Source organism: Pseudoalteromonas lipolytica (assembly GCF_003515105.1).
GTDB lineage: Bacteria > Pseudomonadota > Gammaproteobacteria > Enterobacterales > Alteromonadaceae > Pseudoalteromonas > Pseudoalteromonas lipolytica.
On sequence record NZ_CP032090.1, the window covers coordinates 678,357 to 736,027 of the forward strand.

Annotated in this window: 58 protein-coding genes, 1 pseudogene and 1 riboswitch (2 of these 60 cut by a window edge); of the genes and pseudogenes, 40 read left to right on the plus strand and 19 right to left on the minus strand. The window is 41.7% G+C overall.

Going from position 1 to position 57,671, the window contains the following annotated elements:
- A protein-coding gene (hldE, locus tag D0907_RS03160; RefSeq protein WP_036970970.1) for a bifunctional D-glycero-beta-D-manno-heptose-7-phosphate kinase/D-glycero-beta-D-manno-heptose 1-phosphate adenylyltransferase HldE crosses the window boundary here: on the plus strand, positions 1 to 364 show its 3' portion. 1,076 nt of this gene lie to the left of the window's left edge; the window shows 364 of its 1,440 coding nt (coding positions 1,077–1,440); its start codon lies beyond the left edge, outside the window; its stop codon occupies positions 362 to 364.
- Here hldE and D0907_RS03165 read toward each other — a convergent pair.
- A complete protein-coding gene (locus D0907_RS03165) occupies positions 354 to 1,076 on the minus strand; it encodes a 3-deoxy-D-manno-octulosonic acid kinase (RefSeq protein ID WP_118844005.1) in 723 nt (240 codons plus the stop codon). The genes hldE and D0907_RS03165 overlap by 11 nt on opposite strands.
- 125 nt (positions 1,077 to 1,201) lie before the next feature.
- On the opposite strand from D0907_RS03165, the gene D0907_RS03170 reads away from it, so the two are divergent.
- The 6 genes from D0907_RS03170 to glpG all read left to right on the plus strand — a co-directional run bounded on the left by D0907_RS03170 (position 1,202) and on the right by glpG (position 6,432).
- On the plus strand, positions 1,202 to 2,260 hold the full coding sequence (locus D0907_RS03170) for a glycosyltransferase family 9 protein (RefSeq protein WP_036970965.1): 1,059 nt from the start codon (positions 1,202 to 1,204) through the stop codon (positions 2,258 to 2,260).
- The gene (gene gmhB / locus D0907_RS03175; RefSeq protein WP_036970962.1) at positions 2,260 to 2,820 is read left to right on the plus strand and encodes a D-glycero-beta-D-manno-heptose 1,7-bisphosphate 7-phosphatase; all 561 of its coding nucleotides are present in this window, start codon (positions 2,260 to 2,262) and stop codon (positions 2,818 to 2,820) included. The genes D0907_RS03170 and gmhB overlap by 1 nt, the downstream gene beginning before the upstream one ends.
- Positions 2,821 to 2,970: 150 nt before the next feature.
- Entirely contained in the window at positions 2,971 to 4,167 is a 1,197-nt protein-coding gene (locus D0907_RS03180) for a glycine C-acetyltransferase (protein ID WP_118844006.1), read from the plus strand.
- 54 nt (positions 4,168 to 4,221) lie between these two features.
- A complete protein-coding gene (gene tdh / locus D0907_RS03185; RefSeq protein WP_036970956.1) occupies positions 4,222 to 5,247 on the plus strand; it encodes an L-threonine 3-dehydrogenase in 1,026 nt (341 codons plus the stop codon).
- A 55-nt stretch (positions 5,248 to 5,302) separates the two neighbouring features.
- The gene (gene glpE, locus D0907_RS03190) at positions 5,303 to 5,620 is read left to right on the plus strand and encodes a thiosulfate sulfurtransferase GlpE (protein ID WP_065978005.1); all 318 of its coding nucleotides are present in this window, start codon (positions 5,303 to 5,305) and stop codon (positions 5,618 to 5,620) included.
- On the plus strand, positions 5,617 to 6,432 hold the full coding sequence (gene glpG, locus D0907_RS03195; protein ID WP_118844007.1) for a rhomboid family intramembrane serine protease GlpG: 816 nt from the start codon (positions 5,617 to 5,619) through the stop codon (positions 6,430 to 6,432). The genes glpE and glpG overlap by 4 nt, the downstream gene beginning before the upstream one ends.
- A 33-nt stretch (positions 6,433 to 6,465) precedes the next feature.
- Here the strand turns inward: glpG and D0907_RS03200 are convergent, their stop codons facing one another.
- The gene (locus D0907_RS03200) at positions 6,466 to 6,873 is read right to left on the minus strand and encodes a flagellar basal body-associated protein FliL (protein WP_036970946.1); all 408 of its coding nucleotides are present in this window, start codon (positions 6,871 to 6,873) and stop codon (positions 6,466 to 6,468) included.
- 166 nt (positions 6,874 to 7,039) lie between these two features.
- Here D0907_RS03200 and D0907_RS03205 point away from each other — a divergent pair, with 166 nt between their 5' ends.
- Together D0907_RS03205 and ubiA are read left to right on the plus strand one after the other, a co-directional pair.
- Complete coding sequence (locus D0907_RS03205; protein ID WP_065978007.1) at positions 7,040 to 7,585, plus strand: chorismate--pyruvate lyase family protein; 546 nt, start codon at positions 7,040 to 7,042, stop codon at positions 7,583 to 7,585.
- Positions 7,582 to 8,460, plus strand: coding sequence for a 4-hydroxybenzoate octaprenyltransferase (gene ubiA / locus D0907_RS03210; protein WP_036970938.1), 879 nt, complete (start codon positions 7,582 to 7,584; stop codon positions 8,458 to 8,460). The genes D0907_RS03205 and ubiA overlap by 4 nt, the downstream gene beginning before the upstream one ends.
- Here the strand turns inward: ubiA and D0907_RS03215 are convergent, their stop codons facing one another.
- The 4 genes from D0907_RS03215 to D0907_RS03230 all read right to left on the minus strand — a co-directional run bounded on the left by D0907_RS03215 (position 8,461) and on the right by D0907_RS03230 (position 12,207).
- Complete coding sequence (locus D0907_RS03215; protein WP_036970936.1) at positions 8,461 to 9,081, minus strand: 2OG-Fe(II) oxygenase; 621 nt, start codon at positions 9,079 to 9,081, stop codon at positions 8,461 to 8,463.
- 129 nt (positions 9,082 to 9,210) lie between these two features.
- The gene (locus D0907_RS03220) at positions 9,211 to 10,098 is read right to left on the minus strand and encodes a LysR family transcriptional regulator (protein WP_065978067.1); all 888 of its coding nucleotides are present in this window, start codon (positions 10,096 to 10,098) and stop codon (positions 9,211 to 9,213) included.
- A 122-nt stretch (positions 10,099 to 10,220) separates the two neighbouring features.
- Positions 10,221 to 11,747, minus strand: coding sequence for a DUF3369 domain-containing protein (locus D0907_RS03225; RefSeq protein WP_118844008.1), 1,527 nt, complete (start codon positions 11,745 to 11,747; stop codon positions 10,221 to 10,223).
- Between the two features lie 52 nt (positions 11,748 to 11,799).
- Positions 11,800 to 12,207, minus strand: a complete 408-nt coding sequence (locus D0907_RS03230; RefSeq protein WP_036970930.1) for a DUF2721 domain-containing protein — start codon at positions 12,205 to 12,207, stop codon at positions 11,800 to 11,802.
- 85 nt (positions 12,208 to 12,292) lie between these two features.
- On the opposite strand from D0907_RS03230, the gene D0907_RS03235 reads away from it, so the two are divergent.
- The 3 genes from D0907_RS03235 (at position 12,293) to tsaD (ending at position 14,307) form a co-directional block, all read left to right on the plus strand.
- The gene (locus D0907_RS03235; protein WP_065978009.1) at positions 12,293 to 12,658 is read left to right on the plus strand and encodes a putative signal transducing protein; all 366 of its coding nucleotides are present in this window, start codon (positions 12,293 to 12,295) and stop codon (positions 12,656 to 12,658) included.
- Positions 12,642 to 13,232, plus strand: a complete 591-nt coding sequence (locus tag D0907_RS03240) for a YjaG family protein (protein ID WP_036970924.1) — start codon at positions 12,642 to 12,644, stop codon at positions 13,230 to 13,232. Before D0907_RS03235 ends, D0907_RS03240 begins: the two co-directional genes overlap by 17 nt.
- Before the next feature lie 61 nt (positions 13,233 to 13,293).
- Complete coding sequence (gene tsaD, locus D0907_RS03245) at positions 13,294 to 14,307, plus strand: tRNA (adenosine(37)-N6)-threonylcarbamoyltransferase complex transferase subunit TsaD (RefSeq protein WP_036970921.1); 1,014 nt, start codon at positions 13,294 to 13,296, stop codon at positions 14,305 to 14,307.
- A gap of 1 nt (position 14,308) precedes the next feature.
- Here tsaD and plsY read toward each other — a convergent pair whose 3' ends face one another.
- Positions 14,309 to 14,917, minus strand: coding sequence for a glycerol-3-phosphate 1-O-acyltransferase PlsY (plsY, locus tag D0907_RS03250; protein WP_036970917.1), 609 nt, complete (start codon positions 14,915 to 14,917; stop codon positions 14,309 to 14,311).
- 226 nt (positions 14,918 to 15,143) lie between these two features.
- Here plsY and folB point away from each other — a divergent pair, with 226 nt between their 5' ends.
- The 8 genes from folB (at position 15,144) to trmB (ending at position 21,298) form a co-directional block, all read left to right on the plus strand.
- Positions 15,144 to 15,500 carry a dihydroneopterin aldolase gene (folB, locus tag D0907_RS03255; protein WP_036970914.1) on the plus strand — a complete coding sequence of 119 codons (357 nt, stop codon included), beginning with the start codon at positions 15,144 to 15,146 and terminating at the stop codon, positions 15,498 to 15,500.
- Between the two features lies 1 nt (position 15,501).
- Positions 15,502 to 15,990, plus strand: a complete 489-nt coding sequence (gene folK / locus D0907_RS03260; RefSeq protein ID WP_118844009.1) for a 2-amino-4-hydroxy-6-hydroxymethyldihydropteridine diphosphokinase — start codon at positions 15,502 to 15,504, stop codon at positions 15,988 to 15,990.
- Positions 15,987 to 16,790, plus strand: coding sequence for an undecaprenyl-diphosphate phosphatase (locus tag D0907_RS03265; protein ID WP_036970908.1), 804 nt, complete (start codon positions 15,987 to 15,989; stop codon positions 16,788 to 16,790). Before folK ends, D0907_RS03265 begins: the two co-directional genes overlap by 4 nt.
- A 161-nt stretch (positions 16,791 to 16,951) precedes the next feature.
- Positions 16,952 to 18,295, plus strand: a complete 1,344-nt coding sequence (gene mpl / locus D0907_RS03270; RefSeq protein ID WP_118844010.1) for a UDP-N-acetylmuramate:L-alanyl-gamma-D-glutamyl-meso-diaminopimelate ligase — start codon at positions 16,952 to 16,954, stop codon at positions 18,293 to 18,295.
- A 21-nt stretch (positions 18,296 to 18,316) separates the two neighbouring features.
- Positions 18,317 to 18,940 carry a flavin prenyltransferase UbiX gene (locus D0907_RS03275; protein ID WP_036970902.1) on the plus strand — a complete coding sequence of 208 codons (624 nt, stop codon included), beginning with the start codon at positions 18,317 to 18,319 and terminating at the stop codon, positions 18,938 to 18,940.
- Positions 18,937 to 19,866: an ABC transporter ATP-binding protein gene (locus tag D0907_RS03280; RefSeq protein ID WP_036970900.1), complete on the plus strand. Its 930-nt coding sequence runs from the start codon at positions 18,937 to 18,939 to the stop codon at positions 19,864 to 19,866. The genes D0907_RS03275 and D0907_RS03280 overlap by 4 nt, the downstream gene beginning before the upstream one ends.
- Entirely contained in the window at positions 19,866 to 20,633 is a 768-nt protein-coding gene (locus tag D0907_RS03285; RefSeq protein ID WP_036970898.1) for an ABC transporter permease, read from the plus strand. Before D0907_RS03280 ends, D0907_RS03285 begins: the two co-directional genes overlap by 1 nt.
- Entirely contained in the window at positions 20,633 to 21,298 is a 666-nt protein-coding gene (gene trmB, locus D0907_RS03290; RefSeq protein WP_118844011.1) for a tRNA (guanine(46)-N(7))-methyltransferase TrmB, read from the plus strand. Before D0907_RS03285 ends, trmB begins: the two co-directional genes overlap by 1 nt.
- Here trmB and D0907_RS03295 read toward each other — a convergent pair.
- Positions 21,295 to 23,154 (minus strand): EAL domain-containing protein, encoded by a 1,860-nt coding sequence (locus D0907_RS03295; RefSeq protein WP_036970894.1) that lies wholly within the window; start codon positions 23,152 to 23,154, stop codon positions 21,295 to 21,297. The genes trmB and D0907_RS03295 overlap by 4 nt on opposite strands.
- A gap of 248 nt (positions 23,155 to 23,402) precedes the next feature.
- Here D0907_RS03295 and panP point away from each other — a divergent pair, with 248 nt between their 5' ends.
- Positions 23,403 to 25,031: a pyridoxal-dependent aspartate 1-decarboxylase PanP gene (gene panP, locus D0907_RS03300; protein ID WP_036970892.1), complete on the plus strand. Its 1,629-nt coding sequence runs from the start codon at positions 23,403 to 23,405 to the stop codon at positions 25,029 to 25,031.
- A gap of 262 nt (positions 25,032 to 25,293) precedes the next feature.
- Here panP and argE read toward each other — a convergent pair whose 3' ends face one another.
- Positions 25,294 to 26,448: an acetylornithine deacetylase gene (gene argE / locus D0907_RS03305; RefSeq protein WP_036970890.1), complete on the minus strand. Its 1,155-nt coding sequence runs from the start codon at positions 26,446 to 26,448 to the stop codon at positions 25,294 to 25,296.
- A gap of 221 nt (positions 26,449 to 26,669) precedes the next feature.
- Between argE and argC the strand changes: the two genes are divergently transcribed.
- The 9 genes and pseudogenes from argC (at position 26,670) to D0907_RS03350 (ending at position 34,367) form a co-directional block, all read left to right on the plus strand.
- Complete coding sequence (gene argC / locus D0907_RS03310; RefSeq protein ID WP_065978016.1) at positions 26,670 to 27,680, plus strand: N-acetyl-gamma-glutamyl-phosphate reductase; 1,011 nt, start codon at positions 26,670 to 26,672, stop codon at positions 27,678 to 27,680.
- A complete protein-coding gene (argB, locus tag D0907_RS03315; protein ID WP_036970887.1) occupies positions 27,680 to 28,441 on the plus strand; it encodes an acetylglutamate kinase in 762 nt (253 codons plus the stop codon). The genes argC and argB overlap by 1 nt, the downstream gene beginning before the upstream one ends.
- A gap of 7 nt (positions 28,442 to 28,448) precedes the next feature.
- Positions 28,449 to 29,369: an ornithine carbamoyltransferase gene (locus D0907_RS03320; RefSeq protein WP_036970885.1), complete on the plus strand. Its 921-nt coding sequence runs from the start codon at positions 28,449 to 28,451 to the stop codon at positions 29,367 to 29,369.
- 9 nt (positions 29,370 to 29,378) lie between these two features.
- Positions 29,379 to 30,581 carry an argininosuccinate synthase gene (locus D0907_RS03325; protein ID WP_036970883.1) on the plus strand — a complete coding sequence of 401 codons (1,203 nt, stop codon included), beginning with the start codon at positions 29,379 to 29,381 and terminating at the stop codon, positions 30,579 to 30,581.
- A gap of 51 nt (positions 30,582 to 30,632) precedes the next feature.
- Positions 30,633 to 31,994, plus strand: a pseudogene (gene argH / locus D0907_RS03330) (argininosuccinate lyase); the annotation flags it as partial.
- Between the two features lie 583 nt (positions 31,995 to 32,577).
- On the plus strand, positions 32,578 to 32,784 hold the full coding sequence (locus D0907_RS03335) for a hypothetical protein (protein ID WP_036970879.1): 207 nt from the start codon (positions 32,578 to 32,580) through the stop codon (positions 32,782 to 32,784).
- 7 nt (positions 32,785 to 32,791) lie between these two features.
- Entirely contained in the window at positions 32,792 to 33,319 is a 528-nt protein-coding gene (locus tag D0907_RS03340) for a hypothetical protein (RefSeq protein WP_036970877.1), read from the plus strand.
- Positions 33,320 to 33,331: 12 nt separating this feature from the next.
- Positions 33,332 to 33,841 (plus strand): hypothetical protein, encoded by a 510-nt coding sequence (locus D0907_RS03345; RefSeq protein WP_118844013.1) that lies wholly within the window; start codon positions 33,332 to 33,334, stop codon positions 33,839 to 33,841.
- Entirely contained in the window at positions 33,834 to 34,367 is a 534-nt protein-coding gene (locus tag D0907_RS03350) for a hypothetical protein (protein ID WP_083202695.1), read from the plus strand. The genes D0907_RS03345 and D0907_RS03350 overlap by 8 nt, the downstream gene beginning before the upstream one ends.
- Before the next feature lie 11 nt (positions 34,368 to 34,378).
- Here the strand turns inward: D0907_RS03350 and D0907_RS03355 are convergent, their stop codons facing one another.
- Together D0907_RS03355 and coaD are read right to left on the minus strand one after the other, a co-directional pair.
- Positions 34,379 to 35,755: a capsule assembly Wzi family protein gene (locus D0907_RS03355; protein WP_118844014.1), complete on the minus strand. Its 1,377-nt coding sequence runs from the start codon at positions 35,753 to 35,755 to the stop codon at positions 34,379 to 34,381.
- The gene (coaD, locus tag D0907_RS03360) at positions 35,752 to 36,234 is read right to left on the minus strand and encodes a pantetheine-phosphate adenylyltransferase (protein ID WP_036970871.1); all 483 of its coding nucleotides are present in this window, start codon (positions 36,232 to 36,234) and stop codon (positions 35,752 to 35,754) included. The genes D0907_RS03355 and coaD overlap by 4 nt, the downstream gene beginning before the upstream one ends.
- A gap of 218 nt (positions 36,235 to 36,452) precedes the next feature.
- Between coaD and D0907_RS03365 the strand changes: the two genes are divergently transcribed.
- Complete coding sequence (locus D0907_RS03365) at positions 36,453 to 37,106, plus strand: TetR/AcrR family transcriptional regulator (protein ID WP_036971760.1); 654 nt, start codon at positions 36,453 to 36,455, stop codon at positions 37,104 to 37,106.
- Between the two features lie 109 nt (positions 37,107 to 37,215).
- Positions 37,216 to 38,673 (plus strand): tRNA uracil 4-sulfurtransferase ThiI, encoded by a 1,458-nt coding sequence (gene thiI / locus D0907_RS03370; protein WP_036970869.1) that lies wholly within the window; start codon positions 37,216 to 37,218, stop codon positions 38,671 to 38,673.
- Between the two features lie 121 nt (positions 38,674 to 38,794).
- On the opposite strand, the gene D0907_RS03375 is transcribed toward thiI, so the two are convergent.
- Both D0907_RS03375 and D0907_RS03380 read right to left on the minus strand, forming a co-directional pair.
- On the minus strand, positions 38,795 to 39,697 hold the full coding sequence (locus D0907_RS03375) for a ketopantoate reductase family protein (RefSeq protein ID WP_065978023.1): 903 nt from the start codon (positions 39,695 to 39,697) through the stop codon (positions 38,795 to 38,797).
- Positions 39,690 to 40,040 carry a VanZ family protein gene (locus D0907_RS03380; RefSeq protein WP_036970865.1) on the minus strand — a complete coding sequence of 117 codons (351 nt, stop codon included), beginning with the start codon at positions 40,038 to 40,040 and terminating at the stop codon, positions 39,690 to 39,692. The genes D0907_RS03375 and D0907_RS03380 overlap by 8 nt, the downstream gene beginning before the upstream one ends.
- A 154-nt stretch (positions 40,041 to 40,194) precedes the next feature.
- Between D0907_RS03380 and D0907_RS03385 the strand changes: the two genes are divergently transcribed.
- Positions 40,195 to 40,677, plus strand: coding sequence for a YajQ family cyclic di-GMP-binding protein (locus tag D0907_RS03385; RefSeq protein WP_074988861.1), 483 nt, complete (start codon positions 40,195 to 40,197; stop codon positions 40,675 to 40,677).
- A 216-nt stretch (positions 40,678 to 40,893) separates the two neighbouring features.
- A riboswitch (cobalamin riboswitch) is annotated at positions 40,894 to 41,049 on the plus strand.
- Positions 41,050 to 41,083: 34 nt separating this feature from the next.
- Positions 41,084 to 42,937 (plus strand): TonB-dependent receptor domain-containing protein, encoded by a 1,854-nt coding sequence (locus D0907_RS03390; RefSeq protein WP_036970860.1) that lies wholly within the window; start codon positions 41,084 to 41,086, stop codon positions 42,935 to 42,937.
- Between the two features lie 60 nt (positions 42,938 to 42,997).
- Here the strand turns inward: D0907_RS03390 and msrA are convergent, their stop codons facing one another.
- The 3 genes from msrA to D0907_RS03405 form a co-directional block, all read right to left on the minus strand.
- The gene (msrA, locus tag D0907_RS03395; RefSeq protein WP_118844015.1) at positions 42,998 to 43,531 is read right to left on the minus strand and encodes a peptide-methionine (S)-S-oxide reductase MsrA; all 534 of its coding nucleotides are present in this window, start codon (positions 43,529 to 43,531) and stop codon (positions 42,998 to 43,000) included.
- An 85-nt stretch (positions 43,532 to 43,616) separates the two neighbouring features.
- Positions 43,617 to 46,715, minus strand: coding sequence for an efflux RND transporter permease subunit (locus D0907_RS03400; RefSeq protein ID WP_065978026.1), 3,099 nt, complete (start codon positions 46,713 to 46,715; stop codon positions 43,617 to 43,619).
- Between the two features lie 3 nt (positions 46,716 to 46,718).
- The gene (locus D0907_RS03405) at positions 46,719 to 47,771 is read right to left on the minus strand and encodes an efflux RND transporter periplasmic adaptor subunit (protein ID WP_036971758.1); all 1,053 of its coding nucleotides are present in this window, start codon (positions 47,769 to 47,771) and stop codon (positions 46,719 to 46,721) included.
- Between the two features lie 241 nt (positions 47,772 to 48,012).
- On the opposite strand from D0907_RS03405, the gene D0907_RS03410 reads away from it, so the two are divergent.
- The 4 genes from D0907_RS03410 to D0907_RS03425 all read left to right on the plus strand — a co-directional run bounded on the left by D0907_RS03410 (position 48,013) and on the right by D0907_RS03425 (position 51,374).
- Positions 48,013 to 48,729 (plus strand): DUF2982 domain-containing protein, encoded by a 717-nt coding sequence (locus D0907_RS03410; protein ID WP_036970855.1) that lies wholly within the window; start codon positions 48,013 to 48,015, stop codon positions 48,727 to 48,729.
- Between the two features lie 23 nt (positions 48,730 to 48,752).
- Positions 48,753 to 49,085 (plus strand): hypothetical protein, encoded by a 333-nt coding sequence (locus tag D0907_RS03415; protein WP_074988863.1) that lies wholly within the window; start codon positions 48,753 to 48,755, stop codon positions 49,083 to 49,085.
- An 89-nt stretch (positions 49,086 to 49,174) separates the two neighbouring features.
- Positions 49,175 to 50,851, plus strand: coding sequence for an Lcl C-terminal domain-containing protein (locus tag D0907_RS03420; protein WP_074988864.1), 1,677 nt, complete (start codon positions 49,175 to 49,177; stop codon positions 50,849 to 50,851).
- A 61-nt stretch (positions 50,852 to 50,912) separates the two neighbouring features.
- On the plus strand, positions 50,913 to 51,374 hold the full coding sequence (locus tag D0907_RS03425) for an Lcl C-terminal domain-containing protein (protein ID WP_227006851.1): 462 nt from the start codon (positions 50,913 to 50,915) through the stop codon (positions 51,372 to 51,374).
- Here the strand turns inward: D0907_RS03425 and D0907_RS03430 are convergent.
- On the minus strand, positions 51,362 to 52,471 hold the full coding sequence (locus D0907_RS03430) for a tRNA nucleotidyltransferase/poly(A) polymerase-related protein (protein WP_065978028.1): 1,110 nt from the start codon (positions 52,469 to 52,471) through the stop codon (positions 51,362 to 51,364). The genes D0907_RS03425 and D0907_RS03430 overlap by 13 nt on opposite strands.
- A 195-nt stretch (positions 52,472 to 52,666) precedes the next feature.
- Between D0907_RS03430 and D0907_RS03435 the strand changes: the two genes are divergently transcribed.
- Entirely contained in the window at positions 52,667 to 53,587 is a 921-nt protein-coding gene (locus tag D0907_RS03435) for an ExeA family protein (protein ID WP_036970843.1), read from the plus strand.
- 13 nt (positions 53,588 to 53,600) lie between these two features.
- On the plus strand, positions 53,601 to 54,680 hold the full coding sequence (locus D0907_RS03440; RefSeq protein ID WP_118844016.1) for a general secretion pathway protein GspB: 1,080 nt from the start codon (positions 53,601 to 53,603) through the stop codon (positions 54,678 to 54,680).
- 25 nt (positions 54,681 to 54,705) lie between these two features.
- Here D0907_RS03440 and D0907_RS03445 read toward each other — a convergent pair whose 3' ends face one another.
- Both D0907_RS03445 and putA read right to left on the minus strand, forming a co-directional pair.
- The gene (locus tag D0907_RS03445; RefSeq protein ID WP_065978031.1) at positions 54,706 to 55,914 is read right to left on the minus strand and encodes a cyclic di-GMP phosphodiesterase; all 1,209 of its coding nucleotides are present in this window, start codon (positions 55,912 to 55,914) and stop codon (positions 54,706 to 54,708) included.
- Between the two features lie 225 nt (positions 55,915 to 56,139).
- Positions 56,140 to 57,671, minus strand: partial view of a bifunctional proline dehydrogenase/L-glutamate gamma-semialdehyde dehydrogenase PutA gene (gene putA / locus D0907_RS03450; protein ID WP_036970837.1) — the final stretch only. The gene runs 2,272 nt beyond the window's last position; the window shows 1,532 of its 3,804 coding nt (coding positions 2,273–3,804); the start codon falls outside the window, past its right edge; its stop codon occupies positions 56,140 to 56,142.

Genomic DNA, 57,671 nt, shown 5'->3' on the forward strand with positions numbered 1-57,671 from the left:
ACGCTATTTAGCGCAGGCAAAAGCCAGAGGCGATCGTTTAGTTGTTGGTTTAAATAATGACGAATCAATCACGCGCCTTAAAGGACCTGAACGTCCAATAAACCCGCTTGAAGAGCGGGCTATGGTTCTCAGTGCGCTTGCATCGGTTGACTGGGTAATTCCATTTGGTAGTGCACAAGAGAGTGACACGCCAGCTAAGCTCATCGAGCAAATTAGCCCCGATGTACTGGTGAAAGGGGGTGATTACACGGTTGATCAAATTGCGGGTGCAGACCATGTATTACGCCATGGCGGTAAAGTTGAAGTGCTTGAGTTCCTTAATGGTTGCTCGACGTCTAACGTCATCAGCAAAATTAAATCTTAAGCAATGCTTGGTAGTCACAATACAGTGACTGCCAATCACTTTGTTGCCAGTGCATTATCTCATTACGGCCTTGTTCTTTGGCAAATGAACGGGCAAGGCGTTTAATATTTTCTTGTTGCCACGCAATTTCGGGCTGTCTTATTTCACCACGGTCAAAATCGATAATAAAGACCTTACCCGCTTCGTCAAATAGAATATTATTGATATTCAAATCAGCGTGATAAACACCACGGTTATGAAATTCACTGAGCGTTGTGGCCACATTCTTTAATTCGTCATGAGTTAACGGGCGAGTCAACAAAATATCTAAAAGGCTTTGTGCTCCTTTTACTGCCTCGGTGATAATATCGCCTCGATAAATAAAACCACTTCGTGTGACTTTTGCAGCGATAGGTGTGGGCACATTTAAGCCTAACTCAGTTAAGTGCATCATCAACGAAAACTCTTTGTAAACCCGTGTGTGCTCTAAGCCGACATACACATATTGATCCGTTAATAGTTTGCCTATGAGTCCGCCACGCCAATAATGACGCAATACACCGGTCAGTTGTTCATGCTTAAAAAACCAGGCCGTTGCTCGGCCTTTTTTAGCGCCAACTATTTTATTTTGTTGTTGCCAAAAGTGAGCATCAAACCAGTCATATGTAAGCATCTGAGTGTATGCAGGGTGGCACAAAAGGGTCGAATTTTGCAGATGCTGAGTGTCGAACATAACAACTTAAAATATAAACAGTGAATAGCTATATAGTACCGCATTTTTAGCTTTTCGCATAAGTGCTTGCAATAGCATCAGGTTAATTTAAGATCGCCTATTATTTGCTGTTGCTAAGGGTGCACGTGACTCAATCAACCTCCTATTCAGATATTTGTATATTAAGGCTTTCGGCTATTGGTGATGTATGTCACGCGGTGTCGGCGGTGCAAGCAATTCAAAAAGCGCATCCTCATGCGAAAATCACTTGGGTTATTGGTAAAGTGGAAGCGATGCTGCTTGCTGATTTACCGGGTGTTGAGTTTGTTGTATTTGATAAAAAGCAGGGTAAGCAAGCATACAAACAACTTAAAGAAACCTTTAAAGGGCGAAAGTTTGATGTGTTACTTCATATGCAGGTAGCGCTCAGAGCTAATCTTGCTGCACGTTGTATACCTGCTAAAGTTAAAGTGGGCTTTGATTGGGCACGTTCAAAAGAATTACATAGTCTATTTATCAATAAGCGAATTGCAGCTCAAGCAGAAGCACATGTTCTTGAAGGGTTCCAAGGTTTTGCAAAAGCAATCGGTGTACCAGAGTATGAGCCTAGCTGGCAGATGCCAATAACAGATGCTCATCAACATACGGCAGATACTTTACTCGGTACTGAGCGGTTAGCAGGACGTATTTTTGTTATTTCACCTGCGGCCAGTAAAAAAGAGCGTAACTGGCTTCCTGAACGTTATGCTGCGCTCGCTGATTACGCTCATAATCAAGGATTCTCAGTTGTGATTACGGGGGGGCCAACACCCCTTGAAAATGAACTGGCTGAGCAAATTATTGCGCACAGTCACGTGCCTGTACTCAACTTAGTTGGTAAAACTCAGCTTAAAGAGTTGTTGTGTGTGCTAAAGCGTGCCTCATTAGTGCTTGCGCCTGATACAGGACCTGCGCATATGGCCGTTACAGTGGGTACACCGGTGATAGGTTTATACGCTCACTCAAATCCAAAACGCACGGGGCCTTATTTATATCAAAATTATGTGGTTGAGGTTTATCACCAAAACTTACTTGAGCAAACAGGTAAAACAGCAGACCAGCTGCCGTGGGGGACACGCGTTAAAGGTGCAGATTTAATGGCGCAGATACGTGTTGAAGAGGTTACTTTAATGTTTGATCTTGTTTTATTAAAAGAGCAATTGTGATGAGTAAAGTGCTATTTTTAGACCGCGATGGTGTTGTAAATATTGACCATGGTTACGTATACAAACCAGATGATTTTGAGTTTGTGCCAGGGGTCTTTACGGCGTGTAAAAAGTTCACTGATGCGGGTTATGAAATTATCATCGTGACGAATCAATCTGGAATTGGTCGAGGCTATTATTCAGAGCAAGATTTTCACCACTTAAGTGAATGGATGAAAAATGAGTTTTTAAAACACGGCGTACACATTCTAGATGTCTATTTTTGTCCACACCATCCAAGTAAAGCGTTGCCTGCCTATTTACAAGAATGTGAATGCCGTAAGCCAGCGCCTGGCATGTTGTTGCAAGCGATTGAAGAGCACCACATAGATCCCGCTCAAAGTATCATGGTTGGTGACAAGCTTGGCGATTTACTCGCTGGCGAAAGAGCCAATGTGGCAACGCGTGTTTTAGTGCGCTCTGGACAAAGTTATGCAGAGTCAACGGAGCAGCATGCGCACTATGTATGCGACTCGTTAGCTGAATTACCTAATTTGATTTTACACTTACAGCAGGTATGACCAGTTTTTTCCTATCTACCGCGCCTAATTTAGGTTGTGCGACGAACTACAAACAGTGCAATTGTTCGCCTAAGCTTTTACAATAGGCGCAAATTTCACAGTCACAGCTAATCGGCTCTGATTACTTAAAAGATTATTTGGAGATTTCAGATGAGAGCATCTGCGTTTTTCACTCAGCTTCAGCAACAAATAGATGAAGTAAAAGCTGAGGGTTTATACAAAAGCGAACGTGTTATTACTTCACAGCAACAAGCTCAAATTGAAGTTGCATCAGGTGATAAAGTTATCAATTTCTGTGCAAATAACTACTTAGGTCTTGCAAATAGCCCAGAGCTAATAAAAGCCGCACAACAAGGCCTTGACGATCATGGTTTTGGTGTTGCTTCAGTGCGTTTTATCTGTGGTACTCAAGATATTCATAAAACATTAGAGCACAAAATTTCTGAGTTTCTAGAAACAGAAGACACGATCCTTTACTCATCGTGTTTTGATGCTAATGCAGGCTTATTTGAAACAATTTTAGGCCCAGATGATGCCATCATCTCAGATGCGTTAAACCATGCTTCTATCATTGATGGGGTTCGTTTATGTAAAGCAAAACGTTTCCGCTACGCTAATAATGATATGAGCGACTTAGAGAAGCAATTAATTGCAGCTGATGAAGCCGGGGCAAAAACCAAGCTTATTGCCACTGACGGTGTGTTTTCAATGGATGGCGTTATTTGTAATCTTACAGCAGTATGCGACCTTGCTGATAAATACGATGCATTAGTTATGGTTGATGATTCTCACGCCGTGGGCTTTGTGGGTGAAAACGGTAAAGGAACACCTGAATACTGTGGCGTATTAGACCGTGTCGATATCATTACCGGCACATTAGGTAAGGCGTTGGGCGGCGCATCAGGTGGTTATACATCAGGCAAAAAAGAAATTGTTGAGTGGTTACGTCAGCGTTCACGTCCATATCTTTTTTCTAATTCATTAGCTCCATCAATTGTTACAGCATCAATCAAAGTACTTGAAATGTTGAGTAACGGTGGCGAACTTCGCGCTAAATTATGGGATAACGCTCATTACTTCCGTGAGCAAATGGAAGCAGCAGGGTTTACCTGCGCAGGTAAAGACCACGCGATTATTCCAGTAATGCTTGGCGATGCGAAGGTCGCTTCGATGATGGCTGACAAGTTACTTGCTGAAGGTATCTATGTAACAGGTTTCTCATTCCCTGTTGTACCTAAAGGCCAAGCACGTATTCGTACGCAAATTTCTGCGGCTCATACAAAAGAGCAATTAGACACTGCAATTGCTGCCTTTACCCGTATTGGTAAAGAAATGGGTGTTATCTAATTTTATTTTCTAAACCGAAGCACCTGCTTCGGTTTTTTTAATTGAGTGTAAATCATGAAAGCATTATCTAAATTAAAAGCAGAACCAGGGATCTGGATGACCGATGCGCCAAAACCTGAGGTTGGCCATAACGATCTGCTTATTAAAATCCGCAAAACAGCAATTTGTGGAACAGATGTCCATATTTATAAATGGGATGAATGGGCACAAAACACTATTCCAACACCTATGGTTGTTGGCCACGAATACGTGGGTGAAGTGGTTGATATGGGTCAGGAAGTACGTGGTTTCCAAGTGGGTGATCGTGTTTCTGGTGAAGGCCATATTACCTGTGGTCACTGTCGTAACTGTCGCGCTGGTCGCGTGCATTTATGCCGTAACACAACAGGTGTGGGTGTGAACCGTGAAGGTGCATTTGCCGAATACCTCGTGATCCCTGCATTCAATGCATTTAAAATTCCAGATAATATTTCTGATGAATTAGCATCAATCTTTGACCCATTCGGGAATGCAGTACACACAGCGTTGTCGTTTGATCTTGTTGGTGAAGATGTCCTTATCACCGGGGCGGGTCCAATTGGTATCATGGCAGCAGCGGTTGCTAAGCACGTCGGTGCGCGTCATGTAGTGATTACTGATGTAAACGAGTACCGCCTAGATTTAGCGCGTAAAATGGGCGCGACACGCGCTGTAAACGTTGCGAATGAAAACCTAGAAGATATTATGAAAGAGCTCGGCATGACCGAGGGCTTTGATATTGGTCTTGAAATGTCAGGTGTACCGGTTGCATTCAACAGCATGTTAAATAACATGAATCATGGTGGTAAAGTTGCCATGCTGGGAATTCCACCATCAGATATGGCAGTTGATTGGAATCAAGTTATTTTCAAAGGCTTAATTATCAAAGGTATTTATGGCCGAGAAATGTTTGAAACGTGGTACAAAATGGCGAGTCTAATTCAGTCTGGTCTTGACCTTAATCCAATTATCACGCATCAATTCTCAGTGGATGATTTCCAAGAAGGCTTTGATACAATGATTTCAGGCCAATCAGGTAAAGTAATCCTAAACTGGGATTAATACCGTAGAGTGTGATAAGGCGGCTTTCGGCCGCCTTTTTAGTTTAGAGAGTGTTATGTCATATAAACATATTTCAGTCAGTGAAACGTTTGCATTATTAGATAAAAATGATGTGGTGATTGCTGATATTCGCGACCCTAACTCATTTCAAGCTGGGCATATCCCTGGTTCTGAGCATTTATCAAATGCTAATATCAGTGAGTTTATGATGAACAAAGAGTTTGATCAGCCTATTATTATCGTTTGCTATCATGGCGTAAGTTCTCAAGGCGCAGCAAGCTATTTAGTAGAGCAAGGCTTTGAAGACGTCTACAGTATGGATGGCGGCTTTACAGCATGGCAGACACAACAACCGGAGCACATTGAACGATGATTGAATTGGGCAGCATTAATAATCCTCGCGCCGCGCAAGGCTTTATCGATTACATTAAAAGTAAAGGCTTGCAGGGTGAACTGCGCTCACACGATGGTAAGACAGTGATTATTTGTGTTGCTCCTGAGCATTTTCATCAAGCTCAGCCACTGTGGCAAGCGTTCACCGCGAATCCAAATGACGAAAAGTACCTTCAAGCATCGTGGCAAGTTGGCAGTACTGAGTCGCCGTTGTTATATCAAGGCCAGTCACTTAACCTAAAAGCACGCTTTAAAGCATTGAGCTGGTTAAACCGTACTGTGACCTTAGTTTCAATCGCTATTTTTGTGGCGTTTTTACTGGGTGGGTTTGAAACTCTTTATGGTATGTTGCAATTTAACCCTGCTAAGCCGCTAACCTGGTTTACCCCTGCGATTGTTCATTTCAGCGCTATCCACCTCATTTTTAACCTGATTTGGTGGATGACACTGGGTAATGACATAGAAAAACGCAGTGGTAAATTAACCTTAGTTGGGCTTTTCTTAGTGACGGCATTTATCAGTAATTGGGCACAGTTTTTAGTAGTTGGTCCGAACTTTGGTGGGCTCAGTGGTGTTGTGTATGGTTTGCTCGGTTTCTGTTGGATTTACGGTGTAATGCGACCTCAACTACCCCCGCTTGTTAGCAACAGTATTGTTGGCTTTATGTTGGTGTGGCTGATTTTAGGCTTTGTGGATATGTTGCCGGTTAGGATGGCGAACTGGGCACATTTAGCAGGGCTTATTGCGGGTATGGCTTACGCCATGTCAGATAAACTATTGTCGCGTAAGTAGTTTTATTATACGTGACGGCCTTTGCCGTCACGTTTAATGGTATAAATACTTAGTAAACAACACTTCACGTACTATTTCTTGTCCAGTCTCTTGCTTTAACAGTGCTTTGAGTTTTTCTGTACAGCGCTTTCTAATTTCTTCACGGCCCGTGAGCGACTTGATATTTTCTTCAGGTTCTTTTGACAGTATCTCGACAATCGCATCACGCAATAGTGGAGTATGGTGCTCAACCACACCAATATCAGAAATATCATTAAGCATTAGATCAACAGTGATCCGTACATAACCCAGTTTTTTATTTCCTTGGCCAATATAATTGGTGATAATGTCAGGCTCAAAACCGAAGTAACCGACATTTGATTCTGCGCGTGTCGAGAAACTTGTCGTAGCGCCAATAACGAGCATGCTAATCAAGTAAATTGATAACAATGACTTTTTCATAGTTTAAGAATATCCCACCTATTCAATGGTTTTTAGTCTATACCCAAATTAACTTAAGATACAGGTTGTTCTCTGTTTTTTAACCCATGTAGAGATTAAATCATGACTTTTTCGAAACGGGTTGCAGTGATATCATTTACGCGGTTTTTATAATTATTGAGTCGTTGTGATTACATTCCCAGTTTCGTTAGCTGCGCATTGGCAGCCTGCTTCGGCATACCCTCATTTAACGCAACAGCAGCAAGGTTGGTTGCTTGAAGCAGGGTCATTGACGGCCAAGCTTAAGCGTCATTGCCAACACTTTTCGGTTAAAGTGCTCAATGAAGCCCCTTTTGATCTTACAAAGGAGCAACAAGCTTTATTAAATACGCCGTTGAGCCAAGCGCTTAACCGCGAAGTGCTACTATTATGTGATGATAAACCAATGGTTTATGCACAAAGCTGGTTACCCGCAGATGATACCTTAAAAAAGCAGCAGTTGCTAAGTATGGGAACACGGCCATTAGGGGATGTTATTTTTCAAGACCCAAGCTTATCTCGTACAGAGATAGAAGTGGCAGAGTTTAATGAGCAGCACACTATTCAAACTTTATTAGCTGTGCTTGGCAAAGAGTCTAAACCACTGTGGGGAAGACGAAGTGTATTTTCATTGTCAAATGCCCATTTTTTAGTGGCCGAAGTTTTTCTGCCAGAGGCTTATATTTACTTATGAAACTAGCTGCATTAAAAATCGCACACATTCCTTATTACAAACAACTTATGCGAACAGATAAGCCGATTGGTACTTTGCTATTGCTTTGGCCAACGTACTGGGCGTTATGGCTTGCAAATCAGGGAGCACCAAGCTTATTAAATTTTGTGGTGTTTAGTTTAGGGGTGTTTGTAATGCGAAGTGCAGGCTGCGTTATCAATGACTTTGCTGATCGTAAAATTGATGGTTCAGTAAAGCGCACAGCAACGCGTCCGCTAGCCGCAGGGCGAGTGTCCAGTGGTGAGGCGTTGAGCTTATTTGTGTTGTTAATTGCCGTGGCATTTGGATTAGTTTTAATGCTGGGGTGGTCGACGATTTTGCTCTCTTTGGGGGCTCTTGCGTTGGCATTTTGCTATCCGTTTATGAAGCGTTATACCCAATTACCACAAGTGGTACTAGGAGCCGCATTTAGTTGGGCTATTCCAATGGCATACATGGCCTCAATTGGCTCAGTGCCAATTGAAGCGTGGCTGTTATTTATTGCAAACCTCGTGTGGACTGTGGCTTACGATACCATGTACGCCATGGTTGACCGTGATGATGATTTAAAGATTGGTGTTAAATCAACGGCTATCTTATTTGCACGTTTTGACAGGCATATTATTTTCTTACTGAATGCGCTATTCATTGCGATACTCAGTTACATTGGCATAAGCAATCAGCTTGATATGCCTTATTGGTTAGGCTTAATAGCGGCGATTGGATTTTTACTTTACCAGCAAACGCTTATTCACTATCGCGACAGAGAGCACTGCTTTAAAGCGTTTCTAAATAATCATTATGTCGGGCTGGTTATTTTTATTGGCCTTGTAGCATCCTTGCCATTACCGTTTTGATTATCGCGGTGGGTCGATAATACCGCTTATTGAGGCATTTTTTCTGAACCAACCAGCAATTGAATAACGCACATCGTCTGCGGGTAATACCTCATGCATAAAGCGTTCGCTTTCAAACATGACTAATGTGCCTGCCTTCGGTTTTATGACCACTTCAATGTCTTTACTTTTAGGTTTATAAATAACCAACTCGCCGCCAGACGCGGGGCTATTTAGGTAGCAAACCGTTGTAAAAATACGGTTTGAGCGTCCTTTAAAGGCATCGTAATGCTTTTTATAAAAGTCACCTTGTTGGTACTTCGCATAGTGGCATTCATAATCAAACAAGCCCAAGAAAAACTCTCTATTTAACTGGGTCTTAATTGCTTCCATGGTTGCGAGATAAGTTATTTGCGCTTGGCTTGAGCTATCAAACCAAAAGGTCTTATCTTTGCGTACCGTTTTATCGATTTGCTGATCGTTTAACCTACCGATACCTGCAACATGAAAATGGGGATTAATTCGGTAACAATCTGCAATTAAATCATTTATCAACTGCTCATCAATTGCGTTTTCAACAATGGCATAACCAGTGTGTTCAATTGCATTTAAATAAGTATTGGAAATAAGCTGCGCGGTCATTCATATGCACAATCAAAAAAAGGTGCGTAAGTGTATCTGAAAAAAAATTACATGCACGCTTTTTATGCAGTAAAACAATGAGGATGTATAAGCTGGCCTAACGTAGTCAAGCCAGCTTGATATGTGCATTTAGTTGTGGCTAGATAATGCTGTTTTTTCAATAAGATCTAATAAATAACTCACGTGCGAGTTTTCATTAATTTGTTGATTAGTTTGGATTACTAACTGTTCGTGAGCGATTCCTTTATTGGTTTTTAATACTAGCAATTCAGGGTCTGAAGAAACGCTGTTGGCATGCTCAATACTCGCAATCGCAATATGGTTTGACTTTTTCAAGCCTTCCATAACTTGTTCAATACTACCGACCTTAACGCTGGTTGATTTATTGAATGAATCAATTGCTTCGTTTAGCATCGATTGAACCGGCTTCGATTGTGAAAAACAGCTGTACATTGGATAGTCTGTTAAGTCTTTCTTGCTAATGTCTGTTTTATTAGCAATTGGATGATTTTTTGATACAAATAAAATTAGCTGATCAGGCAAATGGATATCACTACCAATGCTATTCATGGCTTGTGAGCAAACGCTGATATCAATTTCACCAAGTTGCAGTTTGCGAATTAACTCACTTTGTTCTTGCAACTGCATTTCAATTTTAACATGTGGGTACTGTGCTAAAAATTGCCCACACGACACAGGTACAACTGCACTTGCTTTAGTTGTGTAGCCGATAACGAGCTTTTCGTTTTCACAACCATTTAATGACTCGAATAAACGTTTTTTTGTTTCTTCTAAATTATTAAGTGTTTGTTGTGCGTACTCGAGGAAAAGTTCACCTTCTTTGGTTAGCTTTACAGAACGAGTAGAGCGAGTAACGAGTTCATAGCCCACTTCATCTTCAAGTGTTTGAATACTACGAGTTAACGCTGAAGTGCTTATCTGGGTTTTTTCAGCAGCTTGGCGGAAGTGTCTGAGTACGCCGAGTGCAACGAATTGTTCAAGTTGTTCAAATCTCACTTTATATAGTCCCTTTTTATTAAGTAAGCCCTTACATTGAGTTAAAATAATAATACCTAACATTGAGTATAGTAAATTATTGTACCCATTTTTAAAAGTGTTGTTTTACAGGTAAGTTACAACTAGTCAGGGTAACGGTCTTTAATCTCCAAGAAAAGTGGTAAATTTTCAAGTAATAAGTCGACTAAAGTTGGATCAAAATGTTTCGAACGTTGATTTTTTATTAGTGCAAGTGCTTCATCGAGTGGCCACGCTTTTTTGTAACAACGGTCACTGCATAGAGCGTCAAACACGTCAGCAAGCGCAGTTATACGACCAACGATATGAATATCTTTACCTGCTAAACCGTGTGGATACCCAGAGCCATCCCACTTTTCATGGTGCTGAAGTGAGATCATTGCGCCGCAAGTCATGATCTCGTTACTTGAATTTTTTAGAATTTCATAACCTACTTCAGCGTGTGTCTTCATTATTTCCCATTCTGTCTCATCTAATTTTCCGGGCTTATTTAAGATGTTGTCAGGGATACTTATTTTTCCTATGTCGTGTAAGGGGGAGGCAAGCTTGATGATTTCACACTGAAAGGGATTAAGTTCTGATAGTTTTGCAAGTAACTCGCTGTATAACGCGACACGTTTAACATGTGAGCCTGTTTCTTTAGAGCGTTTTTCTACTGCTTCACCAAGAATATAGGACAATTCCTTTTGCGATTCTTTTACCATTTCGCGCAATTTAAGATTGTCATAGGCCAGTGCAATATTGTTTGCATAAAACTCAAGAAGTTGATGATCGGTAGCATGTAATTTACTTCCTTTATTTACATACAGCATAGTTTCAAGGCCCGCTTTGGTTGGAAAGTAACCAATGTAGTCGGTGCTTGTTTTTAGTGATGACTTACGATCATGAGCATCAATAAATAAACTTTTAACTTCGTCAGGAATATTATTTTGACTGGGGATAGGCCCAACGCCTGAAGCCGCCAATAATTGAAAGTCTGTTGCAGGAGATGATTGTAAATTAACCGCAGCAGCACAATAAATTTGAGTGTCGTTTATACCCATCACATTTGTCACGTGGCTTAAAATAGTGGATGCAAATTCTTGCACACTGTCGCATTTTAAAAAGTTAGCTGAGGCATTTATGATTTGTTCGAGGCCATGTTTATGGCGATCAATAATTTGGATATCACGATGAGATCTCAGTGCAGAATAGAGCAGTGTTTTAATTTTTATGGCTGTTAATTCGGTTTTGTTTTTGTAATCGTTTATATCGTAATCACGGATAATAGATTCTTCAGGTGCTTCACCTGGTTGTCCGGTACGAAGAATTAGGCGGATATGGTGGTTATCAATGTCGTCCCTAATATACTGAATAAGTTCAAGTCCCGCATGGTTTGTTTCCATGACGACATCAACAAGTGCCACTGAAAAAGGGATATCTTTTTTCAAAAGCTCTTTAGCCTCTGCTGCAGAATAGGCATCGTAGAAGCGTAAGCTTTTATTTTCAAATTGAAAACCAGCTAGTACAAGCTTGGTAACTTGATGAATATCTTCTTCGTCATCAACAACAAGAATATGCCAGTATTCTGGTTCTTCAGTTTGTACGTTATTTTCTTCTAACCGTTCTTCAGAAAATAAAAAATCATCCACACAAGCACCACTTATTGTCGTATCAGGTAACAATAAGTATAGAGGCAGAAATTTACTCTGCCTTATCCACTAAGGGTTTTTTTTCTATATTTCTTAATTCAATTTCTATTGCATCACATGAAATATGAATCTCATATAAAGAGGTAAGAAGCGATAAAGTTAAGCAAGCAAGACTGAGTCCAAATAATATGATGCCTGTTGTATTAAACTCAATAAACAAAGCGAACATTGACAAGGTACACATGAGAAATGATGCCACGCCGTAAACTTGCATTATACGAATCAGTTTAATACGCTTTCTGAGGTTGGCGATTTGTGCAACAACCAAAGGACGAATACTTTCTCCTTCGCGCGCATTCAGTTCTCGAATGAGTTGGGCAAGTACCAAAAAGCGATTGGTGTAAGCAAGTAAAAGTAAAGAAATGGCCGGGAATAACAGCCCAGGCGTTGTTAATGTCATAAGGCTACCTTCAATATAGGTTGTAGCAGGGTCAATTGCTAGGGTAGCTTAGGTTGCTAAAGCTGCAAAGTAAAAGAGAGTAAATTTGCATAAAAATAATTTAAATCAACCAACTACGTCAGAACCTTTTTCATGGGTACGTATCTACCAAGCCGCTAATGGGCTTGAAGCTAATATTATAAAAGGGCTTTTACATACCGCAGGAATACAATGCCAACTGCAAGGTGAGCTTCTGCAAGGTGCAATGGGAGAGATTCCCTTTGAACAAACGGGGGTTGATATTCTTGTTTACGCATTAAAAGAGCGCCATGCACAAGAAATATTGGTAAACTACCGGCAAGTAAAACAATCGGCTCCAGACTGGGTTTGCCCATCATGCAGCGAACTGAATGGCCCAACATTTGAAATATGTTGGTCTTGTAGGACTGTTAAGAATGACGAAAGCGAATAATTTTCAACGCATTAGAGAATTAAACTATTTGCAAAAAGCGGTATTAGGCGGCGCGCTTCTTGAGCGTATGTTGCCTAATTACAGCTTATTTAGTGAAGCAACTGGCTTTGGTGACGCAGCGGTATTTCGCAGCGCACTGAATGTATGCTGGGAAAAAATATTACTGCCAAAAAGTAAGATAAGCCTTGAAAAGCAAATTGAAAAAATTGAGCCTAATGTACCAGAGCTCAGTGACTTTGATATGTTTGGCACTTACCCCGCTATTGACACTGCAACCGCATTATTGGGAATGTTGCATGGTCTGATGGCTAAAGATGACCAAGAGTTTTTAAACATTAGCAAAATTTCACAAGCCTCTGTTGCACGCTTTATTGAATACCAATTAACGGTTGAAGGTGAAGTGGCTGATAACAAATCAGTCCGCGAACACCCGCTAATGCAGTACGAGATGGATGTGCTTGCAGAGCTAATTGATTTTGTTGAGCAAATGGGCCGAATTACCTCAGAAAACGTAAAAGAGCTCAAGCAGCTTGCTATTTCAGACGGTCAAACCAACATTGGTATTGCAATTTAGTGTTCAGTAATGCGTATTTTAGCTGTAAAATACGCGCTTATTTTTCTTGGCGGAGTAATTGATGCGAATTTTAGGTATTGAATCATCATGTGATGAAACAGGTATTGCCATTTACGATGATGAACAAGGCTTATTAGCACATCAACTATACAGCCAAGTTAAAGTGCACGCAGACTACGGTGGTGTGGTACCTGAGCTTGCATCACGCGACCATGTACGTAAAACTTTGCCATTAATCGACGCAGCTTTTGCGCAAGCCGGTTGTGGTCCTGACGATATTGACGGCATTGCTTACACCGCAGGGCCAGGTTTAGTGGGGGCTTTGTTAGTGGGCACCTCTATCGGTCGCTCTCTTGCTTATGGCTGGAATATTCCTGCTGTCGCTGTGCACCACATGGAAGGGCATTTACTGGCGCCAATGCTCGAAGAAGATAAGCCTGAATTCCCGTTTATTGCGCTACTTGTATCGGGTGGGCATACAATGATGGTGAAAGTGTCAGGAATTGGTGAGTACGAAGTACTGGGTGAATCTGTCGATGATGCGGCAGGTGAAGCATTTGATAAAACAGCGAAGTTATTAGGACTTGATTACCCAGGGGGCCCTCGTTTAGCAAAACTAGCTGAGCAAGGCACGCCTGAACGGTTTGTGTTTCCACGTCCGATGACAGATAAACCTGGGCTCGATTTCAGCTTCAGTGGTTTAAAAACGGCTGCATCGCTTGCTATTCGTGACAGTGCTGATGATGAGCAGACTAAAGCTGACATAGCCCACGCATTTCAAACTGCAGTAATTGATACGTTGATTATTAAGTGTAAGCGTGCCCTTAAACAAACAGGTATTAAACGCTTAGTGATTGCCGGTGGAGTGAGCGCTAACGTTCAATTACGTGCGCAATTAGAGCGTGTAATGCAAGGCATGAAAGGTCGTGTGTATTATCCTCGCACTGAATTTTGTACAGATAACGGCGCTATGATCGCCTACGCGGGCATGCAACGCCTTAAAGCGGGGCAGTTTGCAAGCCTTGATATGAAAACTAAGCCGCGCTGGCCAATCGACTCTTTAGAAGCGCTGTAACTTAGTCGTTGTTATTGTCAGGGGCTTTTTTCTTAGTCCCTACTTTTGGCTCTTCACCACTTAATAAACGGGTTATGTTTGCTCTGTGACGGAAAATAATCAACAGTGTTAAAAACGTGACTGGCAACGTATAAAGTGGTTTTATCCACCATGTATAAAGTGGGGCAAGCGACACTGTAATAAGTGCTGCAAGTGACGAATAGCGCGTTATTGCGATTATTAATAGCCAAGTCGCGATTAATAATCCACCTAAAGATAATCCAATAGGTAGTAAAGTACCAAAGGCCGTAGCAACGGCTTTACCCCCTTTAAAGCTGAAAAATACAGGGTACATATGCCCTAAACACGCTGCGACGCCAATTAAACCTAACATCAGCGGTTCGATTTTTAAGAAATAAGCGCCCCACACAGGGATGGTGCCTTTTAAAATATCAAACACCAGCACTAATACAGCCGGGACTTTTCCACCAAGTCGGTACACATTGGTGGCACCGGGGTTATTCGATCCGTGACTGCGTGGGTCTGGTAGTTTAAATAACCTAGACACGAGGATAGCGGAGGAAACCGACCCCAGTAAATAGGCTAAAACTAACATTAAAACTTCTAACACGCGCTTCCTTATTTTTTAATCTGCACTTTTGGGCTATCATTGGCGGCAAAACCATCTGCCGCTACTTTTGAGTAGATAGTACGCTACATTTTGCAGTGCATCTACCCGTTATTGTAGAGGGAATTTTTATATATTAAAACTTTATGACAGCTCTGTGCGCATTATTGAAATTAATACGCGTATACGATAGGTATTGGTTTTAATATTTATGTCGCTTGGAGTATCAATGGACAAGGTATACATATCACAACTGCACGTAGACACCATTATAGGCGTGTATGATTTTGAAAAAGAAACGAAACAAAGCCTGTATTTTGATATTGAAATGGTGTGTGATATTTCAGCCGCAGCGGCAACCGATGATATAAACTTAGCGCTTGATTACGCTAAAGTCAGTGAACGCGTTATAGCGCACACGACGGCAAAACCCGTCGAGCTTCTTGAAACCTTAGTTGAACAACTCGCCGCGATTATTTTAACCGAATTTACAACCAGCCAAGTCACAATTCGTGTCAGCAAACCAGCTGCGGTTCCTCAAGCTAAAACGGTGGGAGTCGAAATCACCCGTCACAAGGCAAGTTAATATGGCACAGATTTTTATCAGCTTAGGCTCGAATGTAAATAAAGAGCATTATATTCGCCAAGCATTAAAGACGTTAAAGCCGTATTTCCCTGATAGTGTTCATTCATCGGTATATGAAAGTGAAGCGGTGGGATTTGCGGGTAATAATTTTTATAACTCAGTGCTTGGTGCGAATACTGACATGCCATTGCCTGAGCTGTGTAAATTACTGAAGCAAATAGAGTTAGATAACGGTCGTACTCGTGAAGATAAAAAGTTTAGTCCTAGAACATTAGACCTTGATTTATTGTTTTATGATGACATTATTTGCGATTCGCCAGCGCAATTACCGCGTGATGAAATAACAAAAAATGCGTTTGTTTTAAAACCGCTAGCAGAAATTGCCCCTGATTTTTTTCACCCTGTAGCTAAGCAAACACTGGCTGAGCTATGGGAAAATTATAACAACCCACAACAAAAACTATGGAAGGTGGAGTTTACTAACCCATGAGTATTATTGAGATAATTGTTTTAGCCTTAATTCAAGGATTGACTGAGTTTTTACCTATTTCGAGCTCAGCGCATTTAATTTTACCTTCGCAAGTTTTAGGCTGGCATGATCAAGGTTTAGCATTTGATGTTGCAGTACACGTAGGTACGCTTGGTGCGGTGGTACTGTATTTCCGTAAAGAAGTGGTTGATATTTTGGGGGCTTGGTTTAAGTCGTTTGGCTCACAAGGCGCAACCGATGACAGCCGTTTGGGCTGGTGGATCATTGTTGCCACGATTCCTGCGTTATTAATTGGGTACTTATTTAAAGACTTTGTAGAGAGCTATTCACGAAATGCGTGGGTGATTGCCACTTCAACTATCGTTTTCGGCTTGTTACTTTGGTATGCCGATGTAAAAGCAAAACAAGTAAAAAATATCTACCAAGTAAATTTTTTTAGTGCGTTACTGTTGGGTTTTTCGCAAGTGCTGGCAATGGTCTTTCCTGGCACGTCGCGCTCTGGCATAACGATAACCGTGGGTTTATTGCTGGGTTTAAATAAGCAAAGCGCAGCACGTTTTTCGTTTTTAATGTCGATTCCGGTCATTGCTGCGGCAGGTTCATATTATATATATCAACTTGCAACTGCAGGTGAAGCGATTGATTGGCAAGCTATTTTACTCGGTGCAGGTCTATCGTTTGTTTCGGCTTATGCCTGTATTTTCTTTTTCTTAAAAGTAATTGAGCGCATGGGCATGATGCCATTTGTTATCTATCGCTTGTTACTTGGTGTCGGTTTATTTGCATTTTTAATGCTGTAAAAAACCGTTTTACTCACTTTAAAAAACACCTCGGTCTTGAGGTGTTTTTTTATGTTTGCTATTCGGCAAAAGTCTATTGCCGTCTAATCATGGTAAGTAAAGGTTATATTTGGCATTATAACGCTTTATTTTTTCGTAATTCATTTTGTTCAGGACAGTAGATGCATATTCATATTCTTGGAATTTGTGGCACCTTTATGGGCGGGATTGCCGCAATCGCTAAATCGTTGGGTCACACAGTGACAGGCTCTGATCAAAATGTTTACCCCCCAATGAGTACGCAGCTGGAAGAGCTTGGCATTACGCTAACTCAAGGTTATGACATTACACAATTAGACCCCGCGCCCGATATGGTGGTCATTGGCAATGCGATGAGCCGTGGTAACCCCTGTGTGGAATATGTGCTCGATAAAGGCTTACCTTACACCTCAGGCCCAGAATGGCTTAAGCATAATTTATTGCAAAACTCATGGGTGCTTGCTGTCGCAGGCACGCATGGTAAAACGACAACCGCGAGTATGTTGGCATGGCTGCTAGAATATGCAGGTATGAAACCGGGCTTTTTGATTGGTGGCATTGTGCAAAACTTTGGGGTATCAGCACGAGTTTGTGAGACGCCTTTTTTTGTCATTGAAGCCGATGAATATGACACCGCCTTTTTTGATAAACGCAGTAAGTTTGTGCATTACTTACCACGGACCTTAATCCTCAATAATCTTGAATTTGATCATGCTGATATTTTTGAAGATTTAAATGCGATTAAAAAACAATTTCATCACTTGATGCGTACATTACCCTGTAGTGGCAAAGTTATCTGGCCAAGCCAAGATGAAGCACTGCAGGATGTGATTGAGCGCGGCCTTTGGAGTGATAGCGAAACGCTGTCAGGTGATTGGGATTATCGCTTACTTAAAGCGGATGGCAGCGAGTTTGAAGTGTTGTTAGCGGGAGAAGTACAGGGCGTTGTGTCGTGGCAAGCTATGGGCGAACATAATGTCAAAAATGCGATTATGGCGATTGCAGCTGCGCGTCATGTCGGTATCGCTGTGCCCGTGAGCATTGCAGGTTTAGCTGAGTTTATTTCACCTAAGCGTCGCATGGAACTCAAAGCTGATATAAAGGGCATTAAAGTGTATGACGATTTTGCCCATCACCCAACCGCGATAAAAACGACTTTAGCAGGCCTGCGCGCTAAAGTCGGCAATGAGAAAATTATTGCGATACTAGAGCCCCGTTCGAACACCATGAAAATGGGCGTGCATCAGCAAACGCTTATTGACTCGCTTAGTGCAGCCGATGAGGTGTATTTGTTTGAGCCAGAAAATTTGAGTTGGTCATTAAAAGACTATGCTGACAAAGCGGGTATGCACTGCAGCACGAGTACTGAGGAAATCATTACGTTGGTTGCAAACAGTGCGGCTGCCCATCACCATATTTTGATTATGAGTAATGGTGGTTTTGAAGGTATTCATCAGCGCTTGATCACGGTATTAGAACAAAACTAACCAGTATACGGAGTTAACTGTATGCAATTTAAAGATAAAATAACCCTAGCGTTTAGTGGCGCGTCGGGCGCGCCTTACGGTTTAAGGTTGTTAGAAGTATTATTAGAACAACAGTTTCAAGTGTACGTGTTGATCTCAAGCGCTGCGCGTGTGGTACTTGATACCGAATCAAATATTAAGCTTTCAGGTAATGAAGACAAAGCGACAGAGCAGCTTAGTAAGCTGTTCAATGCAGCCCCAGAGCAGCTAAAAGTATTTGGTAAAGATAATTGGTTTAGCCCCGTAGCATCGGGCTCGGCAGCCCCTAAAAAAATGGTGGTGTGTCCTTGCAGTGCAGGCTCAGTCTCGGCCATTGCCGTTGGCGCATCTGATAACTTATTGGAACGTGCTGCTGATGTGGTTATTAAAGAACGTGGTCAGCTTATTTTGGTGCCACGCGAAACACCTTTTAGTGAAATACACCTAGAAAACATGCTCAAGTTAGCAAAATTGGGTGTCACCATTATGCCTGCAGCACCCGGGTTTTATCATAAACCTGAGCACATTTCTGACTTGGTCGATTTTATGGTGGCACGTATTTTAGATCATTTACATATTGAACATACTCTAACGAAACGTTGGGGTTATGGAGAGGGCAAACAGTGAGCGAACAGACAATCGCATTAAATATTGAAGGCCTTAAAAAGGTTTATAAAAATGGCGTTGAAGCCGTAAAAGGGATTGATTTACAGGTAAAACAAGGCGACTTTTTTGCTTTGTTAGGTCCCAATGGGGCGGGTAAATCAACCACAATTGGCGTGATTTCATCACTTGTGAATAAAAGCGCAGGCCGTGTTGAAGTCTTTGGTCATAATATCGATACAGATCTCGAAGCTGCAAAATCAGAGCTCGGCTTAGTACCGCAAGAGTTTAACTTTAGCCAGTTTGAAACGCTTAACCAAATATTAGTTAATCAAGCTGGCTACTATGGCGTACCAAGAAAGCTTGCTCATGAACGTGCTGAAAAATACCTAAAACAACTTGGTTTATTTGAGAAAAAAGATAAACAAGCTCGCACGTTATCGGGGGGAATGAAGCGCCGTTTAATGATTGCCCGTGCGCTTATGCACGAACCAAAGTTACTTATTCTTGATGAGCCTACGGCGGGGGTTGATATTGAACTGCGTCGCTCTATGTGGGATTTCTTGCGTGAAATCAATAAACAAGGCGTTACCATTATTCTTACCACGCACTATTTAGAAGAAGCGGAATTGTTGTGTAAGAACATCGCTATTATTGATAGTGGTGTGATTGTCGAAAACACCACAATTAAAGCGTTACTTGCCAAGCTTGATAAAGAAACCTTCGTGCTTGACTTAAAACAGCCAGTTAACCCTATCAGCCTTGATGGTTATCAGTTTACTTTAACCGATGATCATACCTTAGAAGTTGAGGTGGCTAAATCGCAGGGGCTAAATCAGGTGTTTACGGCGTTAACCGAGCAAGGCAATACAGTGCTCAGTATGCGTAATAAGGCCAATCGATTAGAAGAGTTGTTTGTGGGTTTATTAGAACAAGGGCGAGGCGAATAATGTTTAAATATGGTGTAGCGCTAAAGAGTATTTGGATTAAAGAGTGTATTCGTTTTTTACGTATTTGGGTGCAAACGCTGGTACCGCCAGCAATTACGATGAGCCTTTATTTTGTTATTTTTGGTAACCTAATTGGCTCACGCATTGGTGATATGGGTGGTTTTTCCTACATGGAATTTATAGTACCTGGCCTCATCATGATGTCGGTGATTACTAACTCTTACTCTAATGTGGCGTCGAGCTTTTATTCCACTAAATTCCAAAAAAGTATCGAAGAGCTACTTGTGGCACCGGTGCCTAATTACATCATTGTACTAGGCTACATGGGTGGAGGTATGACACGAGGCATGTTGGTTGGCTTAATTGTTACGTGCGTGTCTTTGCTATTTGTTGATATTCAAATTCACAATATTTTCGTGATTATGGCGACTGTGATTTTAACCTCAGCCGTATTTGCTCTGGGGGGCTTAATAAATGCAATTTACGCAAATAGCTTTGATGACATCAGCATTATACCTACGTTCATTTTAACGCCATTAACCTACTTAGGTGGGGTGTTTTACTCGATTACCCTGTTACCTGAGTTTTGGCAGGGGGTATCGCAAGTAAACCCAATTATATATATGGTTAATGCATTTAGGTATGGCTTCTTAGGTGTGTCGGATGTCGACTTATCGGTCGCGTTTGGTGTACTAGGATTATTTATTGTGGGGTTATTTACGTTAGCTTTAACGCTAATTAAACGCGGTGTGGGGCTTAGACACTAATGACAGATGCAAATTCGAGAAGTATTGTATCGAATCAACCCGGCTTGCATGACAAGCTAGACGAGATTGTTTTAAAGCACTTAAGTGCAGAGTTTAAAAAACCAATTGCAGCGCACACGCAAGCTGCATTTGACCAAGTGAATGAAAAAGTTCACGCATTCAATGGACCAATTATTCTTGATTCATGCTGTGGGGTGGGAGAGAGTACCGCTAATCTTGCTAAGCGCCACCCAGAGGCACTTGTTATTGGAATTGACAAGTCGTCACATCGTTTAGATAAGCACGATATTGAATATAAACAAACAGACACTGGCCAGTATATTTTGGTACAAGCTGATTTAAATGATTTTTGGCGTTTAGCGGTTGCAGCAAATTGGCAGCCAACTCACCATTATCTGCTTTATCCAAACCCTTGGCCAAAAGCTAAGCACTTACAAAGGCGCTGGCATGGGGCCGCAATTTTTCCATTTATTGTTAAACTTGGCGGCCGATTAGAGCTCAGAAGTAACTGGGATATCTACGTTAAAGAGTTCGCTCGCGCCCTTGAGTTGGCTGGACATCCATGCCAAGTTGAACGCTATGAACACGATGTGCCTATTACGCCGTTCGAGCGAAAGTATTGGGCCAGTGGACAGCAGAGCCACCGCTTGGTCATAAACCTTTAAATTTGCGTGTTAATGTAGGGAGTGGGTGGAGCAAAATAATTACCTTGCATGAGTGTGATACCCGCACGTGAAAGTGCATCGGCAATTTGCTCACTTTCTACTTGCTCAGCAATAACCGCTAAGTTTAATTGCTGAGCATACTTCACTAAATGCTCTATAAACATAAAACTATCGGCATTATTGTGTATTTGGCTTACTAGGTCTTTGTCGAGCTTTAAGCCATCCACTTCAAGCTTTAAAATGTGAGACAAGTTTGAGTACCCCGCACCAAATTCATTGATCATCACTTGCGCCCCTTTATTCTTTAATAAACTAATAAAGGCTTTCACTTGGCTAAAGTATGCAATGGCTTCAGTTTCATGAAACTCAAAAATAATATTGTGTGGTTTTGGGTAACGCCTTAATTGCTGCTCTAGAAATTCACTTAAACTTGGATCGAGAATATCTTGCGCGGTGATATTGATACTCCAGCGCACATTTGTCTTTCTGAATTGTTCAATACATCGTGAAAACATGGTGCGTGTTAACAACCCGTCCATGCGTGAGCGTTTTAATACAGCCATAAAGTAATCAGGGCAATGAATCCGACCTTGTGCAGTTGCCATTCTGGCTAAGCTTTCATAGTGACTTATTTGCTTAAGTTCCGTGTTATAAATTGGCTGAAAGTAGGGCACGATTCGATTGTTATCGAACGCTTCTCTAACTTCTTTAGCGAGAGTGACGTTGTGTCTAAATTGCTCTTCAACTTGTTTAAATACATTCTCATAGCGAACAATACGTTGATTATTTAACTTGGCTTGTTGCAAGGCTATATGTGCATTTTCTATGAGCATGAGTTTGTTACACGAGGCGATTCCAGCATGCAAAGTAATATAAATAAATGGCTCGCTTAGCACAGGAATTGCGTGATTAAAGGTATTGATAATATCGTCAATACGTTGCTCAGCGTTGCGAATATTCAATAATGCGATTTTATTCGTCGCTAAACGAAAGATTGCGCTCTCGCTTGGTATGCGGGATTGAAAATATGTGAGTAGATTAGCCATCACTCTATCGCTGACATCGGTGCCATAAAAACTACTAATATCCTCAAGCTCATTGATACTGATAACAGCAAGTTCCATGCGGTGTCTGGTTGTTCTTTCTATGTAATTCTCGAGCGCAATATGATTGGCAAAGCCGGTGCGAGCATCAGTCAGGAGTGAGCGTTTAAGCTGTAAAAAATAAAGCCACGCGATTAAAGCAACAATAAAGAAAAAGAAGCCGCTTGTAATGGTTGCTTTTGTTATGCTGTGTTGCAGTTGCTCATTGAGATCATCAATAGCAATGTCTGCACCTGTAATATAAGTGTGGCCGTTTTTGTCAACAAAGGTCACAAAGATACTTTTAAAGTTGCCCCAGTGATCTTGTGATATTTCAAAAACGGGTTCTGTCGAAAAAAAAGCTTCTTTATTGATGTCGGTGGCTTCAGGGTACGCATCTAAAAAGTGTGTCACGCGTCCACTGTTGTGATCTTTTTGAGTATAGCTAGAGGCACTAAAGAATACCGTATCATCGCGCAGCACCATCGCATATACATACGCTACCTGCATTTGCTTAGCGTAGTCAGATAAAGCCCTGCTCTTATCTTTATACAGCTCAGGTGAAATAGTTTGGCCTGCATTCACACGGGTATGATAATCATCCCCTAAAATATGCTTAACACTGATTGCCGCATTGAGTAATTTGGCATCAACATTCGCCATTATCTCACTACGTGTTGATTCATAGGTGTAATAAATATAGCCAAATAAGCTAATAAAAAATGCGGCAAAACCATAAATAAGCCAGCGTGTTCTTTGCATTCCATTCGGCATAGGTGTTCCCTTTGCAGTTATGACTTGATTATACTTAAAAAATACGCAGCTGATAGCAGAAAATTACGACAAAATTCACCCATCGATCATTTTTTTGTCACCGAAAGCATGGCTTTTTGGCTTTAAGCGAGACATTTTCATGATATTCCAGTAAAGTTAGCCAATTTCATAGAAACAGTGCCGCAAAATGTAAACCTCAATGTTCCTGCATTGGGTTCATTTTTAAGCTGCTTATAATGGGTATTAGGATGGATCAAAAGCGTTGTGCCGTCGCCTCTAAAGAAAGTTTGATTCGTATTTTTACGGTGCCAGAAGCACCAGACTCGACACTGAGTAAAATTGAATCAGAGATTTCAAGCAACCTTGCAGGATTCTTAAACGAGAATATTGCTGCGATTGAGAAGCCTCTTCATGAGATAGAGAAAGACTTTCAATCGGCAATGATTCCAGAAGAGCCCACATTTGTATCTGACTATGCTCAAGATATTATGGAGCAACTTGTTGCGCATTCAGTTCATACAGCCGCGCCTAGCTTTATTGGCCACATGACTTCTGCTTTACCGCACTTTGTACTGCCGTTATCAAAGTTGATGGTAGGTCTGAATCAAAACTTAGTAAAAATTGAAACCTCAAAAGCGTTCACCCCACTTGAACGACAAGTGCTTGGTATGATGCATCACCTTGTATATGGACAAGATGATGCGTTTTACAGTAAGTGGATGCATAGTGCAAAAACGTCACTCGGTGCATTTTGCTCAGGGGGGACAGTTGCCAACATTACCGCACTGTGGATTGCACGAAACCGTTTATTAAGAGCGGATGGCGATTACAAAGGAATTGCAGCTCAAGGCTTAATTGCGGGTATGTTGCATTATGGCTATAAAGGGCTTGCTGTACTGGTTTCTGAACGAGGTCATTACTCTCTTGGTAAAACAGTCGATTTATTGGGAATTGGTCGCGACAATATCATTGCAATAAAAACCGATAAGAACAATAAAGTAGACATTCAAGCCATGCGTGAAAAAGCGCAAGAACTGGAAGCGGCAGGCATTAAGGTAATGGCGCTGGTAGGTGTTGCGGGTACTACGGAAACAGGCAGTATTGACCCCCTTAATGATATGGCTGATTTAAGTGAAGAATTGGGCTGTCATTTCCATGTTGATGCAGCATGGGGAGGAGCAACCTTATTATCGCAAAACTATCGCCATTTATTGAGTGGTGTTGAGCGAGCCGATTCAATTACAATCGATGCCCACAAACAGATGTATGTGCCAATGGGCGCTGGTTTAGTGTTATTTAAAGACCCAGCAGCAACCGATGCGATTGAGCATCATGCAGAGTATATTTTACGTAAAGGCTCAAAAGATTTGGGGAGTCATACGCTTGAAGGTAGTCGCCCAGGCATGGCAATGTTGGTGCATGCATGCTTACGTGTCATTGGTCGTAAAGGTTACGAGATGCTGATTGATCGCAGTATCGTTAAAGCACGTACCTTTGCTGAATTAATTAGGCAAGACGAAGACTTTGAGCTGATTTCAGAACCTGAATTGTGTTTATTAACCTATCGATATGTCCCTAAACAGATTCAAGAAAAACTTAAAAATGCTGACGAAGAAACTAAACTCGATATTTATGCTTCACTGAACCGTTTTACGGCCAGTATGCAAAAACGTCAGCGTGAAGCTGGGCGTTCTTTTGTATCGCGTACACGTTTAACCCCTGCGCAATACGATTACCAGCCTACCGTGGTGTTTAGAGTTGTGTTAGCGAATCCGCTTACGTCAAAGGCTATATTAAAAGATATTCTTGCAGAGCAAAAAGAACTGTCTAAAACAGATCCTGTATTTAAAAAGTATTTAAGTAAGTACATGGATTAGGTGATATAAATAAGTAAAAAGGAGCTTGAAAGCTCCTTTTTTTATACCAATTTGCGTATTTCAATGAGCAAGGTTGAGGCAATAAAAGCTCGTTGATAACAATGCAAAAATTTCGTTATTTAGGTATTCTCGGCAATTGCTCCTGCATTGCTCCTGCATTGCTCTACCTTCTGCATCTATGCAGTCGTAAATCAGCAATTTTTAACGCAGTTAGCGACTGGTTTAATCCCTCAAAATGATTAAAAATTATTGCAAAATGGTATTATGCCTTTTGAAAACAGCTAGCCTTAATCATTTCACTGATGATCTGTTGCGATGGTTTGATTTTTTCCATGGCTAAAAACTCATCAGGCTGATGTGCTTGGTTGATTGACCCTGGCCCCATAACAATCGTTTCACAGCCTAATTGTTGAATAAACGGCGCTTCGGTGCAGTAGTTAACTGCAACCGCAGGTTGGCCTGACACCTTTTCTGCCAGTTTTACTAAAGCGCTATCTGTGCTGCCGCTGAATGCAGGTATTGGGTCGTGTAAGTCAATAACGCTGACAGCGTTTGGATACTCAGTATTTATTTCATTGGCTGCATTAATCAAAATGGCTTGCAGCTCTTGTACGCTTAAACCGGGTAGTGGGCGCATATCAATGTGCATTTCACAGCAGCCACAAATACGGTTTGCGTTATCGCCGCCATGAATATGACCTAGGTTTAATGTTGGGTACGGTATTACAAAGTGCTCAACTGAATATTTATTCTTTAATTCGTCTTTAATGATTAACAGTTTTGTAATCATTTTATGCATGACTTCGATGGCATTTAAGCCTCGCTCAGGGTCTGAGCTGTGACCCGAACGACCCACAACGCGAATCGCTGAACTCATGTGGCCTTTATGAGTAAACACCGGTGTCATGTCTGTTGGCTCGCCAATAATACAGCGCGCGGGCTTTAAATTAGGGTGGCGACATATTTGCTGAGCACCCGCCATTGTCGTTTCTTCATCGGCTGTGGCTAAAATTAATAAAGGCTCTGTTTGCTGGCTTGCATCAAGCTCACTAATGGCCTGCAGTACAAAAGCAAAAAAACCTTTCATATCAATGCTGCCTAAACCGAATAACTTGTTGTCATGCTCGCTTAATTTAAACGGATCATAATTCCAGCGGCTGTCATCAAATGGCACGGTATCGGTGTGGCCCGCTAACATCAGTCCCCCTTCACCTTCACCCCGTCTCGCTAATAAATTAAAGCGACCTTTGCCATGCTCAAGCTCTGTAATTTCGCAGCTAAAGCCTAAGGTTTCGCACCAATTGGCAAGTAAGGTAATGACCTCTTTATTGCTCATGCATAAAGAGTCTTCAATTGCACTAATTGAAGGCGCAGCAATCAATTGTTGATACATCGATAAAAAAGAGGGAAGCGACATAAAAAAATCCAAAAATAATTATTCAATCTAATTGCATAACAATATAAAAGTATTTATTATGAATATCAATTCACTTTTTGAGCATAAATATACTTTAAAGTAGCGTATGAACACAAAACGACGATAACCTTATTTCATTACTTTAGATAGTGTTTTTATTCGCTAAACAGCGAGTAGTTTTAAATGTGTAAATAGATAAGTTAAATAGGTAAAACCAAGCAATGAATGTAGTGATTATTGGCGCAAGTGGATATAGCGGCGCAGAGCTTGCGAGTTTAGTCGCCAAGCACCCACAACTAACTTTAAAGGCATGTTATGTCTCTGAGGGCAGCTTAGATAAAAATAAGTGTTTAAGTGACTTATATCCTGAGCATTTAGGGCTTTTAGACCATCCATTACAGCCATTAACAGCAGCCGCTTATACCGACATCGAACAGCATGCTGATTACGTGTGTTTATGTACAGATCATGAAGTGAGTGTTGACCTTGCTCCTCGATTTTTAGCAATGGGTAAAAAAGTATTCGATTTATCAGGCGGCTTTCGTTTAGCTGGGAATGAGGATTACCTCACTTACTATGGCTTTGCGCATCAGCATCCAACGCTTTTAACACAAGCAGCCTATGGACTAGCAGAGTGGAATGCGGATGCAATCAGTCAGGCAAATTTGGTTGCGGTTGCAGGCTGTTATCCTACAGCCGCACTTAACTCATTAAAACCATTGAAAGAAGCCGGCTTATTAGCAGAGCAAACAATTATTATTAATGCCGTGTCAGGCGTCACGGGGGCGGGTAGAAAAGCGAGTGTTAATACGCATTTTTGCGAAGTATCACTTGCGCCTTATGGGTTATTTAACCACAGGCACACACCTGAAATTGAACAACATTTAGGCCATCCTGTGTTATTTACCCCGCATTTGGGGAATTTTCCGCGGGGAATTTTAGAAACTATTTATGTGCAATTAAAACCCGGTGTAACACCAGAGCAAGTAACAGAAGCGTATCAGGTGTTAGCCGATGAACCGTTGATTCGTTTACTTGGAAGCAAAATACCCAGTATTAAAGGCGTTGCTAAACAGCCGTATGTTGATATTGCGTGGCAACAAAAAGGCGAACAGCTCATTGTTATGTCGGCCATTGATAACCTGTTAAAAGGGGCGGCTGGGCAAGCATTGCAATGTATTAATTTAGCGATGGGTATACCTCATCATACCGGATTAGTAGGAGCGTTATGATGAAAACATGGGTCATTAAAATTGGCGGTGCGGTATTAAATACTGCCGATGCTGCAAAAGCCCTATTTGATGTTTTAATCTCACAACAGCAAGCTAACTTTGTGATTGTTCATGGTGGGGGTGCATTAGTTGATGCATGGCTTATGGATGCGGGATTCGCCAGTGCTAAGCACCAAGGTTTACGTATCAGTCCAAAAGAACAAATGCCATACATCGTTGGGGCGTTAGCTGGCTGTGCTAATAAACAACTAATGAGTCAAGCCATTGCCTCGGGTCATAAACCTGTGGGTATGAGCCTTTATGAAGCCGGTGTTGTGGTTAAGCAAAAATTAAAAGCGTTGGGGCAAGTTGGGCAATGCTGTGACAGTATCGACAGTATTTTACCCAGCTTAATTGAACAAGGCCGTCTACCATTAGTCAGCTCTATTGGTTTTGATGAAGAGGGACTTTGGTACAACGTAAATGCAGATGAAGCGGCCGCAGCGATTGCGAAAGAGCTTGATGCAGAACTTATTTTTATGACTGATGTAGAAGCGGTACTTGATGCAAATAAGCAACCATTACATCAACTTAATACGCAGCAAATAGATGCATTAATTCTTCAAGGAGTTATTCAGGGCGGGATGGAGGTCAAAGTTAAGACCAGTCTTCTTGCTGCCCAACATTTACGACGTGGTGTGTATATCTCAAGCTGGTTAAAGCCAGAAAATTTAGTCGCTTTATTGCAAGGCGAGCACGTTGGAACAAAGATTACACCATAGGTATTACATGTTAACTCACTTTTTATCGGGTCTTGAATTAGACCAAAAAGGCGCGCTTAAATTATTAGACTTAGCGCAAAAAATTAAAGCAAACCCTGTTGATTTTAGCCAAGCGTTAGCGGGCAAATCAGTGGTGACATTATTCGAAAAACCAAGCTTACGCACGCGTTTATCATTCGATATAGGCATTAATAAATTAGGTGGCCATGCTGTGTATTTAGACTCACAAAATGGGGCTATGGGTGCACGTGAATCGGTGAAAGATTTTGCTTTAAATATTTCTACTTGGGCCGACGGTATTGTGGCTCGTGTATTTGCACATAAAACATTAACTACGCTTGCTGAATTTTCGTCAGTGCCTGTGGTGAATAGTCTGTGTGATTTATACCACCCATGCCAAGCATTAGCGGATTTCTTAACGCTGCAAGAAGTACACGGCGATGTCAGTAAACTGAAGCTTGCTTATTTAGGTGAAGGCAATAACGTGACGCATTCACTTATGTTACTTGCTGCAACGTTAGGGACTGATTTTGTGGCGGTTTGCCCTAAGGGGAGTTCTCCAGATTCACAGATTCTCAAACAAGCAGAGCAAATTGCAGCCATGAATGGTGCATCTGTGATGGTCAGTGACAGAATTGAAGCGGCAGTCGGCGCAAATGCAGTCTATGCTGATACGTGGGTATCTATGGGAGATAAAACCCCACTTGAGCAAGTTAAGGCTAAATATATGCCGTACCAGTTAAATCAAGCGTTGCTTGATCAAACGGGCGCGCAAACAGTGTTGCATTGCCAGCCAGCTCATCGCGAATTTGAAATTACCTCTGAGGTAATGGATGGCCCTGCATCAAAAATTATTCAACAAGCAGAAAATCGTATGCATGCGCAAAACGCACTGCTTGTCACATTATTAAATCCAAATTTTGTTTAAGGAACACCAATGAGTTCAATCAAAAAAGTCGTATTAGCCTATTCTGGTGGTCTAGATACATCGGCAATCGTGCCGTGGTTAAAAGAGAACTACGGCTGTGAAGTTATCGCATTCGTTGCTGATGTAGGCCAAGGTGCTGAAGAGCTTGAAGGCGTTGAGGCCAAAGCAATCGCTTCAGGTGCATCTGAGTGTTATGTGGTTGACCTAAAAGACGAAATGGTCAGTGATTATATTTATCCGACATTAAAAACAGGCTCTATCTACGAAGGTACTTATTTACTGGGTACGTCGATGGCGCGCCCTATTATTGCAAAAGCACAAGTAGAGATTGCGCGTAAAGTGGGGGCTGATGCACTGTCGCATGGCTGCACAGGTAAAGGTAACGACCAAGTGCGTTTTGAATCATGTTTCGCAGCATTAGCGCCTGATCTTAAAGTGATTGCGCCATGGCGTGAATGGGATTTATCAAGCCGTGAATCATTACTAGATTACTTGGCTGAGCGTAATATCCCTTGTTCAGCATCTGCTACAAAAATTTACAGCCGTGATGCAAACGCATGGCACATTTCGCACGAAGGTGGCGAGCTTGAAGATCCATGGTGCCAACCGAGCGATCAAGTGTGGACCTGGACTAACTCTCCAGAGCAAGCACCAAACGAGCCTGAATATGTGACATTAAACGTAGTAGAAGGTGAAGTGGTTGCGGTTAATGGTGAGACATTAAAACCATACGATTGTTTAGTTAAGCTAAATGATATCGCAGCGCCACATGGTGTAGGCCGTGTAGATATTGTTGAAAACCGTTTAGTCGGTATGAAATCGCGTGGTTGTTATGAAACACCAGGGGGCACAGTAATCATGGCTGCACTGCAAGCTGTTGATGAGCTCGTGTTAGATAAATCAAGCCGCAAGTGGAAAGAAGTGCTGGGTGGTGAGTTCTCACACTTAGTGTATGACGGCCGTTGGTTTACGCCGCTTAAAGATTCAATTCTTGCAGCTGCTGAATCACTCTCAAAGCTGGCAACAGGTGAAATTGTTCTTAAACTGTATAAAGGTCAAGTAACTGCAGTGCAGAAGAAGTCACCTAACAGCTTATACAGTGAAGACTTTGCAACCTTTGGTGAAGATGATGTATACGACCAATCACATGCTGAAGGGTTTATTCGTTTATTCTCACTTTCGAGCAGAATCTCTGCATTAACGAAAAAATAATTTTATTTTGCCCCGTTCAGCGGGGCAATATCAGCGTTTGGAGAGAATTCAATGGCATTATGGGGCGGACGTTTTTCTACGGGTCCAGATGAAGCATTTAAGCAATTTAACGATTCACTTCCCTTTGATTATCAGCTTGCAGAGCAAGATATTATTGGCTCAGTTGCGTGGGCCGGTGCGCTTAAACAGGTTGATGTGTTAAATCAACAAGAATACGACGATCTTGTCGCAGCACTTAATACTCTGTTGGATGAGGTTAAAGCTAATCCACAGGCTGTCGCTGTGGCAGGGCATGAAGATATTCATTCTTATGTTGAGTCGGCATTAATTGACAAAGTTGGCGACTTAGCAAAAAAACTTCACACAGGTCGTAGCCGCAACGACCAAGTTGCTACAGATTTCCGTTTATGGTGTCGCGATACAGCGGATCATATTCTTGACGCTATTGCTGATTTAAAGGCCGAATTTATTGCTTTAGCAGAACGTGAGCTGGGTACTATTTTACCGGGTTATACACATTTGCAACGCGCGCAGCCCGTGCTCTTTAGTCATTGGTGCATGGCGTATGTGGAAATGCTTGAGCGTGATGAAAGTCGTTTAACAGATGCGAAAAAGCGTATGAACTTTTGTCCATTAGGCAGTGGCGCACTGGCTGGTACGGCGTACCCAATTGACAGGCAAACGCTTGCCGAGGGGCTAGGTTTTACCGCTGCAACGCGCAACAGTCTTGATGCAGTGTCTGATCGCGACTTTGTGGTGGAGCTATTAAGCTGTGCCTCTATCTCAATGATTCATTTATCTCGTATGGCTGAAGATCTTATTTTCTATAATTCTGGTGAAGCAGGGTTTGTTGAATTGTCGGATGGTGTGACGTCGGGTTCATCATTGATGCCACAAAAGAAAAACCCAGATGCACTTGAGCTAATTCGGGGTAAGACAGGGCGAGTTTTTGGTGCTTTTAGTGCCATGATGATGACCTTAAAGGCCTTACCACTTGCATATAATAAAGATATGCAAGAAGACAAAGAAGGCTTGTTTGATGCGATGCCAACGTGGCTTGCGTGTATTCATATGGCACAAGCTTGCATTAAAGGGATTAAAGTTAATGCTGAAAAGACCCTAGCCGCAGCAAAAGGGGGGCACTCTAACGCCACCGAATTGGCTGACTATTTAGTGGCTAAAGGCATCCCCTTCAGAGAAGGCCACCACATCGTAGGCACCTTAGTGCAAATGGCTATTACCGAAGGGAATAACTTAGAAGATTTAAGTTTAGAGCAATTCAAATCTGTGCATAGCATTTTCGAATCAGATGTATATCCTGTATTAGAAATAGATGCATGTATTAAAGCGCGACAGGCTTTAGGGGGTACTTCGTTAGAACAAGTAACGAGCGCCATCGATAATGCCAAGAAGTCTGCTAATAAAGATGTGTAATGCACATTAAGCTGATGCCGAATTAATGGTTCTGTTATTTCGGCTCAAAGCTATGGATGGCTGAATTCTTGCCGCACCAAAGTGACAGCGTGCACAGACATTTTATAGTGTGGTGCTGATAGTTTATAAACAATAGCCAAAAATTTGGCACGATGTCTATTAACTCAACGCCATAATGTATTACTCGTTATGCAAAAAGTGTGATGAGGCTGTTTGTCTTATACACGATGAAAATAATGTGTGTCGCTCACGTTAAAAGAACGAAATTCATTTTGAAGTCTTGTGATAATGCGGTGATCCCGTGTAAAAACGAGGCTTAACTCCCTGGATAGGAAAAACGCACGGTTACCCCTGTGCGTTTTTTTATGCCTAAAATTTACAAAGATCAGCCGAAATTGATCAAAATGATCGTTGTTTCTAAAAAGTTGGATCACTAATTGCAAAGTTAGAGACAGCAGTTATTTTACTGCAAAAAGCGTCAAAAGAATGAGAACGCTTAACTCAGCTTACAACCTGTTGTAAGCTTATTGTAAACAACTAATAACTTTAAAGGATTTAACTCATGCAAGTTACGAACAATAGCCAACTTCAAATGCAAGCTTACAGCCAAATGCAACAAACAAAGCCCGCTTTGGAACAAACTACTAGTAATAAAACCCTGCAATCTGATACAGTGAGCATATCAAGTGAAGCGCTTTCTTTATCAAGTGGTGCTGAGATTCAACGTGGTGGTGGTGCGATGTTCCCACCAAGTAAGAAAGAGCAATAGGTACTGAATGTTTTTTACTGAGCAACTTGGTTTTTTTTCCCTATCTGCGATGAGTGCATGGGGATTTTTAATGGCGTTTTTCTTTAATATTTTTGTTTATTTTATCGACGAAAATAAGCGTAAGACCACGTTGCTCGTAAGCTCTACTATTATGATGATCTCTTACATGGCGGGAGATTACTTCTTTAGTTGGATTTCTTATACAGCTGCTACTTTTCTTGAATGGGCATTATATGACATTGCAACTCTTACGTTTTTAGTTGTTTCATTTTTTATTATAAAACGTACAACTCCTTCCTTTGCTTACCTCATCACAGGCCTTTTAATTAACACAATTTTATTTCTTGCAGTGTATTTAGATGTGCAGGTATATAAAAATACAACTCATTGGATTTTATGGGATATCTACTCTTTAGGAGTAAATATTGTAGACTTTTGTATGATTGTTGCTTTGATTGTTGATCGTGACTTTCTTGGATTGAATAAGTTTAAAACATTTATACATAATTCTCTCAAAACTCATAAGTTAGCTTAAAAAAGTTAAGCTATGTATATCAGTGATGTAGTAGGAAGCCTGATAGGAGCCTTCATTGAATGGGGGTTTTTAATGGCATTCCTTTTCAATTTAGTAACCCATATTAACAAACCAGATAAACGTCTTGTCGTTTTGTCCTTGATAATGATGCTTTCATACTTCTTGAGTGGAGTATTAAATTTATCAAGCAATATCTATCTGAACTGGTTTTACTTTGATGTTATAACCATCGCGGCCATATTTATTTGGATTTACTGTGGGCGAGCCGACTCTTTCTGTGCCATTTATTATATCGTTGTAGGCTTGTTTTTAAACTCTCTTTTGATGCTTTCTATTTTTGTAGATATCGTACTTGTTGAAAATCGTACTCCTTGGATCCTTTGGAGTATCTATTCGTTCGGCGTAAATATTATTGATCTTATGATGATAGTCGCATTACTCACTAACAAGGATTTTTTTAAGTTTGCAGCAGTAGCGAAACGTTTTAGTTCTAAAGCGACTAGAAGACTGCCCAGTGCTTAAACTCCTGCAAGAAAACTTTGGCCTTTATCTCGCTACTTTCATCATGTGGGGATTTTTAATGGCCTTTTTATATAACATGGTGAAGAAGTCTTCATCGCCAAATGGTGATAAAACAGTGATGTGGATGGCGCTGGCTATGTTTATCTCTTACATGGCTAGTGACCCATTACTTAATATAGCGTTTGGCTACAATATGTTAGATTCGAGTTTTGCATACGTCATTTGGGCTGGCTCTGATTTATTGATGTTGGCCGTTATCTGGTTAGTCGCCCACCAAAAAACCTTTCTTGAAGTGCCTGCAAAGCTGTATATTTACACGGGGCTTTTAGTAAATACATCGCTGTTTTTAGGGATGTACTATGATATTAACTACACTTATACGGGTGAGTGGTGGTTTTGGGATTTTTACACTATTACAGTGAATCTCATGGACATGATGATGCTTATAGCGCTGTTTTGTAATAAGGATTTTTTAGGGTTAGTAAAGCTTTATAGAAGCATGCGAGGTCAAACCAAATTAGCCTGACCTCACCCGCTCTAGAAACGGTATTCCCAGCTTGTTCTAAGTGCTGTATTCGTGTTTGAGTCGTTGCCCATCTCATCTTTTGAGACCAGCCCTGTTACTTTCCAAAGACCATTGAAGAGTGCTTGTTGGTAGCCAAGTTCAAGTTGCAATTGGCTTACGCTGGTAATGGTTTCGTTATCAAGGCGTTCACTATCAATCCATCGTAGCTTTGCATGTCCACCATAGCCATCTAAAGTATGGTAATAGGCTCCAAGGATAGCCGATTTACTTTGTTGTGGTATTGAGCTTCCTACAAGTCGCTGGCGTTGAGTATAGCTTCCTGAGCCGTACACACACTCGCTATGTAGTTCACATGTTTGTTCTGTGTTTGAGTACTCTAAATACGTTTTTAATAAACTATCCGATGTACCAAAATAACTTTCAACGCCTAACGTGTAGAACGGATCGCTGGGTGCTAAACCACTTTTGTTTTGACCCATTACCTCTGCGTAGAATGCCACAGGGTGCGATAACGCACTTGTTGAGTACTTAATATCAAAACTTGTTAAACGGTGAGTCGATTCGTTATTTTCTAATGCAATGACATCACGCTCGGTTGATGTTAAATAGTCAGAGCCGGCAGTATTAAAGGCAACTTCTAGTCCCATAAGTGGTGTACTGGCAAATCTGAGGGCCCAATAATCACCTTGTTCACTGCTGTTTAGATACGGTTTTTGCTTGGCATATATCCCCGTTAACTGCCAATTCCCCACAAACGATAACCAATGTGGGCCAACATACTGGCTATTAGCTCGACTAAAACGCAGTCCTTTCATGGGCGCGGCATTATTAGAGAGTAACAGCGCATTTTCGTTACTAGGCCCCCACCAGTGACTGACTTGTTCAGCACTAATAGACCAGTTACCGACAAGCACAGCTAAATAGCTGTCTTGGTAATTAACATGCTGTGTATCGAGTGCCTCATCGGCGTAATTAACACTGACTTTTGCACTGACACGCTGACCTGTGATTGAGCCGTAACTATTTATACCGCTTTTTTGCTGGTGGCGTTTACCAAAGCTTTGGTGTGTTTCAGGCTCGCTATTGTAATTTAAGCGCACACTCGAGCTGGTTTTTTGCTTCGCATTATCTAACGCATGTTTTACATGCTGATAAGCAAACAAGCTTTGCGCGTTAAGTTGGCTGGTATTTACAGACGCTAAGTCTCGTGCAATTCCTTGCCACATAAGCGGGTAGCTATTAATCGGTTGCTTAATAACGCCTTGATTAAATAGCATTTCGATTGATGCGCGTAGCAGTGGGTCATCGCTTTCTATCCATGGCCCAGCAATACTTGGCGCAGAGATCATTAGTAATGCACTTAAGCTAATGAGCTTCTTTAATTTCATCCGTGTATTTTTTCCTGTAATGCTTTGCCAACTATTGGGTCAACAAATTCACTTACATCGCCATGATGACGTGCTACTTCTTTCACTAGGGTTGAAGAGATAAAAGAATTTTTTTCGGCAGGCGTTAAAAACACGCTCTCTAAATCAGGGTTTAGGCGGCGGTTCATGTTTGCTAATTGAAATTCATAGTCAAAGTCTGACACTGCACGAATACCGCGAATAAGAACTTCTGCTTTATGCTCGCGCGCTAAATCAGCCAGTAAACCAGAAAACCCGATAACACTGACATTATCAAGGTGCGCTAATATTTTATTAGCCAGTTCAACACGCTCATCAAGTGTAAAGCAAGGTTGCTTACTTGGGTTGTGCGCAATTGCAACAATAACGTGATCGAACATTTTTGCAGCGCGATGAATTAGGTCTGTGTGGCCATTTGTTAGCGGGTCGAATGTGCCCGGATATATTGCAGTAACGTTCATAACTATCAGCTATCTATAAATTTGCTTGTTATATTAACAGTGTTTGAGTCTGTATGCAGCTTAGAAAATACGCGTATCTTACTAGTTTTTGTCCCTAAAAAGGAACGGTAAACCGATTGAGGTTAGATTTTTTCAAGGTAGTATTTTATTGCCGCGCATTTGTTTATACTGCTTGGCTTTCAGTACTTAATAATCATAAAAAACAGAGTAATCAGCATATGAGCACTAAGGATAAAATTATACACACCAGCATTGAGTTATTTAACCTCCATGGTGAGCGTGCCATAACAACCAATCATATAGCTGCACATATGGGTATTAGTCCGGGTAATTTGTATTATCACTTTAAAAATAAAGAAGATATCATCCGTCATATATTTGCTTTATATAGTGAGCACTTGCACACTCACTTCAAGCCGTTAACCCCGGATGATGATGCACTCGAAAACTTAGCAGGGTATTTAGACTCTTTGTTTGAATTGATGTGGCGATACCAGTTTTTTTATGACAACTTGGGTGACATTTTGTCGCGAGACGAAGCCCTTAAAAAAGATTACATCGAATTTCAGGCGGCATTACTTGAACAAGTCAAAGAGGTTTTATTAGCGTTGAGAGCGGGTGATATTATCACCATTGAAGATGCTGATGTAACAGAGCTTGCTCATATGTTAAAAATGACAGTGAGTTTCTGGACACCTTATATCAAAGCGCGTCGCTTAAGTGGTGAATTGGCAAGGCAAGATATTTACCACGGTATTTTAAAGGTGTTATTACTATTAAAAGCCCACTGTACTGAGCATAGCCTAGCGCAAGTTAACCAATTACGCGCGAAGTACTTAGCTTTAGCTAACGCTGAACCAACGGCACAATAATCCGTCTAAAGCAGTTTATTTCCTAGACGCTATAATTTTTGTTATAATCGCGCGCCCTTGAGGTTGGTATGTCTCAAGGCGTGTGAATTCCACAGTCTAAGAGTGAACTATGCTTAAATTTATCGTCAAATTACACCCAGAAATCGCTATCAAGAGTAAATCTGTACGTAAGCGTTTTACCAAGTTATTAGAAAATAACATTAAGATCGTTTTACGTCGTGTTGACGAAAAAGTGCAAGTAAGAAACAACTGGGATAATATTTCAGTTGTAAGTCTCTTGGAGTCAGAACAAGTCCGTCTTGATATCATCGATGGCTTAAAGCGTATACCTGGGATCGTACAGTTTATAGAAGTAACCGAGACTGATTTCGAATCGCTTGATGACATTTACCAAAAAGCCAAAGAATTAATCGGCCACACCATTGAAGGCAAAACATTTTGTGTTCGTTGTAAGCGCTCTGGTAAGCACGACTTTACATCAAGTGATGTTGAACGCTATGTAGGGGGTGGGTTAAATCAACATGTAGAGGGCGCGCGCGTTAAGTTATCTCACCCAGAGGTAACAGTACGTTTAGAAGTGCGTGACGAAAAAGCCTACATTGTTACAGAGACTCATTTTGGTATGGCTGGTTTCCCATTACCAACGCAAGAAGATGTGCTATCACTGATGTCAGGTGGTTTTGACTCAGGTGTTGCTAGTTATCAAATGATCAGAAAAGGGGCTCGTACTCACTTTTTGTTCTTTAACTTAGGCGGCGCAGCGCATGAAATTGGCGTGAAGCAAGCAAGTTACTACATTTGGAAACAGTTTAGCTCAACCCATAAAGTGAAATTTGTCACTGTTGATTTTGAACCCGTCGTAGCGGAAATACTCGAAAACATTGAAAACAGCCAAATGGGCGTTGTCCTTAAACGTATGATGATGCGTGCTGGTAGCCAAGTGGCTGAAAAACTAGGTGTACAAGCACTTGTTACCGGTGAGAGTATTGGCCAAGTTTCGAGTCAGACGCTGGCAAATTTAAGTGTGATTGACCGTGTCACCGAAACGCTGATCATTCGCCCACTTATTCAACACGACAAGCAAGATATTATTAATATTGCACGTAAAATTGGCACAGCAGAAATGGCAGAGAGTATGCCTGAATACTGTGGTGTAATATCTAAAAAACCAACAGTTAAAGCAAAAATTAAAACCATCTTAGCTGAAGAAGCTAAATTTGATTTTGATGTACTTAATACGGTGGTTGAAAATGCACGTGTTATGGATGTCCGCGACATTGATACCGAAGCAAAACAAGAAGTGAAAGAAGCAGAGTCAGTCTCTGATCTTCCAAAAGACGCAGTGGTTGTTGATATTCGTTCACCAGAAGAAGAAGACGCTAACCCGCTAGAGCTTGAAGGTATCGAAGTAATTCATTTACCATTTTTCCGCTTAGCGACTAAGTTTGGTGATTTACCAAAAGATAAAGAATACTACTTATATTGTGCTAAAGGGGTAATGAGCCAGCTACAAGCGCTTATTTTACACGAAGAAGGCTTTAGCAACGTAAAAGTGTATCGCCCATAAGTAAACGGGTATAGAAAAGCGCGAATTTCGCGCTTTTTTAATGCCTAACGAAAGACGCTGACTTTTCAATTTGCTGTTAATTGGCACACCTTCCAGCCGCCATAATAGAAGAGGGGTGTTGTTAAAGCCCTGCTGATTTGGCTTTTATCATACTAAGCATGGCTTGATTGTAGGGGGTTTTCACTCCAAGCTTAGCGCCTTGCTCACATACATACCCACAAATAGCGTCAATCTCAGACGCTCTATTATGGCTAATATCTTGTTGCATCGACGAAAAGTTTGCGGCGGTTGCACTCATTACACTGTAGGCATTGTTTAGCGCGTCACTTAATGAGAGTGAAATACCTTGTTTGTTAGCAACTAAGCACGCCTCACTGAGTAAATTAATAATTCGTGAGCTAAAGTGCGGCGTACGAAGTTGACCGTTTTTTACATTATGAATAGCGCTCAGCGGATTAATTGCGATATTCACCAACAGTTTTTGCCAACGAAGGGTATGAATATCATCGGTAACACTAAAATTAGGTAAGCTGCTAAAGTGCTGCTCGATCTGCTTTAGCACTTTGCGCGCGGCATCATTACACGTACCTAAAAGACTGGCACCGTCACCAGTATGATTCACGCTGTATTGAGTTGCTTTGAACCCCGCCTGCTGAGTGGTTAAAAATGATAGACCTTGATGGGCCGAAAGCGCGGCGTTAAGTTCATCCACATTGCCCATGCCATTATGAGACAAGATAACTTGGCAGTGCTCAGCTAGATAAGGTTGAAGTTGCTTAAATGCAGCTTCAACCTGAAAGGCTTTCACCGTAAATAACACCCACTCGAATGGGGCAAACTGGTTAAGTTCTTTATGATTAATTAGGCGTGCGTTAATAGGTTGTGATTTACCATTTGAAGGTTGATAAAAACGGGTGGTCAAAGTGGGCTTGCGCGTTAATAAGGTAACAGTATGTTGAGCTGATAAAAAATGACTGAATAACAAGCCAATAGCACCATCACCTACAATTAAAATATTAGCCATTGCGCTGTTTATTACCTAAATGAAAACCAAGTTTAATAATAAAGTAGCTCGAAGCACCTATAAAATCGGCAACAAAATCGGCAACTGAAGCTTGACGATAAGGCAGCATATCTTGCATAAACTCAATGGCAGCACCGTACCCTGCAAGCAATAATATTTGCACTATAAGGGGTAATTTAAACGCTTTATCCATCACCATAGCCAGTACGAAGAAAATGCCAAAATGCGCGACTTTATCAACATGTGGGAATAGGTTACTTACGCCTTTAATTTCTTTGGCGAAAAGAATAGTGAAGCCAATAATGCTGACTAAAAATATAATTTGGTATATGCGCCTAGTCACAATAAACCTTTAAACTGCCTAAAAAATGAATGGGCAGTATATCAAACAATTTTCGTATCGCACCTGAACGGTGTGCAGAAAAATGTAAAGATTTATAAAATTGACGTTATAATCCTAGGCATATTTATTTTAAAAATCTTGTTAGGAGAACCCCATGCCTTCATTTGATATTGTTTCTGAAGTAGAAATGAACGAAGCGCAGAATGCAGTGGATAATGCTAAGCGTGAATTAGAAACACGTTTTGACTTTCGTGGTGTTGATGCATCAATCGAATTAAACGACAAAGTCATTAAGCTAAAAGCCGAAGCACCACAGCAAGTTATGCAATTATTCGATATTCTTGCTGCGAAAATTTCAAAGCGCGGTTTAGACGTATCTAGTTTAGAGCTTAGAGATGAGTCGCGCAGCGGTAAATACGTCATGCGTGATGTGGCACTTAAGCAAGGTATTGAAAAAGACGTTGCAAAGAAAATCGTCAAGTTGATTAAAGACTCAAAAATTAAAGTACAAGCCGCTATTCAAGGTGAAGAGTTACGTGTAACGGGTAAAAAGCGTGATGATTTACAAGAAGCAATGCAAGTTGTTCGTACTGCTGATTTAGGTCAACCATTCCAATTCAAAAACTTCCGCGATTAATTAATTTTATTGCGAAAGCACTGTCTGACTACGAACGCACAGCTCTACTAGAAGAGCGGTGAAGTTGTGACTAATCTAAAGCCAAACATAAACGTGTTTGGCTTTTTTATTTTACTTTCTATCCAGCTTTATTTAGAAGTTTAGACGTCCATTGACATTTATTCCTAAAATCATCACAATAGCAGCCTATTTTCAAGGTGCTTGCTGTATCTGCTTAGATACATGCTATTTCAAAGGCTGAAATAACAGCAAGATAATCGGGAAGCTGGTGCGTTTTCAAGGAGAAAACAATGCCAACACTGCCCCCGCAACGGTAATGCGTATGCTCAGTATATGCAGAGTCCGGAGACCGGCCTTGAATTAACTTACTATTTGCGTGTGCGGTGGGCACAGGCTAGGGGATATCATGCTAAATAAATCTACGTTAGGCGTAGCGGTTGCTGCTGCGTTGTCTTTTTCTGTGTCTGCGGATGAGCAATCAATCGAGCACATCACAGTGACTGCCAATAAATTCGAACAATCTATTAATGAAGTCTTAGCGAGCGTTACAGTCATTGACCGTGCTGATATCGATGCAAGCTATGTTCGCGACTTACCTAGTTTACTGGCAACACAAGCCGGTTTCCAAATTAATGCTAATGGTGGTTTTGGGCAAAGTTCAGGTGTTTCACTTCGGGGTGCCAGCTCACGTCATACGCTTATTTTAATTGATGGTGTACGCACAGGTTCGGCAACGCTGGGCTATAAAAGTATTAGCAATATTCCGTTAAACAGTATTGAACGCGTTGAGGTCATTAAGGGTTCTCGTGCTGCTGTGTATGGCTCAGATGCGTTAGCGGGTGTGATCAATATTATTACTCGTAAAGCACAAAATACCACTTTGGATGTCACCTTTGGTTCAGATTCTTACCAAGAGTACCAAGTGGCTACTGGTGGTCAGATTGCAGACGTCGATATTTCTGTTAATGCAGGTTACGAAAAAACAGACGGCTTTGATGTATTACAAGGTGTAGCGCCTGATGAAGATGGCTATGAAAATAAAAACCTTGGTTTTAACCTAGGCTATCAAAATGAGCGACTAGGGGAGCTTTTATTACAGGGTCAGTACTCAGAAGGTGAAGCGCAATACGATAGCTCTTTTAGTCCTGCTGATAGTACAGTAGAAAAAGGTGAGTTCGAAAACTACCAAGCTTCATTAGGTTGGAAAAAAGCATTCGAAAAACACGCCCATGCGATTGATATTGCAATCTCTAGCGACAGTTCAGATGACTCGCGTATCGACTACACTGGTGCAACGGTGGTTGATAAGTTTGAGACAGAACGTGAGCAAATCGATTACAACGGCCAATATTTTTTAAATCAAAGTTTAACAATTAGCGGTGGTTTAAACTGGTATAAAGATGAAGTAAATACTAATTCTGGCACTTATCTAAAAGACAGTCGTGAGGTATTCGCTGCGTTTGTTGGGGCTTACTACGATGATGAGCACGTGCTGGCAAATCTGACTGTACGACAAGATGATGACCAACAATTTGGTGACGAAACAACCTATACGGCAGCGGTCGGTTATCATCTAAATGATATCGCGACATTCCGCTTAAGCCAAAGCACCGGCTTTAAGTCACCAACCTTTAATGATCTGTATTATCCCGGCTCTGGTAACCCAGAACTCAATCCTGAAACATCAGATAACCAAGAGTTAGGTTTATCACTTAATGTGAATGATATCAGCCTAGATATCGCTATTTTCCGCAGTGAAATAGATAACAAAATTGCCTGGGCACCAAATGCATCCGGCGCTTGGCAACCAACGAATATCAATCAAGCTCGCCACGAAGGGGTTGAATTTAGCTTTAAAAACCAAGTGCTAGGTTTTGATCACAGCTTCAATTTTACCTACCTATCAGCAGAGGATACTGAAACAGGTAATGCATTGACCTATGTATCTAAACACAGCGTGAATTGGTCATTACATAAAGCATGGGGCGACTTTGATGCTGGTATTGATATGCAATATCGCGGTGATCGAGATGGCAAACTGACACACTTACCTTCATACACGTTATGGAACCTTGTGGGCCATTACCAAGCAACCGATAACCTGACCGTGTCACTTCGCGTAGAAAATCTATTCGATAGAGAATATAACGCCGTTGATGCGTATGGGAAAGATCTCGATGGTGATTTCATCAACGACGAATTTTATTACTACAATACGCCAGAGCGTCGCTTATTTGTAGGTGCCCGTTATCAGTTCTAATAATAAAGGAAATTATTAGTTCTGCGTCTAAAAGCTCGCTACCTACTTAGCGGGCTTTTTTCATTTTAATTTATCGGCGTAATAACGAGCGAACTTTTCAAGTTTAGGGGCAATAAGAATACTGCAATAACCTTGGTTCGGGTTTTCGTTATAGTAATCTTGATGGTATTGCTCTGCTGGGTAAAAGTGTGTAAGCGGGCTCAGCTCGGTGACAATCGGCTCACGAATTTGTTTTTGTAAGGCTGCTATCATCGCCTCTGCTTCATCTTTTTGCTGTTCATCATGATAATAAATGACACTGCGGTATTGTGTGCCAACATCATTACCTTGGCAGTTTAATTGTGTCGCATCGTGCAGCGTAAAAAACATTTCAAGTAAGGTATTGTAGCTAATAATGCTGCTATCAAAGTCCAGTTGTACGACCTCGGCGTGTCCGGTTAACCCCGTACAAATCTGCTGATAACTGGGGTTTTCAATCTCGCCGCCAGCATAACCAGAGCTTACATTTAATACGCCTTTGACGCGTCTGAATGCGGCATCAATACACCAAAAGCAGCCACCACCCAATGTGGCTATTTGTATGTTGTTATTCATGTTTTACTCCCTCACTGTTTTGCTGACTATAGCTGAAAAAACAAAACGCCGTAAAGACGGCGTTTTATTGAAAGCTACAGAGCGTCTAAATTTCTTCTAACGGTTTGTCTTTCGCTTGCTGTTCCAGTTTACTTTGTAAGTACTCTGGTGACTGTGTATTACGCGCAAAGGCAGTATACGCAGCGGGCACAACAAACAAGGTGAGTAAGGTTGCCACAATTACCCCAGTGAATACCACAACACCAATTACCATACGGCTTTCTGCACCCGGACCACTTGCGAGTACTAGCGGTACAGAGCTCATTACGGTTGTTAATGAGGTCATAATAATGGGACGTAAACGCTGCGTAGCAGCTTGTGTAATGGCTTCGTTAAACTCAACGCCTTTATCTCGTAGCTGGTTTGCAAATTCAACAATCAAGATACCATTTTTAGCACTTAAACCTATTAGCATCACAATACCAATCTGGCTGTAAATATTTAGCGTTAAGTCTGTGTACCATAAACCAAATAAGGCCCCAACTAAACCGAGTGGCACGGTTAGCATGATCACCAGTGGGTGAATAAAACTTTCAAACTGGGCTGCAAGCACTAAGAACGTCACTGTCAGTGCAAGGATGAACACATAGGTCATCGCTGATGCACCTTCGTAAAACAGCTGAGACTCACCTTTGTAATCAATGGCGCCATCAATGTCGTTCTCTTCAGCGGCAACCTGATTTAAAAAGTTCAGTGCTTCTTCTAAGGTGTAGCCATCAGCTAAGTTGGCGCTAAGAGTAATCGCACGCATACGGTTGTAGCGATTTAAACGTGATGCAGTCGCTTCTTCTTTTAGCGTAATGAGGCTATCTAGCGGCACGAGTTCACCACTACGTGATTTTAAGTAGATATTTGAGATATCCGTCGGGTTAGCAAAGTCTTCTTTGGTCCCTTTTAGGATCACATCGTACTCTTCACCACGGTCGATAAAGGTTGTCACTCGACGTTGACCTAGCATGGTTTCAAGAGTGCGGCCTACATCGGATACAGACACGCCTAAATCAGCGGCTTTGTTTTTATCGATATTGATTAAAAACTGTGGGAATGTCTCTTTATAGTCGTGGTCAATGCGCACAAGGCCTGGGTTTTTCTCAGCACGCTTAATAATGCGGTCACGCCAATCGGCTAATTGGTCGTAATCGTTACCTTGTAATACGAATTCAATTGGGCGTGATGAGCCACCGCCACCAATACCACTGCGCATAATAGCAAAGGCTCGAATGTCGGTCACTTCTTGCATTTTTCCACTAATTTCATCGATCACTTCCCATGTTGAGCGTTTTCGTTTATCCCAATCGGCCATACCAACGATTGCAACACCGCCTTGGCCGCCCCAGCCAGGTACACGAATGAGCACACGGCTCAACTCACCAGACTCTGAATATGGCATTAAACGCTCTTCGATTTTAGCCATATTAGCGGCGTTATTTTCGTAACTTGCCCCTTCAGGGCCGCTCATCATGATAAAGAAAGTACCGCGGTCTTCTTTTGGCGTCAGTTCCGAAGGAATTTGCTGAAATAGCATGAAGCTGGCAACGCCTGTCATGATCATGGTGAGCAACAAGCTCCATTTTCGACTCATGTTTGATGCTAGTGAATTACGATACGCCTGTTCAATTTTGGCAAATGTTTTATCCATCCATTGGCTAAATTTACTTTCTTTTTCAGAGGCTTTAAGTACCTTTGAGCACAACGCTGGTGACAAGGTTAGCGCGGTAATACTTGAGAAAAACACAGCCGCACTCACTGCCATAGCAAATTCTGTGAACAATGCGCCAATACGGCCATCCATAAAGACCAGTGGCACAAACACTGAAATAAGCACCAGCGTGGTGGCAATAATGGCAAAGCCTACTTCACGTGCCCCACGAAAGGCAGCAAGTAAAGGTGGCTCACCAAGCTCTATACGGCGGTGAATGTTTTCAAGCATTACAATGGCATCGTCGACCACTAAACCAATGGCTAACACTAAAGCGAGTAGGGTAAGCAAGTTGATTGAGTATCCCATGGCAAGCAAGAACATAAAGCTACCAACGAGTGCCACAGGGACAGTAACTGCGGGCACTAAAGTCGCGCGAATACTCCCCAAGAATAAGTAGATAACTAAGACAACCAAGGCCATTGAAATAGCGAGTGTGCGGTACACTTCGTTAATCGATTCTTTAATGAACACTGACGAGTCGTAGCTGTCTTGAATCGTGGTGCCTTCAGGTAGGTTACGTTTTATTTTCTCAAGTTCGGCGCGGGCATTGTCTACTACCGTAAGGGTATTCGCTTTTGCTTGTTTTACAATGCCTAAACCAATCATGTTACGGCCATTACCACGGAATAAACTTTCGTCGTCAGCGGCTTCTAAATGCACATCGGCCACTTCACCTAGGCGCACTAAGTAGCCGTCGTCGCCCCGTTTAATAACCAGGTTTCTAAAGTCGCGTTGATCCTTATAGCTGCGTGCTGTACGCACAGTAAAATCACGGTCAATTGATTCAATCTCACCAGCGGGAAGTTCAACGTTTTCTGTGCGTAAGGTATTCTCGATATCGCTGCTGGTAATCCCACGTGCCGCCATGGCTTTGCGGTTTAGCCAAATTTTCATGGCGTACTTACGCTCACCACCGACACGTACATTCGACACACCATCAACTACGGCTAAACGGTCGACAATAAAACGCTGTGCGTAGTCAGAAAGTTGCAACGAATCCATTGTCGAACTATTCAGGACAAACCAAGCGATTGGACTTTCATCGCTGTTCGATTTTGACACCTCAGGTGGGCGTACTTGTTCTGGTAGGCTATCAAGCGCACGTGCTACACGCTCACGCACATCGTTTGATGCGGCATCGATATCGCGACTGATATTAAACTCAATAGTGATGTTTGAGCGGCCATTACGGCTTGACGAATTAATGCTTTTAATCCCTTCAATACCCGAAATACGATTTTCGAGCACTTGGGTTATTTTGGTTTCAATAATTTCTGCACTGGCCCCAGTATACGATGTGCTTACACTCACAATCGGGGTTTCAATATCAGGGTATTCACGCAGTGGTAGCATCGAAAAAGCGACGAGACCAAAGGTAAGTAACAGTAAGTTTATTACGATCGCAAAGACCGGACGTTTAACGCTAGTATCTGTAATTTTCATGGTTTAGCCCTTGATACTAACTTTGCTGCCAGTGCGAATTTTGATAATGCCTTCAGTCACGACTTGTTGACCATCTGTTAGACCCTTATCGATGGCAACCCACCCGTTATGACGTCCCGCTACATGTACTTCAACTTTATTGGCAACCCCGTCTTCAATTTTGAATACATAGTGTTTATCTTGCTGAGGGATTACCGCTTTTTCAGGCACCATGAGTGCTTGGTTTGAACTCAGTTGTAATGCAGTGTTTAACAGCATGCCAGGGCGTAATAAACCGCTTGAATTGGTAAAACTGGCCGTCACTTCAACACTGCGAGTAACCGAGTCAATGCGTGAGCTGATGTGCGTGACTTTGCCGTTAAAGGTTTTTCCTGGGTAAGCATCATTTTGAGTCATGACTTTCATGCCTAGCTGCAGTTGCGCAAGGTATTTTTCAGGAACTTTAAAGTCCACTTTTATAATACTGATATCATCGAGAGTGGTAATATTGGTGGTGCTATTAACATAAGTACCTATCGAGATTTCACGCTTACCTAATAAGCCTGAAAAAGGCGCTTTAATGGTCATTTCTGCCAGTTTAGTTTTGGCGCTTTCAAGCTGAGCTTCGGTGGCATCTACACGAGACAATTGCTCTTCAAGTAACGATTTAGCGGTTGCTTGCGAACGTGATAGTTCGGTTAAGCGGTCTAGTTGGCGTTTTTCTTCACGTAAATTAATACTTAATTCTTTTACTGCTAATTCTTCTTGTTGTGCTTGTAACTGAACTAGTTTTTGACCTTTACTTACTAAATCGCCATCATTGAAAAATATATCAGTCACATAGTCGTTTTGTGCACTGCGAATGAAGATCGCTTGATTCGCGCGCGCGCTGCCTATCGCTTCGATTAAAACGGCATTTTCTTCAGCCGTGACGGTATGTGCGACAACCTGGGTTGAACGGTCTCCAAAGTTGCTTTGCTCGCCTTGGCTTGAAGGTAAATATAAATAAATACATAACCCTAGCAAAAGGGTAATAATAAAAGGAAAAAGCGCTTTACCAGATTGTGTCGAATACATCATCGTGTTACCAGAAAATTAGTTGAGTGTAGTGTACAAAATTAGTACGTGCCCCGTATGTCAGGTATCTCATATATTTGTGCATTTGGCGTAAAAGTTAAAAGTTCAGCGTATTTGTTCCTTAATTGTTATGAGAAGAGAGGTGTAAGTATGAGTAAACAAACCAAGTGTCCGTATTGTTTAACGCTTAGAAAGATTGTTTTGGTCACAATTGTAATGTTTATTTTTTACTTTTCAGTGTATGGATAACAAAAACGCGATTTTAAAGGTACGGGCACAGGCTTCGCGACATGGTATTGAGTTTTTATTGGTCGGAGGCATTGGGCTTGTATTCATTATGCTGTTTAACCTGCTACGTCCCGGTGAGATTAGTATAGTGGAAATTTTTTTAGTCAGTAGCTGCCTTGCTGCTATATTTGTCGGCTTTTTAAAAACACAAGAGCCTTATTATAGCTTTACCTATACTAATCAGTTGCTTATATATCATCATAAAGTTGGGCATTGGCAATTAAAACGAGAAAACTTTCACCACAGTGGTGTCCCAAAAGTGGAACAAGGCTTAGAATACCTTGAGTTAAACGCAGTTGGTATTAAACTCAATAACATAGATGAATTTTTAACTCAGATTCACCCTCGAATTGCAGGGCGATTATTAATAGAACAACGTCATATATTTATGCAAGTTGTTCAAAAACATTGCAAAAATGGCAATTGCCCATCAGAATGGTTAGTTGAAGAGACGGACTACACTGCCCCTAGTGGTCAGCTTTACAAAGGATTGATTGCCATGTTTGCTAATCGTACGCAGCATTTGAGGCAATTGACAGGGTACGATTTATTGTTGCCTGCCAATGCACTTGATACTGATATTTGGCAATTCAGTGCAGATTTGAATCGTTGGAAATTAAACCCTAGTGAATTTATCAATACTCGTTTACAGAAAGATGTAAGTAATTAGGTGGCAGTAAGTAGGAAAAGGCTATGAGTCAAGAACGTTCTTTTATTAAAAGTGGTCGAAACACAATTATTCATAAAGATAAAAAACTCGACTTAGTAATTGTGAATGGCGAAAACCACCCACGTATAAAAGTGACACAAAATGGTCTTGAACCGTTTAAAGAAGATCTGCCAAAAAACCGTCGTGAAGCAAAAGAGCGTTACCTCGAAATGGTTTACATCACCAGCCCTGATGTTTTTGCAGAAGAAAAACGTCTATTGTTCATTCAAGCCCTTGATGGCCGAGAATATAAGATAGATTACAGTAAAATTGGCACTAAATTGTTTGTGCGTATTCATCAAGAAAGTTACTTATAATTTAGAGTGTTCTTGGCACTTTACTTGCTAGTTATCTTCTTATTTGGCCGTTGGTTATAAAGCCAACGTTGCATTTTAAGGTGGTAAACATGAGATTAGTGCCTCTTGTAGTTGTTGCATTAACGACACTCACAGCCTGTGGGGGCGGTGGGTCGAGTGACACAACACCAATCGCTGCGACAGTTAATGCTGGAGCTGATCAGCAAATTATTGAAAAAAGCGAGTTTACATTATTGGCTAAGGGCTCGCCTGCTGATGGAACATTTACGTGGCAACGAGTAAGTGGCCCTGTTGTAGAGGGGTTCCCAGCAGAAGGTGCTGAGCAAACTCTCACTGCCCCTGATATTAAGCGAGACTCAGAGCTCGTACTTAAAGTTAATTATCAAACGGGTGATGGTCAGTTAGTCAGTGATGAAGTAAGCATATTCATTACCTCTAATAACCAGCTGCCTGTTGCCGTGATCACGCAAACTGCACCGCAAGAACTGCCCTCGAAATACAATGATACTATTGTGCTCAGTGGTGAAGAGTCTGTCGATATTGATGAAAATGGTTCGATAGACAGTTATTTATGGACTCAGCTTTCGGGCCCAGATTTAACCGTTGATAGCTTTAATAATCAGACGATTAGCTTTACTCACCCACTGCTAGAATCAAACACGCCAATGACATGGCGACTAACAGTGACCGATGATGAAGGGGGCTCTGCAAGCTCTGAACAGTCATTTACGCTTAATAAAACCCTTGAAGTAATCATTGCTAACGCTGGGGAAGATCAGCAAGTTATAGAGTTTGATACCGTTACGCTTGATGCAAGTAACAGTGAAATTGTGACTGCAACCAAGCAGTGCTATTGGGAACAACTAACGGGTGAAATAGTCACCCTTGCAAATCAAAATCAATGTATCACCACATTCATTGCCCCTGATGTTGATACCGACACAGAACTTAGTTTTGAGGTTACCGTAACCGACAGTAAATCGCGCAGTGATACAGATACGGTAGTGATTGGTATCAGCCCTAAACCCCTCGGCCTTATAAATGATACGGGCATGAGCGATTGCTATAACAACACGCAAAAAATTAACTGCAAAAGTGACAACTTCCCAGCTCAAGATGCAGATTTAGGGCGTGACAGTGTTGCTAATCAACTTGATAAAGTAGGCCAAGGTGACTTGGCATTTGATTTTACAAAATTAAATGAATTTGCGGATGAGCTGCCAGACGACGCAGTAAACTTTAGTTGTGTACGCGATAACGTGACAGGCTTAATTTGGGAAGTAAAAGCGGCAAGTGCCACACTGCCACCGGCAACCACTAACCGTGCAGCAACAAATCATTACACGTGGTATTTAAATAGTAATAACGGGGTACAAACGGGCAGTGTTCAAGGTGCAGCAAACTCAACGTGCCCAAGTAACACTGCGTGTGGTTTACAAACGTATGTGAATGAAGTGAATGCGATTGATTTTTGCGGCGGCACTAATTGGCGTGTTCCCACCTATACCGAACTTCTTGGAATACTGGATTACGCTAAACAAGGTGAAGCAAGCTTACTCAACAGTGAGTTTTTTCCAAATCAGCCAAGCAATATTCAGCTAAGCGATGATGGCAACCCGTTTATGCCGTATTGGACATCACAAACCGCTGTGGATGGTACCAGTTTGTCGCAGGCATATATCATTGATATGAGTAGCGCAAACGACTTGGCCTACCCGAAAGGGAAAACCGCCTTTGTCCGCTTAGTAAGAACACCGGGAGAATAATATGCGTAAACTATCTTTCTATGCATCGGTTGCCTTACTGGCAACACAGCCTACATTTGCTATGGCGCAGGTTTGCTACGATGCGGTAACGCAAACGACCCCAGACAGCCGCTTTGTCATTAACGAAAATGGCACGGTAAGTGATGTAGAAACAGGCTTAATGTGGCAACGTTGTAGCTTTGGACAAACTTACAATAGTGCAACGGCAACATGTGAAGGCACCAGCCAGCAGCTAACCTGGGGTGAAGCATTACGCGGTGCAAAGAATACGCGTCTTGCCGGTTTTTCTGATTGGCATGTGCCTAATGTAAAAGAGTTAGCCAGCATTTTAGAGCATCGATGCGTGCAGCCGAGTATTAACGAAAGTGTCTTTCTTGCTACTAAGCTGCAAAATTACTGGAGCAGCACATCAGGAAAAGAGCGAACAGACCTTGCTTGGGTTTATCAGTTTGATAAAGGCATAAACAGTCTTCACGCTAAAGAATCCGATGTATTTCTGCGACTCGTACGTTATGAAAAATAATTTTTAATGATAGATAGCCGCGCGTTTTCAAGCGCGGTTTTTATGTCGGCCCCTTTAATTCCTTGGGCGATAAATTGCTGTGGATCGACAGCGCTTGCCTGTTCAGTCACTTGGTGTAGTTGTGTTATACATGCCACTGGCTTTTGTTCACTTATTTCTAACGCCTTGAGTACGGCGTTTAAACGCTCAGGACGACGCCATAAATCAAGTCGGTTAAAACAGCCTAGCAGTGCGTCACAATCCGGCTGCTTGTCAGTCAATATTGAACGATGAGCAACAGTGTTAAGAGCAACATCACGCACTTCATTTGGTAGACGGATCTGCTGTGCGATTGTGTGAATATCAGATTCTGTTAGCGAGAGTGTCACTTGGCTAAAAAGTAATGCTGTGTCTGTAATAGAGTGCTTGTTGGCATAATCAAAGCGCGCTTGCATCGTTTGATACAATGCATCACTCCACTGTGATTCTAACGTGGGGCTGATCACATGTAAGCCTCCAATTTTAAAGAGAGTATTTAAAAACTCTGCAAATGCGCCATCACTAAGAGATTTTTCGCATTCTAACCAAACTCGTTCCGCTGTGAGTGTTTCAAGCTCGCCTGCTTTTACCATCGCAATAAGCAAACGTTCTGTTTCTGGCGCAATAGAAAAGCCTAAGTAATGATAACGAGCAGCAAATCGGGCGACTCGTAAAATACGTAACGGATCTTCAGAAAACGCATCTGAAACATGGCGTAATAAACGGTTCTCGATATCGCTTTGCCCACCAAAAGGGTCAACTAATGTGCCATCTTCGGCTTGCGCTATCGCATTAACAGTTAGGTCTCGGCGGATTAAGTCTTGTTCTAAAGTGACATCGGGCGTGAAATCGCAGATAAATCCCGTATAACCTTGGCCTTGTTTCCGCTCAGTTCGGGCAAGTGCATATTCTTCTTTTGTTTTTGGGTGCAAAAAAACAGGAAAGTCTTTGCCGACTTGTTGGTAGCCTTGTTTAATTAGTTGCTCGGGAGTTGCACCTACGACAACGTAGTCGCGTTCTTTTACTTCACGACCTAACAGTGCGTCTCTTACAGCGCCACCGACCAAATAAACCTGCATAGTACACCTATTATTTTTACCTTTTCGGTATTTTACGTTATTTGCCAGCGATACCCAAACTCCAAAAAATAGGCGCTTTATTCGGGGCCGTGTTTTTTATCTTAAAGTAATTTTAGTATAACGTACGAACAAGGTTTTAAGTCGCGTAGTTTTTTGCCATTATAGGCCGTGATTTTAAACGCAAGGAACATCACGGTGTATTTAAGCTATTTTGGCTTGTCAGAAAAACCTTTTTCGATTGCCCCTAATCCTGAATATTTATTTCTTAGTGAGCGTCATAAAGAGGCCTTAGCGCACCTTACTTATGGACTAGGTGAAGCCGGCGGTTTTGTACTTTTAACCGGCGAAGTGGGAACAGGTAAAACAACATTAACCAGAAGTCTGCAAGAGCAGTTACCTGAAAACACGCAAGTCGCACAAATTCACAACCCGGCATTGTCTCAACTTGAATTGCTTGCCAGTATTTGCGACGAACTTAAGATTGACTATGACAGCGAAAATGCCACATTAAAAACCTTAACAGATGTGATTAAAAAGCATCTTGAGGCGAATAATTTAGCAGGCGGTCATACCATCTTAATTATCGATGAAGCACAATTGCTGGCTCCCGATGTGCTTGAGCAATTACGCTTATTGACGAATATAGAAACAGATCATAAAAAGTTACTACAAATAGTGTTAGTTGGGCAGCCTGAGCTACAAGAGCTATTAAAACGCACCGAACTTAGACAACTTGCTCAACGTATAACGGCGCGTTACCACTTATTACCGCTTAGCGAAGGCCAAGTGTTTGCTTATGTTAAACACCGTTTACTCAAAGCTGGCACTGAACAAGCGCTCTTTTCTGCTGATGCCTTAAAAGCGATTTACCAAGTAACAGAAGGGGTGCCAAGGCTTATTAATTTATTGTGTGAGCGCTGCTTAGTCGGGGCTTTTTCACAGCAAAAGCTGAGCATTGATAGTGAGCTTGTCATGCGCTCAGCAGTTGAAGCTTTACCGCCAAGCAGTGCGCCTATTTCGTCAACTGCGAACAAAGAGCCAAGTTATGTTTGGCTTTATCCTGTTTCATTTTTAGCCGTATTGGGTATGGGTATTGGTTTATCTTACCTAATATAACGAGTGATCATTTATGTCATTACTTTTAGATGCAATTAAACAATCTGGTCAACACGAGCAAACAGCGATTGATCATGACCACGCTGCTCTGCAGCTTAAACAACAACAAGAATTAACCCGTTATCGCCGTCTTGCTTTTTCGTTTGGGTTATTACTAGCGGTTATTTTAACGCTGATGGCAGGCTTTTCTATTGGTAAATGGCTGCAAAAAAATGAACCTTTTGCGCAAAAGCAAGTTACTAGTAACAGTGCTGAAGAGACACAAAGTTCTTCACAAGCAACAGAGACTTTAGCGGCAACAGATACAAATAATGTACCTGTGACAGAGGAAGCACCCGCAACAGCTGTTCCGCAAGCTGCCAATACACAGGCTAATCCACCTGTTAACAATACTGCGAATAATGTGGGCCAAGTGCCTGTTACAGTCGCACCTCAGCAGCAAATGATGCAGCAAGTTCCTGTGCAAGGGCAGCAATATCAATGGGTACAAGTACCCGTTAATACCGTGCCTGTTTATGCTAATCAAGGTTATCAAGGGCAACCTGTTTATCAACAGCCTGTGTATCAAAATCAGCCAATTTATCAGCCTCAGCAACCGCAATTTTCGCAGCCAATGCAAATGCAACAAATGACACCGCAGCAAATGAGCAGTCGAGACATTGACATGAGCAAATACAAGGTGCTGGGTAAGCCGCTAAATGATCAAAGCCCATCGCAAGTCAACCAAACCGTGGTTGATGACGAATTTAACGACGTGCCTAATAACTTAAAAAGTGCCTTCGAGAGAGCAGTGCAAGATGTCGATAATAAGCATGTGGCTGATATAACGCGCAGTACTAAAAACTCATCATACGCAGAGCCTGTCGAACTGCTGCCTGACTCGCTGCAAAGCTTGATCCCAACTATTAAGTATCAGGCGCATATTTATGCCTCTGAAGCCTCTAAACGTTGGATAAAGATAAATGGTCGTGAATTGTATGAAGGCGATAATATTGGCGTACTCAATGTGATAGAAATCACACCTGAGCAAAGTTTATTTAGTTACGACGGTTACGAGTTTACGTTAAAGGCACTGCAAGACTGGCCTGAGTAGCCAGTCTTATATTTAAAAATAGTGGTTATGGCAAAATTGAGTTTTTGAAGAAGCGGATCAGATCGACATTAAAGTCATTGGGTCTGACTGCTGCTTCTAAGCTATCGTGACAACGGTTATTTGCTAAATCAATATCTTGCACTTCGGTATAGTGTGCATGCTTGGCGTTATAAAACACTTTTACCACGGGTTTTAATGGGCTGCTTGGGTTACTTCGTGTAACCACGGCAAGCTTTTGGCTTTCAAGTTTCACCAAGGTGCCGACAGGGTGAATACCGATACATTGAATAAATTTCGTCACAAGGTCGCCATCAAAACTATCTGGGCAGCCATCTTTTAGAATTTTAAATGCTTTAATTGGCTCCATACCGGCTTTATAGACTCGCTCTGCGGTGAGTGCGTCATATACATCAACAATCGACGCCATACGAACGTACAGGCTTAATTCATCACCATGCTTACCGAATGGGTAGCCGCTGCCATCTAATCGCTCATGATGGAAACCCGCAATTTCAACTGCGATGCCACTGAGGCCTGATTGTTCTAATATTTCTTTGCTGAAACGGGCATGGTCTTGAATGATTTGATATTCTTCGTCTGTTAACTTGCCTGGCTTATTGAGTATTTCATCAGGTATTTTTATTTTGCCAATATCATGCAATAGGGCACCTGTCGCTATTTCTTGAATGATGCTTTTATCGATGCCTAAGTGTTTGGCAAAAATACTAATAAGAATTGAAACGTTAATTGAGTGTTCGAGTAAATAGGCGTCTTTTTCGCGCATTCTGGTAATGCAGGCAAGGGCATCTTGATTACGGAAAACGGAGTCCATAAAGCCACTGGCCAATTCTTGAAATGGCGCAATATCAATTTTATTACCAGTACGAATATCATTAAATGCTTTGCTTTGGAGTGATTTTGCTTCGTTGTATAAACTATTCGCTTTGGCCATTTCTGCAGACACGCTATGCGATGTATGCCAAGGGTTATGGGCGACGGTTTGCGGCTCTGGCGGCGAAGTGTTTTGCTGCTCTTCCACTTTATTGTCACTGCTCATTGTGAGCGTTTTATCGGGGTCGATAACGACTTCTAAGATACCCGCTTTAGCTAGTTTATCGATACCTCCCTGAGTCTTCACCCATCCTTGGTTTTTAATGCGGATTTTGCCTGTCTGTTTTGTAACGCTTTGTACAAACATACCGGGCTTAAGTTGATCAATAGGGAGAGTTTTCAAGGCCTTTACTTCAAGTTAAATACATTACCTTTAACCTAGCAGATAATTTGTCTTCTAGTAAATAATAATAAAGGTGATAATTTTGAAATTGGTGCAGCTTTTCGTCTATAAAGTGGTTGTTTTTCTTAATGTTAGGCTATTTTATCTGGGTATAAAAAAGCCCCTGTTAGGTACAGGGGCTTTTAGATTTTATAACAGCAAAGTTAGTTAACTTTTATGCGCTGTTTACTCATCGTCTTCAACAAGCGTCATCAGTGATGTATTACCACCTGACGCTGTTGTATCGATACTGATTGTTTTTTCAGTCAGTAAGCGCTTGATTAGCGTATCGTAGTACTCAGAGCTAATCACTGGCAGAATCGCCCCTTTACGTTGTGCTAACTGTTGGCTGAAATAGCCTAAACGTGATGAGCGAGCTGCTACAACCGCACCGGCAAGGTGAGGGTGTGCCAAGATAGCTTGTAACTGGTTAGGCTTAGCAACTTGGAATACACCTTCGGCGATACCTGTTGAAATAAACTTGTCTTTGAAAGCAACCGCTTCTTCGTAGAACAGTTCAGATGCAACGGTGATGACAGTATTACCCGCAGCAAGTGCTGTGATAATTGAAATCGCCCAGAAGTTAAATGAAGTACTCTTATCGGCATAACACACAACACAACCACGAGGCTCAAGGTGAAGCGTATTAGATTCACCTGTTGGTCCAGGTAATACAGTGTGTTTACGCATGTGCTTTTCAAGGCGGTTAAGCTGCGCACGTGCATCGGCTAATGTTAATGCTAAGTCATCAGCAAGCTCGTCGATAATTTCGACAGTAGCGACTTTTGCTAACAACTGACGTACCGCAGAAACGCGGTCGTTTAACGGTGTTGCACGCCAGATTTTTTCATCGCGTAATGAGTTTTCCATTAGCTTAGCAACTTGCTCAGCCGCACCTGAATAATGGTGAGTGTCTAGCTCATCAGGTGATAGGTTCGTCATTTGTACGTTATCAGGTGACGCTTTTTCTTTCACAAGACGTTGTAAGTAGTTAGGACCACCTGCTTTAGGGCCAGTACCTGAAAGGCCACGACCACCAAATGGTTGCACACCAACAATTGCACCAATCATGTTACGGTTTACGTACACATTACCTGCACGAGACATTTTTGCTAAGTATTCACAACGCTCTTCAATACGTGAGTGAATACCCATTGTTAGACCGAAGCCTGTGCCATTGATTTGATCAATCACATTATCAAGCTCTGAGCCTTTGAAACGAATAATGTGCACACATGGACCAAATACTTCGCGTTTAAGTACTGAAAGGTCTTTAATTTCATATAAACGCGGTGCGAAGAAATAAGCGCCATTTTCGTTGTTATCAGGAATAGCACACTCGTAATGAAGTGTTGCATTACCTTTTAAGTATTCAACGTGTTCGTTTAAGTTTTTCAGTGCTTTTTCGTCAATTACAGGACCAATGTCAGTCGAAAGTAATGAAGGGTCGCCAACATGAAGCTCTTTTAATGCGCCTTTGATCATCTCAATGATGCCATCAGCAATATCTTCTTGTAAGAATAAAACACGTAATGCAGAACAACGTTGACCCGCACTTTGGAAGCCAGAGCTGATCACATCATCAACAACTTGCTCAGGAAGCGCTGTTGAGTCAACGATCATACAGTTTTGACCACCTGTTTCTGCAATTAACGGCACTTGAATGTCGTTACGTGCAGCCAGTGTTTGCGAGATGATTGTGCCTGTTTCAGTTGAAC

Coding starts and splice junctions, on each gene's coding strand:
- argC (WP_065978016.1), top strand. CDS start 26,670: ATGAATGTAGTGATTATTGGCGCAAGTGGATATAGCGGCGCAGAGCTT.
- D0907_RS03200 (WP_036970946.1), bottom strand. CDS start 6,873: ATGAAAAAGTCATTGTTATCAATTTACTTGATTAGCATGCTCGTTATT.
- D0907_RS03215 (WP_036970936.1), bottom strand. CDS start 9,081: ATGACCGCGCAGCTTATTTCCAATACTTATTTAAATGCAATTGAACAC.
- argE (WP_036970890.1), bottom strand. CDS start 26,448: ATGTCGCTTCCCTCTTTTTTATCGATGTATCAACAATTGATTGCTGCG.
- D0907_RS03345 (WP_118844013.1), top strand. CDS start 33,332: ATGTATATCAGTGATGTAGTAGGAAGCCTGATAGGAGCCTTCATTGAA.
- D0907_RS03365 (WP_036971760.1), top strand. CDS start 36,453: ATGAGCACTAAGGATAAAATTATACACACCAGCATTGAGTTATTTAAC.
- D0907_RS03230 (WP_036970930.1), bottom strand. CDS start 12,207: ATGACATTAACAACGCCTGGGCTGTTATTCCCGGCCATTTCTTTACTT.
- D0907_RS03295 (WP_036970894.1), bottom strand. CDS start 23,154: ATGCCGAATGGAATGCAAAGAACACGCTGGCTTATTTATGGTTTTGCC.
- D0907_RS03240 (WP_036970924.1), top strand. CDS start 12,642: ATGACGAAAGCGAATAATTTTCAACGCATTAGAGAATTAAACTATTTG.
- D0907_RS03390 (WP_036970860.1), top strand. CDS start 41,084: ATGCTAAATAAATCTACGTTAGGCGTAGCGGTTGCTGCTGCGTTGTCT.
- D0907_RS03375 (WP_065978023.1), bottom strand. CDS start 39,697: ATGGCTAATATTTTAATTGTAGGTGATGGTGCTATTGGCTTGTTATTC.
- D0907_RS03405 (WP_036971758.1), bottom strand. CDS start 47,771: ATGTATTCGACACAATCTGGTAAAGCGCTTTTTCCTTTTATTATTACC.
- mpl (WP_118844010.1), top strand. CDS start 16,952: ATGCATATTCATATTCTTGGAATTTGTGGCACCTTTATGGGCGGGATT.
- D0907_RS03275 (WP_036970902.1), top strand. CDS start 18,317: ATGCAATTTAAAGATAAAATAACCCTAGCGTTTAGTGGCGCGTCGGGC.
- D0907_RS03320 (WP_036970885.1), top strand. CDS start 28,449: ATGTTAACTCACTTTTTATCGGGTCTTGAATTAGACCAAAAAGGCGCG.
- tsaD (WP_036970921.1), top strand. CDS start 13,294: ATGCGAATTTTAGGTATTGAATCATCATGTGATGAAACAGGTATTGCC.
- msrA (WP_118844015.1), bottom strand. CDS start 43,531: ATGAATAACAACATACAAATAGCCACATTGGGTGGTGGCTGCTTTTGG.
- argB (WP_036970887.1), top strand. CDS start 27,680: ATGAAAACATGGGTCATTAAAATTGGCGGTGCGGTATTAAATACTGCC.
- panP (WP_036970892.1), top strand. CDS start 23,403: ATGGATCAAAAGCGTTGTGCCGTCGCCTCTAAAGAAAGTTTGATTCGT.
- gmhB (WP_036970962.1), top strand. CDS start 2,260: ATGAGTAAAGTGCTATTTTTAGACCGCGATGGTGTTGTAAATATTGAC.
- D0907_RS03340 (WP_036970877.1), top strand. CDS start 32,792: ATGTTTTTTACTGAGCAACTTGGTTTTTTTTCCCTATCTGCGATGAGT.
- D0907_RS03415 (WP_074988863.1), top strand. CDS start 48,753: ATGAGTCAAGAACGTTCTTTTATTAAAAGTGGTCGAAACACAATTATT.
- D0907_RS03335 (WP_036970879.1), top strand. CDS start 32,578: ATGCAAGTTACGAACAATAGCCAACTTCAAATGCAAGCTTACAGCCAA.
- ubiA (WP_036970938.1), top strand. CDS start 7,582: ATGAAACTAGCTGCATTAAAAATCGCACACATTCCTTATTACAAACAA.
- D0907_RS03265 (WP_036970908.1), top strand. CDS start 15,987: ATGAGTATTATTGAGATAATTGTTTTAGCCTTAATTCAAGGATTGACT.
- D0907_RS03440 (WP_118844016.1), top strand. CDS start 53,601: ATGTCATTACTTTTAGATGCAATTAAACAATCTGGTCAACACGAGCAA.
- D0907_RS03325 (WP_036970883.1), top strand. CDS start 29,379: ATGAGTTCAATCAAAAAAGTCGTATTAGCCTATTCTGGTGGTCTAGAT.
- trmB (WP_118844011.1), top strand. CDS start 20,633: ATGACAGATGCAAATTCGAGAAGTATTGTATCGAATCAACCCGGCTTG.
- glpE (WP_065978005.1), top strand. CDS start 5,303: ATGTCATATAAACATATTTCAGTCAGTGAAACGTTTGCATTATTAGAT.
- D0907_RS03355 (WP_118844014.1), bottom strand. CDS start 35,755: ATGAAATTAAAGAAGCTCATTAGCTTAAGTGCATTACTAATGATCTCT.
- glpG (WP_118844007.1), top strand. CDS start 5,617: ATGATTGAATTGGGCAGCATTAATAATCCTCGCGCCGCGCAAGGCTTT.
- D0907_RS03180 (WP_118844006.1), top strand. CDS start 2,971: ATGAGAGCATCTGCGTTTTTCACTCAGCTTCAGCAACAAATAGATGAA.
- D0907_RS03165 (WP_118844005.1), bottom strand. CDS start 1,076: ATGTTCGACACTCAGCATCTGCAAAATTCGACCCTTTTGTGCCACCCT.
- D0907_RS03385 (WP_074988861.1), top strand. CDS start 40,195: ATGCCTTCATTTGATATTGTTTCTGAAGTAGAAATGAACGAAGCGCAG.
- D0907_RS03410 (WP_036970855.1), top strand. CDS start 48,013: ATGGATAACAAAAACGCGATTTTAAAGGTACGGGCACAGGCTTCGCGA.
- D0907_RS03430 (WP_065978028.1), bottom strand. CDS start 52,471: ATGCAGGTTTATTTGGTCGGTGGCGCTGTAAGAGACGCACTGTTAGGT.
- folB (WP_036970914.1), top strand. CDS start 15,144: ATGGACAAGGTATACATATCACAACTGCACGTAGACACCATTATAGGC.
- coaD (WP_036970871.1), bottom strand. CDS start 36,234: ATGAACGTTACTGCAATATATCCGGGCACATTCGACCCGCTAACAAAT.
- tdh (WP_036970956.1), top strand. CDS start 4,222: ATGAAAGCATTATCTAAATTAAAAGCAGAACCAGGGATCTGGATGACC.
- D0907_RS03425 (WP_227006851.1), top strand. CDS start 50,913: ATGGCGCAGGTTTGCTACGATGCGGTAACGCAAACGACCCCAGACAGC.
- thiI (WP_036970869.1), top strand. CDS start 37,216: ATGCTTAAATTTATCGTCAAATTACACCCAGAAATCGCTATCAAGAGT.
- D0907_RS03400 (WP_065978026.1), bottom strand. CDS start 46,715: ATGAAAATTACAGATACTAGCGTTAAACGTCCGGTCTTTGCGATCGTA.
- folK (WP_118844009.1), top strand. CDS start 15,502: ATGGCACAGATTTTTATCAGCTTAGGCTCGAATGTAAATAAAGAGCAT.
- D0907_RS03420 (WP_074988864.1), top strand. CDS start 49,175: ATGAGATTAGTGCCTCTTGTAGTTGTTGCATTAACGACACTCACAGCC.
- D0907_RS03285 (WP_036970898.1), top strand. CDS start 19,866: ATGTTTAAATATGGTGTAGCGCTAAAGAGTATTTGGATTAAAGAGTGT.